49 protein-coding genes and 1 pseudogene (1 of these 50 cut by a window edge) are annotated in these 57,671 nt (G+C 70.8%); 32 read left to right on the top strand and 18 right to left on the bottom strand.

All coding sequences use genetic code 11. From position 1 onward, the window contains the following. Window positions 1-152: 152 nt before the first annotated feature. Window positions 153-1,367: an NADP-dependent isocitrate dehydrogenase gene (locus NUM_RS32660; protein WP_207128779.1), complete on the top strand. Its 1,215-nt coding sequence runs from the start codon at window positions 153-155 to the stop codon at window positions 1,365-1,367. 172 nt (window positions 1,368-1,539) lie between these two features. Next, window positions 1,540-2,355, top strand: coding sequence for a GNAT family N-acetyltransferase (locus NUM_RS32655; RefSeq protein ID WP_225919005.1), 816 nt, complete (start codon window positions 1,540-1,542; stop codon window positions 2,353-2,355). 82 nt (window positions 2,356-2,437) lie between these two features. On the opposite strand, the gene galK is transcribed toward NUM_RS32655, so the two are convergent. From galK to NUM_RS32635, 4 genes are all read right to left on the bottom strand, one after another. Continuing rightward, the gene (gene galK / locus NUM_RS32650) at window positions 2,438-3,571 is read right to left on the bottom strand and encodes a galactokinase (protein WP_207128778.1); all 1,134 of its coding nucleotides are present in this window, start codon (window positions 3,569-3,571) and stop codon (window positions 2,438-2,440) included. A gap of 93 nt (window positions 3,572-3,664) precedes the next feature. Continuing rightward, window positions 3,665-4,657, bottom strand: coding sequence for a UDP-glucose 4-epimerase GalE (galE, locus tag NUM_RS32645; RefSeq protein WP_207128777.1), 993 nt, complete (start codon window positions 4,655-4,657; stop codon window positions 3,665-3,667). A gap of 4 nt (window positions 4,658-4,661) precedes the next feature. Further along, the gene (galT, locus tag NUM_RS32640; RefSeq protein WP_207128776.1) at window positions 4,662-5,747 is read right to left on the bottom strand and encodes a galactose-1-phosphate uridylyltransferase; all 1,086 of its coding nucleotides are present in this window, start codon (window positions 5,745-5,747) and stop codon (window positions 4,662-4,664) included. After that, window positions 5,744-6,568, bottom strand: a complete 825-nt coding sequence (locus NUM_RS32635; protein WP_207128775.1) for a DeoR/GlpR family DNA-binding transcription regulator — start codon at window positions 6,566-6,568, stop codon at window positions 5,744-5,746. Before NUM_RS32635 ends, galT begins: the two co-directional genes overlap by 4 nt. Window positions 6,569-7,002: 434 nt before the next feature. Here NUM_RS32635 and NUM_RS32630 point away from each other — a divergent pair, with 434 nt between their 5' ends. The 5 genes from NUM_RS32630 to NUM_RS32610 all read left to right on the top strand — a co-directional run bounded on the left by NUM_RS32630 (window position 7,003) and on the right by NUM_RS32610 (window position 12,189). Further along, complete coding sequence (locus NUM_RS32630) at window positions 7,003-8,352, top strand: ABC transporter substrate-binding protein (RefSeq protein ID WP_207128774.1); 1,350 nt, start codon at window positions 7,003-7,005, stop codon at window positions 8,350-8,352. A gap of 94 nt (window positions 8,353-8,446) precedes the next feature. Beyond that, on the top strand, window positions 8,447-9,442 hold the full coding sequence (locus NUM_RS32625; RefSeq protein WP_207128773.1) for a carbohydrate ABC transporter permease: 996 nt from the start codon (window positions 8,447-8,449) through the stop codon (window positions 9,440-9,442). Further along, window positions 9,439-10,350 carry a carbohydrate ABC transporter permease gene (locus tag NUM_RS32620; protein WP_207128772.1) on the top strand — a complete coding sequence of 304 codons (912 nt, stop codon included), beginning with the start codon at window positions 9,439-9,441 and terminating at the stop codon, window positions 10,348-10,350. The genes NUM_RS32625 and NUM_RS32620 overlap by 4 nt, the downstream gene beginning before the upstream one ends. Window positions 10,351-10,481: 131 nt before the next feature. Beyond that, window positions 10,482-11,495, top strand: a complete 1,014-nt coding sequence (trpS, locus tag NUM_RS32615; protein ID WP_207128771.1) for a tryptophan--tRNA ligase — start codon at window positions 10,482-10,484, stop codon at window positions 11,493-11,495. A gap of 181 nt (window positions 11,496-11,676) precedes the next feature. Next, window positions 11,677-12,189, top strand: coding sequence for a 2'-5' RNA ligase family protein (locus NUM_RS32610; protein ID WP_207128770.1), 513 nt, complete (start codon window positions 11,677-11,679; stop codon window positions 12,187-12,189). Between the two features lie 77 nt (window positions 12,190-12,266). On the opposite strand, the gene NUM_RS32605 is transcribed toward NUM_RS32610, so the two are convergent. After that, a complete protein-coding gene (locus NUM_RS32605; RefSeq protein ID WP_207128769.1) occupies window positions 12,267-12,863 on the bottom strand; it encodes a TetR/AcrR family transcriptional regulator in 597 nt (198 codons plus the stop codon). Between the two features lie 98 nt (window positions 12,864-12,961). Here NUM_RS32605 and NUM_RS32600 point away from each other — a divergent pair, with 98 nt between their 5' ends. Next, window positions 12,962-13,984: a hypothetical protein gene (locus NUM_RS32600; RefSeq protein ID WP_207128768.1), complete on the top strand. Its 1,023-nt coding sequence runs from the start codon at window positions 12,962-12,964 to the stop codon at window positions 13,982-13,984. A 207-nt stretch (window positions 13,985-14,191) separates the two neighbouring features. Here NUM_RS32600 and NUM_RS32595 read toward each other — a convergent pair whose 3' ends face one another. Next, window positions 14,192-14,515, bottom strand: a complete 324-nt coding sequence (locus NUM_RS32595; protein WP_207128767.1) for a hypothetical protein — start codon at window positions 14,513-14,515, stop codon at window positions 14,192-14,194. A gap of 508 nt (window positions 14,516-15,023) precedes the next feature. Between NUM_RS32595 and NUM_RS32590 the strand changes: the two genes are divergently transcribed. The 10 genes and pseudogenes from NUM_RS32590 to NUM_RS32545 all read left to right on the top strand — a co-directional run bounded on the left by NUM_RS32590 (window position 15,024) and on the right by NUM_RS32545 (window position 24,774). Next, window positions 15,024-15,299 (top strand): SCO4848 family membrane protein, encoded by a 276-nt coding sequence (locus tag NUM_RS32590; protein ID WP_207128766.1) that lies wholly within the window; start codon window positions 15,024-15,026, stop codon window positions 15,297-15,299. 182 nt (window positions 15,300-15,481) lie between these two features. Next, window positions 15,482-16,549 carry a BMP family lipoprotein gene (locus tag NUM_RS32585; protein WP_207128805.1) on the top strand — a complete coding sequence of 356 codons (1,068 nt, stop codon included), beginning with the start codon at window positions 15,482-15,484 and terminating at the stop codon, window positions 16,547-16,549. A 117-nt stretch (window positions 16,550-16,666) separates the two neighbouring features. Then, window positions 16,667-18,268, top strand: coding sequence for an ABC transporter ATP-binding protein (locus NUM_RS32580; protein WP_207128765.1), 1,602 nt, complete (start codon window positions 16,667-16,669; stop codon window positions 18,266-18,268). Next, window positions 18,261-19,691: an ABC transporter permease gene (locus NUM_RS32575; protein ID WP_207128764.1), complete on the top strand. Its 1,431-nt coding sequence runs from the start codon at window positions 18,261-18,263 to the stop codon at window positions 19,689-19,691. Before NUM_RS32580 ends, NUM_RS32575 begins: the two co-directional genes overlap by 8 nt. Further along, window positions 19,691-20,974 (top strand): ABC transporter permease, encoded by a 1,284-nt coding sequence (locus NUM_RS32570; protein ID WP_207128763.1) that lies wholly within the window; start codon window positions 19,691-19,693, stop codon window positions 20,972-20,974. The genes NUM_RS32575 and NUM_RS32570 overlap by 1 nt, the downstream gene beginning before the upstream one ends. A gap of 1 nt (window position 20,975) precedes the next feature. Then, window positions 20,976-21,395, top strand: a pseudogene (locus tag NUM_RS32565) (cytidine deaminase); the annotation flags it as partial. A 59-nt stretch (window positions 21,396-21,454) separates the two neighbouring features. Beyond that, window positions 21,455-22,732 (top strand): thymidine phosphorylase, encoded by a 1,278-nt coding sequence (locus NUM_RS32560; protein ID WP_207128761.1) that lies wholly within the window; start codon window positions 21,455-21,457, stop codon window positions 22,730-22,732. Between the two features lie 56 nt (window positions 22,733-22,788). Then, complete coding sequence (locus tag NUM_RS32555) at window positions 22,789-23,496, top strand: ATP-dependent Clp protease ATP-binding subunit (RefSeq protein WP_207128760.1); 708 nt, start codon at window positions 22,789-22,791, stop codon at window positions 23,494-23,496. Window positions 23,497-23,556: 60 nt separating this feature from the next. Further along, window positions 23,557-23,904, top strand: a complete 348-nt coding sequence (locus NUM_RS32550; protein ID WP_207128759.1) for a cupin domain-containing protein — start codon at window positions 23,557-23,559, stop codon at window positions 23,902-23,904. Between the two features lie 189 nt (window positions 23,905-24,093). Continuing rightward, on the top strand, window positions 24,094-24,774 hold the full coding sequence (locus NUM_RS32545; protein ID WP_207128804.1) for a DUF4272 domain-containing protein: 681 nt from the start codon (window positions 24,094-24,096) through the stop codon (window positions 24,772-24,774). A gap of 52 nt (window positions 24,775-24,826) precedes the next feature. Here NUM_RS32545 and NUM_RS32540 read toward each other — a convergent pair whose 3' ends face one another. Continuing rightward, complete coding sequence (locus NUM_RS32540) at window positions 24,827-25,444, bottom strand: response regulator (RefSeq protein WP_207128758.1); 618 nt, start codon at window positions 25,442-25,444, stop codon at window positions 24,827-24,829. Next, window positions 25,441-26,679, bottom strand: coding sequence for a sensor histidine kinase (locus NUM_RS32535; RefSeq protein ID WP_207128757.1), 1,239 nt, complete (start codon window positions 26,677-26,679; stop codon window positions 25,441-25,443). The genes NUM_RS32540 and NUM_RS32535 overlap by 4 nt, the downstream gene beginning before the upstream one ends. 418 nt (window positions 26,680-27,097) lie before the next feature. Between NUM_RS32535 and NUM_RS32530 the strand changes: the two genes are divergently transcribed. The 4 genes from NUM_RS32530 to NUM_RS32515 all read left to right on the top strand — a co-directional run bounded on the left by NUM_RS32530 (window position 27,098) and on the right by NUM_RS32515 (window position 30,516). Beyond that, window positions 27,098-27,547, top strand: a complete 450-nt coding sequence (locus NUM_RS32530) for a GlcG/HbpS family heme-binding protein (protein WP_207128756.1) — start codon at window positions 27,098-27,100, stop codon at window positions 27,545-27,547. Further along, a complete protein-coding gene (locus NUM_RS32525; protein ID WP_225919004.1) occupies window positions 27,544-28,356 on the top strand; it encodes an ankyrin repeat domain-containing protein in 813 nt (270 codons plus the stop codon). Before NUM_RS32530 ends, NUM_RS32525 begins: the two co-directional genes overlap by 4 nt. 140 nt (window positions 28,357-28,496) lie before the next feature. Beyond that, window positions 28,497-29,588 (top strand): adenosine deaminase, encoded by a 1,092-nt coding sequence (locus tag NUM_RS32520; RefSeq protein ID WP_207128755.1) that lies wholly within the window; start codon window positions 28,497-28,499, stop codon window positions 29,586-29,588. A gap of 4 nt (window positions 29,589-29,592) precedes the next feature. Continuing rightward, window positions 29,593-30,516 (top strand): endonuclease/exonuclease/phosphatase family protein, encoded by a 924-nt coding sequence (locus NUM_RS32515; protein WP_207128754.1) that lies wholly within the window; start codon window positions 29,593-29,595, stop codon window positions 30,514-30,516. Between the two features lie 113 nt (window positions 30,517-30,629). On the opposite strand, the gene NUM_RS32510 is transcribed toward NUM_RS32515, so the two are convergent. Further along, window positions 30,630-31,379: a DUF1269 domain-containing protein gene (locus NUM_RS32510; RefSeq protein WP_207128753.1), complete on the bottom strand. Its 750-nt coding sequence runs from the start codon at window positions 31,377-31,379 to the stop codon at window positions 30,630-30,632. Window positions 31,380-31,852: 473 nt separating this feature from the next. Between NUM_RS32510 and NUM_RS32505 the strand changes: the two genes are divergently transcribed. Next, entirely contained in the window at window positions 31,853-33,409 is a 1,557-nt protein-coding gene (locus NUM_RS32505; protein WP_225919003.1) for an aldehyde dehydrogenase (NADP(+)), read from the top strand. Between the two features lie 316 nt (window positions 33,410-33,725). Then, entirely contained in the window at window positions 33,726-35,042 is a 1,317-nt protein-coding gene (locus NUM_RS32500) for a cytochrome P450 (protein WP_225919002.1), read from the top strand. Between the two features lie 69 nt (window positions 35,043-35,111). Here the strand turns inward: NUM_RS32500 and NUM_RS32495 are convergent, their stop codons facing one another. The 9 genes from NUM_RS32495 to NUM_RS32455 all read right to left on the bottom strand — a co-directional run bounded on the left by NUM_RS32495 (window position 35,112) and on the right by NUM_RS32455 (window position 44,339). Beyond that, window positions 35,112-36,179 carry a branched-chain amino acid ABC transporter permease gene (locus NUM_RS32495; protein ID WP_207128752.1) on the bottom strand — a complete coding sequence of 356 codons (1,068 nt, stop codon included), beginning with the start codon at window positions 36,177-36,179 and terminating at the stop codon, window positions 35,112-35,114. Next, window positions 36,179-37,060: a branched-chain amino acid ABC transporter permease gene (locus tag NUM_RS32490; RefSeq protein ID WP_207128751.1), complete on the bottom strand. Its 882-nt coding sequence runs from the start codon at window positions 37,058-37,060 to the stop codon at window positions 36,179-36,181. The genes NUM_RS32495 and NUM_RS32490 overlap by 1 nt, the downstream gene beginning before the upstream one ends. Continuing rightward, window positions 37,060-38,205 carry an ABC transporter substrate-binding protein gene (locus NUM_RS32485; RefSeq protein ID WP_207128750.1) on the bottom strand — a complete coding sequence of 382 codons (1,146 nt, stop codon included), beginning with the start codon at window positions 38,203-38,205 and terminating at the stop codon, window positions 37,060-37,062. Before NUM_RS32485 ends, NUM_RS32490 begins: the two co-directional genes overlap by 1 nt. 460 nt (window positions 38,206-38,665) lie before the next feature. Continuing rightward, entirely contained in the window at window positions 38,666-39,319 is a 654-nt protein-coding gene (locus NUM_RS32480; protein ID WP_207128749.1) for a uridine kinase family protein, read from the bottom strand. Window positions 39,320-39,543: 224 nt separating this feature from the next. Next, window positions 39,544-40,728: an ABC transporter substrate-binding protein gene (locus NUM_RS32475; protein WP_225919001.1), complete on the bottom strand. Its 1,185-nt coding sequence runs from the start codon at window positions 40,726-40,728 to the stop codon at window positions 39,544-39,546. Window positions 40,729-40,774: 46 nt separating this feature from the next. Then, window positions 40,775-41,833: a branched-chain amino acid ABC transporter permease gene (locus tag NUM_RS32470; RefSeq protein WP_207128748.1), complete on the bottom strand. Its 1,059-nt coding sequence runs from the start codon at window positions 41,831-41,833 to the stop codon at window positions 40,775-40,777. A 72-nt stretch (window positions 41,834-41,905) separates the two neighbouring features. Beyond that, entirely contained in the window at window positions 41,906-42,778 is an 873-nt protein-coding gene (locus NUM_RS32465; RefSeq protein ID WP_207128747.1) for a branched-chain amino acid ABC transporter permease, read from the bottom strand. A 29-nt stretch (window positions 42,779-42,807) separates the two neighbouring features. Next, entirely contained in the window at window positions 42,808-43,521 is a 714-nt protein-coding gene (locus NUM_RS32460) for an ABC transporter ATP-binding protein (protein ID WP_263975158.1), read from the bottom strand. Window positions 43,522-43,571: 50 nt separating this feature from the next. After that, window positions 43,572-44,339 carry an ABC transporter ATP-binding protein gene (locus NUM_RS32455; RefSeq protein WP_207128745.1) on the bottom strand — a complete coding sequence of 256 codons (768 nt, stop codon included), beginning with the start codon at window positions 44,337-44,339 and terminating at the stop codon, window positions 43,572-43,574. Window positions 44,340-44,813: 474 nt separating this feature from the next. On the opposite strand from NUM_RS32455, the gene NUM_RS32450 reads away from it, so the two are divergent. The 8 genes from NUM_RS32450 to NUM_RS32415 all read left to right on the top strand — a co-directional run. Next, window positions 44,814-48,485 carry a sensor histidine kinase gene (locus NUM_RS32450; RefSeq protein ID WP_207128744.1) on the top strand — a complete coding sequence of 1,224 codons (3,672 nt, stop codon included), beginning with the start codon at window positions 44,814-44,816 and terminating at the stop codon, window positions 48,483-48,485. Further along, window positions 48,482-48,898, top strand: a complete 417-nt coding sequence (locus NUM_RS32445) for a roadblock/LC7 domain-containing protein (RefSeq protein WP_030449102.1) — start codon at window positions 48,482-48,484, stop codon at window positions 48,896-48,898. Before NUM_RS32450 ends, NUM_RS32445 begins: the two co-directional genes overlap by 4 nt. Window positions 48,899-49,003: 105 nt before the next feature. Beyond that, window positions 49,004-49,366 (top strand): DUF742 domain-containing protein, encoded by a 363-nt coding sequence (locus NUM_RS32440; RefSeq protein ID WP_030449103.1) that lies wholly within the window; start codon window positions 49,004-49,006, stop codon window positions 49,364-49,366. Between the two features lie 28 nt (window positions 49,367-49,394). After that, entirely contained in the window at window positions 49,395-49,955 is a 561-nt protein-coding gene (locus NUM_RS32435; RefSeq protein ID WP_207128743.1) for a GTP-binding protein, read from the top strand. Between the two features lie 307 nt (window positions 49,956-50,262). Further along, window positions 50,263-51,963, top strand: a complete 1,701-nt coding sequence (locus NUM_RS32430) for an ABC transporter substrate-binding protein (RefSeq protein WP_207128742.1) — start codon at window positions 50,263-50,265, stop codon at window positions 51,961-51,963. A 231-nt stretch (window positions 51,964-52,194) separates the two neighbouring features. Continuing rightward, window positions 52,195-53,922, top strand: coding sequence for an ABC transporter substrate-binding protein (locus NUM_RS32425; RefSeq protein ID WP_207128741.1), 1,728 nt, complete (start codon window positions 52,195-52,197; stop codon window positions 53,920-53,922). Window positions 53,923-54,233: 311 nt separating this feature from the next. After that, on the top strand, window positions 54,234-55,967 hold the full coding sequence (locus tag NUM_RS32420) for an ABC transporter substrate-binding protein (protein ID WP_207128740.1): 1,734 nt from the start codon (window positions 54,234-54,236) through the stop codon (window positions 55,965-55,967). A 241-nt stretch (window positions 55,968-56,208) separates the two neighbouring features. Continuing rightward, window positions 56,209-57,671, top strand: partial view of an ABC transporter substrate-binding protein gene (locus NUM_RS32415; RefSeq protein ID WP_207128739.1) — the 5' portion only. The gene runs 283 nt beyond the window's last position; only the first 1,463 of its 1,746 coding nucleotides appear in the window; its start codon is at window positions 56,209-56,211; its stop codon lies off the right edge, out of view.

Raw genomic sequence — 57,671 nt, 5'->3', positions numbered from 1 at the left:
CGAACGGCCGGTCGGTGACGATCCGGCGACCCGGCGTCCGGATCCTGGAGCTGTCCCCACCGCTTTCGACGCCGACCGGGCCCCAGGGTGTACGGGCGGAGGCCTGTCCAGTACGCTCGTACTGTTAATGACGTGAGAGGAGAGCCGGGCGGATGGCCAAGATCAAGGTAGCCAACCCGGTCGTCGAGCTCGACGGCGACGAGATGACCCGGATCATCTGGAAGCAGATCAAGGACCAGCTGATCCTGCCGTATCTCGATGTCGATCTTGAGTACTACGACCTGGGCATCGAGCACCGCGACGCGACCGACGACCAGGTCACGATCGACGCGGCGAACGCGATCAAGAGGCACGGCGTCGGCGTCAAGTGCGCGACGATCACCCCGGACGAGGCGCGGGTCGAGGAGTTCGGCCTCAAGAAGATGTGGCGCTCGCCCAACGGCACCATCCGCAACATCCTCGGCGGCGTGATCTTCCGCGAGCCGATCGTGATGTCCAACATCCCGCGGTACGTGCCGGGTTGGACCAAGCCGATCGTCATCGGCCGTCACGCGCACGGTGACCAGTACAAGGCGACCGACTTCGTGGTGCCGGGGCCGGGCAAGGTGACGATCACCTACACGCCGTCCGGTGAGGGCGAGCCGATGGAGTTCAACGTCGCCGACTTCAACGGCGGCGGCGTCGCGGTCGGCATGTACAACTTCGACGACTCGATCCGGGACTTCGCCCGCGCGTCGCTCCGGTACGGGCTGGACCGCAAGTTCCCGGTCTACCTGTCGACGAAGAACACGATCCTGAAGGCGTACGACGGCCGGTTCAAGGACATCTTCGCGGAGATCTTCGAGGCGGAGTTCAAGGCCGACTTCGACGCCGCCGGCATCTGGTACGAGCACCGGCTGATCGACGACATGGTGGCGCAGGCCATCAAGGGCGACGGCGGGTACGTCTGGGCCTGCAAGAACTACGACGGTGACGTGCAGTCCGACGTGGTGGCGCAGGGCTTCGGCTCGCTCGGCCTGATGACCTCGGTGCTGATGACCCCGGACGGCCGCACGGTCGAGGCCGAGGCCGCGCACGGCACCGTGACCCGGCACTACCGGCGCTGGCAGCAGGGCGAGAAGACGTCGACCAACCCGGTCGCGTCGATCTTCGCCTGGAGCCGGGGCCTGGAGCACCGCGGCAAGCTGGACAACACCCCGGAGCTCGGCGAGTTCGCCCAGCAGGTCGAGGCGGCCTGCGTGGAGACCGTCGAGGCCGGTCAGATGACCAAGGACCTGGCGCTGCTGATCGGCAAGGACGCCCCGTGGCAGTCCACCGACGAGTTCATGTCCTCGATCGCCGACCGGCTCGCCGCGAAGCGGTCCTGACCCTCCCGCCTGCCGGCGCTTCCGGCGAGCGTGAGTCGTTCGACGGCCCGGACCGTGCTCGGTCCGGGCCGTCCGCGTGCCCGGACCGAGGGCGGGCAGCACCGGCCACCGCGGGTCCGCCGGAGGAGTGAAACCGGTTGCGGCGCAAGCGAAATCCGTGCTGCACTGCGGCGTGATCGAACTGGACACCTCAGCCCAGGCCCTGGCGTACCGCCGGGCGTACGACGACCAACTGCGGGCCCGGCTCGGCGACAGCCGCGGCAGCACGATCGAGCGGGTCGGCCCGCTGGTCCGCCGGACCCCGGAGCAGGGCGCCGGCTTCGTGCTGTACCGCGATCTCGGCGGGCTGCGCGGCGCCGAGCTCGACGCGCTGATCGACGACCAGGTGCGGCACTTCGCCGCGCTGGGCCGGTCGTTCGAGTGGAAGTGGCACCACTACGACGAGCCGGACGACCTGACCGACCGGTTGCGCGCCAAGGGTTTCACCCCGGAAGAGGACGAGACCGTCCACATCGGACCGGTCGGGCCGCTCGCCGTGCCGGCCGAGGTACCGGACGGGGTCGTGGTGCGGGCCGCCACCGGCCGTGCCGACCTGGACCGGATCCGGGCGATGGAGGAGAAGGTCTGGGGCTTCGACCACTCCTGGCTGCCGGACGCGCTGGCCCGGTTCATGGACCCCGACGACGGTGACCCGGCCGTGGTGGTACTCGCCGAGGCCGGCGACGAGGTCGTCTGCGCGTCGTGGGCGGTGTTCCACACCGGTACCGAGTTCGCCTCGCTGTGGGGCGGCTCGACGTTGGAACAGTGGCGCGGCAAGGGCATCTACCGGGCCCTGGTGGCGTACCGGGCGAGGCTCGCCGCCGAGCGCGGCTTCCGCTACCTGCAGGTGGACGCGTCACCGGACAGCCGGCCGATCCTGACGCGGCTCGGCCTGCGGCCGGTCGCCGTCACCGTGCCCTACGTCTGGCGCCCCGTCGAGCAGGCCTGAGGCGACTGGGCGGAAGCGCCGTCCTGAGCCCGACGGGCGGCCCGCCCCGGTGCCCGTTCGGCGCGGACGGGCACCGGGTCGGTCAGGACAGCCGGCCGGCACCCTGGGAGGGGACCGCGAGGAACGTCGCCGGTTCGGTGAAACCGTTGGTGGCGAAGGCGGTCCGGACCGCGGTGGCGACCGGGTCGACCGCGCCGGCGTCGGTGAGCGCGAGCACGCAGCCGCCGAAGCCGCCGCCGGTCATCCGCGCCCCGTACGCCCCGGCGGACAGCGCGGCCGCGACCGCGGTGTCGACCGGCGGCACGGTGATCTCGTAGTCGTCGCGCATCGAGGCGTGCGACGCGGACAGCAGCGGTCCGATCGCCCGCAGCTGCCCGGCCCGCAGCAGCGACACGGTGTCGAGCACCCGTTGGTTCTCGGTGACGACGTGCCGGACCCGGCGGCGCGACTCGTCGTCCGGCAGCGCGGCGAGCGCCGCGTCCAGGTGCTCGGTGGAGATGTCGCGCAGCGCCGGGACGCCCAGGACCCGGGCCGCGGCCTCGCACGCGGACCGGCGGTTGGCGTACTCGCCGTCGGTGTGCTGGTGCGGCGCCCGGGTGTCGATCACCAGCAGGGCCAGGCCGGCCGCGTCGAGGTCGAACGGCACCTGCTCGTTGCTGAGGTCGCGGCAGTCCAGGAACAGCGCGTTGCCGGCCTGGCACAGGATCGACGCGGACTGGTCCAGGATGCCGGTGGGCGCCCCGACGTACCCGTTCTCGGAGCGCTGCACCAGTCGCGGCCGGGCCGGCACCGGTATGTCCACATCGGACAGTGCGGTGAGCGCGCCGAGCACGGCGCACTCCAGCGCGTGCGAGGAGGACAGTCCGGCGCCGAGCGGCACGTCCGAGTCGACGAACAGCTGGGCGCCGGCGACCCGGTGCCCAGCCTCGTGCATCGCCCAGACCACCCCGGCGACGTACGCCGACCAGCCGGTCAGCGCGCCCGGGGTGGCCGCCGCGGTCGCGTCGATCTCGACGGTCTCCTTGGTCAGCGTCGAGTGGACGGTCCACTGTGGACTTTCCACTCGACGGGCGGCGACCGTGGTGCGCTGCGCCAGCGCGAACGGCAGCACGAAACCGTCGTTGTAGTCGGTGTGCTCGCCGATCAGGTTGACCCGACCCGGCGCGTACCAGACGCCGTCCGGCTCCCCGCCGAACACCTCGGCGAAGGAACTCACGAGCCTTCCCCCTTCGTCGGAACGCTCAGCAGGCACGACACCCGATGCCGACGCGGGCTCACGGGCGCACCCCCGTACGGTCCGGCGAGCGCGTCACGACCGGCCCTTGTCGTACTGGTAGAAGGTCCAGGCGTCGGCGATGATGGCGTGCAGGTCGGCCCGCGCCGGCACCCAGCCCAGCTCGCGGCGCGCCTTCTCGGACGAGGCGACCACGACCACCGCGTCGCCGTCCCGGCGCGGTGCCAGCGTCACCGGCAGCTTCGCCCCGGTCACCTCGCGGACCACGTCGATCACCTGCTTGTTGCTGTACCCGTTGCCGTTGCCCAGGTTGAAGATCTTGTGCTGGCCGGGCTCGGTGTGCTCCAGCGCCAGCAGGTGCGCGGTGGCCAGGTCCTCGACGTGGATGTAGTCGCGGATGCAGGTGCCGTCCGGCGTGTCGTAGTCGTCGCCGAACAGGAAGAACTCGTCCCGGTCGCCGGCCGCCGCCTGCAGCGCGATCGGGATCAGGTGCGTCTCCGGGTCGTGCCGCTCGCCCAGGTGCCCGGCGTCGGACAGGGACGCGCCGGCCGCGTTGAAGTACCGCAGGCTCACCGCGCCGAGCTGGGAGGCGCCGCACTCGCCGGTCAGCATCAGGTCGATCATCAGCTTGCTGGACGAGTACGGGTTGGTCGGCCCGACCGGCGCGTCCTCGGTGATCTTCGCGGCCGGGTCGTCGCCGGAGACGTTGCCGTGCACCGTGCCGGTGGAGGAGAAGATCAGCCGGGGAGTGCCGGCGGCGCGCACCGCGTCCAGCAGGTCGAGGGTGCCGCGCACGTTGGTGTCCCAGTACAGGCCGGGCTTGGAGACCGACTCCTCGACCGAGATCTTCGCCGCGAAGTGCAGCACCCCGTCGAACCCGGCGTCCGGCGTCAGCACCTGCGCCACGTCGTGGATCGACAGCTGGTGGAACACCACCCCGTCGGGCACGTTGTCCCGGAAGCCCTTCGACAGGTCGTCCAGGACCTCCACCTGGTGGCCGGCCGCGAGCAGCTGGCGGGTGACGATACTGCCGATGTAACCGGCGCCGCCGGTGACGAGAAGCTTCACGGTTCTACCTCGACTCCCTCAACATCTGTGCCGCCCGCTCCGGGCGGATGTCGTTGACGAATGCCCCCATCGCCGACTCCGATCCTGCCAGGTACTTGAGCTTGCCCGGCGCGCGGCGGATGGAGAACAGCTGAAGGTGCAGGTAGGCGAGGTGCCGGTCGGCGTGTACCGGGGCCTGGTGCCAGGCCGACACGTACGGCATCGGCACGTCGAACAGCGCGTCGAAACGCCCCAGTACGTCCAGGTAGATGGGCCCGAACGCATCCCGCTCGGCGTCCGAGAGGGCCGGAATGTCGGGCAGCTGGCGGTGCGGGTAGAGGTGCACCTCGAACGGCCAGCGGGCGGCGGCCGGGACGAACGCCGTCCAGTACTCGTTGGCGGCCACCACCCGGGAGCCGTCCGCGCGCTCGGCCGCGAGCAGGTCGGCGAACAGCCCGCGCCCGCCGGTCCGGTGCCGGTACCGCCGGGCCGAGTCCAGACTCGTCGCGGTCTGCGGCGTCACGTACGGGTAGCCGTAGATCTGGCCGTGCGGGTGGTGCAGGGTGACGCCGATCTCCTCGCCGCGGTTCTCGAAGCAGAACACCTGCGCGATGCCGGGCAGCGCGGACAGCTCGGTGGTCCGGTCGGCCCAGGCCTCGACGACGGTACGCACCCGTTCCGGCGTCAGCCGGGCGAACGACGAGTCGTGGTCGGCGGTGAAGCACACCAGCTCGCAGCGGCCGCGACCGGGCACCACCGGTACCAGTCCCTCGGCGAGCTGGTGCCCGGCGCCGTCGCCGATGCGGTGGCTGAACGACGGGAACCGGTTCTCGAACACCACCACGTCGTAGTCGTACGCGGGGATCTCGCTGGAGCGTTCCGGGGTCGACGGGCAGAGCGGGCACTGGTCCGACGGCGGCAGGAAGGTACGGTTCTGCCGGTGTGCGGCGACCGCGACCCACTCGTCGAGCACCGGGTCGTACCGCAGCTCGGAGGCGGGCGGCGGCTCCGGCAGCTCGCGGCGGTCCGGCATGCTGCGGTCGGCGTCGTCGCGCTCGTCGAAGTAGATGAGCTCGCGGCCGTCGGCCAGCAGGATCGGGGTGCGTTTCATCGACTCGCCTGTCCAGCGTCCACGTCGTTGTCGGTATCGGGGGTGCCGCCGGCCGGCGCCACCAGCAGGTCGCCGACCAGCCCGCCCAGGATCTGCTGCGCCTCGTCGGGCAGTCCGTCGTCGGTGACCAGGGCGTCCGCCTCGTCCAGCCGGGCGATGGTGGAGATGCCGACCGTCTCCCACTTGGTGTGGTCGGCCAGCACGACCAGCCGGCGGGCCGCGGCCACCAGCGCCCGGTCGGTCTCCGCCTCCATCAGGTTCGGGGTGGTGAAGCCGGACCGTTCGTTGATGCCGTGCACGCCGAGGAACAGCTGGTCGAGGTTGAGCGACCGGATCGCGGTCTCGGCGAACGGGCCGACCAGCGCGTCGGACGGGGTGCGGATGCCGCCGGTGAGCACGACGGTCTGGTCGGTGCGGCCGTTGTGGTAGAAGACCTCGGCGACCGGCACCGAGTTGGTCACCACGGTCAGCGACGGCACGTCCAGCAGTTGGTGGGCGAGCGTCCAGGTGGTGGTGCCGGCCGACATCGCGATCGCGGTACCGGGGGAGACCAGTTCGGCGGCCCGGCGGGCGATGGCCTCCTTCTCGGCCTGCTGGCGCATCGACTTGGCGGCGAAGCCGGGTTCGTCGGTGGAGCCGGGGGCGAGGGTGGTGGCGCCGCCGTGCACCTTGGCGAGCAGCCCGCGCTGGGCGAGCGATTCGAGGTCGCGGCGGATCGTCATGTCCGAGACGTTGAACTCGCGCACCAGATCGGAGACCCGGACGCCGCCGTGCCGGCGGACCAGGTCCAGGATCGCGGACTGCCGTTGCTGTGCGAGCATCTGGGGGCCTCCTGCGGGTGCGCCGACTGCGATGCACCGGGCCGAACGTGCGGACGTGTTCGGCCCGGCTGACGGGGTGGCCCGCCGGTCGGCGGCGTGGCCCCCAGTCGACGGAGTCCGTCGTCGCCGTTATCAACTCTTATGCCAGACCGACCAAGAGTCAACACGTTCGAACGAGAGTGTTGCACACCTCCGCCACCACCCGATCGGTCGGGTCGGCCTCGTCCCGTCGGCCTGTTTCCCGTGCGTTGCCACCGGATAGCCGATCCGTGACTACCGTGTGGGCAGCGCGTATCGACGTACCGGGCGGGTTTGGCATCGATCGGGCCACGAGCGCGGCGAGGGACTTGACAGGTCCGCACACTGGCGGTGGAATGTGGGGACTTTTGAAGGGTCGCGTTTGATTCCTCGTTCTTTCCTGTAGGGGGTTTCCCATGGCGCAGTCATCGACCGGAAGCGGTCCCGGTGCCGCTGGCCATGCCGTCTCTCGGCGCGGCCTGCTGCGTGCGGCCGGCATCGGCGCGGGCGCGCTGGCGGTGCCCGGCCTGGCCGCGGCGTGCAGCAGCGACAGCGGCTCCGGCGGGACCACGAAGGGTGGCGGCAGCAGTTCGAAGATCACCTTCGGCTCCAACTACTCCGACCCCGCGCCGAAGCAGGCGTTCGCCTCGCTGATCTCGGCGGCGAAGGCCAAGACCGGCGTCACCACCAAGATCAACACCACCGACCACAACACGTTCCAGAACAACATCACGTCCTACCTGCAGGGCACCCCGGACGACCTGGCCACCTGGTTCGCCGGCTACCGCATGCAGTACTTCGCGAACCAGGGTCTGCTCGACCCGCTGGACGACGTGTGGGACAAGATCGGCGACAACTTCCCCGACGTGGCGAAGAACCTGTCGAAGGGCGTGGACGGGCACTACTACCTGGTGCCGATCTACAACTACCCGTGGGTGGTGCACTACAACAAGAGCACCTTCGCCAGCAAGGGCTACGAGGTCCCGAAGGACTGGGACGCCTTCATCGCGCTGTGCAAGCAGATGAAGAAGGACAAGATCGTCCCGCTCGCGTTCGCCGACAAGGACCTGTGGCCGGCCCTGGGCATGTTCGACATCCTGAACATGCGGATCAACGGGTACGACTACCACATGAAGCTCATGCAGAACAAGGCGGCGTACACCGACAAGGAAGTCACCAAGGTCTTCGACCAGTGGCGTGAGCTGATGCCGTACCTGCAGTCCGGCGCGAACGGCCGGATCTGGCAGGACGCGGCGAAGACGCTGGAGGCCAAGAAGGCCGGCATGATGTTCCAGGGCACCAACCAGGTCGCGGCGCAGTACGTGACCGACAAGAAGGACATCAAGGACCTGGACTTCTTCGCCTACCCGGCGATCAACCCGTCGTTCGGCCAGGACTACATGGACGCCCCGGCGGACGGCTTCATGATGCCGAAGAAGGCGAAGAACACCGCCGGCGCGAAGAAGGTGCTGGAGTACATCGGCACCAAGGAAGCCGAGATCGCGTACCTCAAGTACGACCAGTGGGACGTCGGTCTGGCCAAGGACCTCGTCGCGCCGACCTACAACGACATCCAGAAGAAGTCGGCGCAGATGATCGCCCAGCAGAAGGCGGTCGCGCAGTTCGGCGACCGGGACACCGACCCGGCCATGGCCACCGCGTTGGAGCAGGCGATCCAGAAGTTCATCGGTGAGCCCACCGCGGGCATGATCTCGACGATCCAGCAGAGCCTGGCCAAGCAGGCCAAGTCGATCTTCAACGGCTGAGTTCGCCCACCGCCGGTACGTCACGTGCGTACCGGCGGTGTGCGTGTGCCGGTACCGCGTGCCGGCGGGAAGACGCAGATTGGAGTCCGAACGGATGGCTTCGACGGTGAACGACGCGTCGCCGGCGGTGGCGCAGGCGCCGAAGCGCCGTCGCCGCCGGCTCGGCCGGTTGACCAAGAAGGAGATCCTGGTCGTCCTCGGCATGCTCGCCGTACCGGTCGTGGTCGACCTGGCGTTCGTCTGGGGCCCGGCGCTCGCCTCGGTGGTGCTGTCGTTCTTCCGGTGGTCGGGCGTCGGCGGGCTGCACCCGCGGGCCTGCCGGCCCTCCGGCGGTCTGATCCAGGACAACGGCTGCTTCACCGGCGTGGACAACTACCACCGGGCGGCGACCAACTACCCGCCGTTCTGGCCGGCGGTCGAGCACAACGTGCTGTGGCTGCTGGTGTTCATCGTGATCGCCACCCCGCTGGGGATGCTGTTCGCGGTGGTCATCGACCGCGGTATCAAGGGCAGCCGGGTCTACCAGAGCGTGCTGTTCCTGCCGGTGATGCTGTCGCTCGCGCTGATCGGGATCATCTGGGAGTTCGTCTACTCGCCGAACTACGGCCTGATCAACACGGTGATCGGCCACAACCAGGACAACAACCTGATCGACTGGCTGGGCAACCCGCACCTGAACCTGTGGGCGGTGCTGGTGGCGGCGACCTGGCGACAGGCCGGGTACGTGATGGTGCTCTACCTGGCCGGACTGAAGGCCGCCGATCCGGCGCTGCGCGAGGCGGCACAGGTCGACGGCGCGAATGCGTGGCAGACGTTCTGGCGGGTCATCTTCCCGACGCTGCGGCCGATCAACATCGTGATCATCGTGGTCACGGTGATCGAGTCGCTGCGCGCGTTCGACCTGGTCTACATCATCAACAAGGGCTCGAACGGGCTGGAACTGCTGTCGGTGCTGGTCACCAACAACATCGTCGGCGAGACCTCGCAGGTCGGCTTCGGTTCCGCGCTGGGCGTGGTGCTGCTGGTCATCTCGCTGATCCCGATCTCGATCTTCCTGTACCAGAACTTCAAGCGGAAGGAAGGCCGATGACGGCCGACGGTGCACTCGCCCGGGGTGGCGTGGTGCGGCAGCAGGCCGGGCGGCGGTTCCCGATCGGCCGGATCCTGTCCTACGTGCTGATGATCGGCGCGACGGTGCTGTGGCTGGTGCCGATCCTGTTCGCGCTGTACGTCTCGCTGCGGCCGTACGCGGAGACGTCCAAGCTGGGGTACGTCTCGCTGCCGCACAAGCTGACGTTCTCGAACTACGTGAACGCCTGGCAAGAGTCGGACATGTTCCACTTCTTCCTGAACTCGGTGCTGATCACGCTCCCCGCCGTGATCATCACGCTGTTCCTGGCGTCGCTGGTGGCGTTCGTCCTGACCCGGGTGAACATCAAGATCAACGTTGCGTTGCTGATCCTGTTCACCGCCGGCAACCTGCTGCCGCAGCAGGTCATCATCACCCCGCTGTACCGGCTCTACCTGCTGATCCCGCTGCCGCACTTCCTCGCCGACAGCGGCCTGATGTACAACTCGATCGCCGGCCTGGTCGCCATCAACGTGGCGTTCCAGCTCGGGTTCTGCGTGTTCGTGCTGAGCAACTTCATGCGCACCATCCCGGACGAGATGTACGAGGCGTCCATCGTGGACGGTGCCTCGCTGTGGACCCGGTACTGGAAGCTGACCCTGCCGCTGGTGCGGCCGGCGCTGGCCGCGCTGGCGACGCTGCTGACGACTTGGATCTACAACGACTTCTTCTGGGCGATCACGCTGATCGAGACCGGCAGCCGCCGGCCGGTGACCTCGGCGCTGGCCAACCTGCAGGGCCAGTTCGTGTCCAACCAGAACCTGATCGCGGCGGCCGCGATGATCGTCGCGATCCCGACGCTGGTCGTCTACATGTTGCTGCAGCGCCAGTTCATCTCCGGCCTCACCCTCGGCTCGACCAAGGGCTGATCCGGGTACCCGCCGCGCACGGGGTCGCCGTCCGGCAAGCGCTTGCCGAGGACGGCGACCCCGTGCGCGACTTTCCGGAAAGGTGTGGGACGGGTGGCAGCGCGCTGTCGGGCTGCTGACACAATTGCGGCATGCCCGATGCTCGACCGCGCGTGTTCTCCGGTATCCAGCCCACCGCCGACTCGTTCCACCTCGGCAACTACCTCGGCGCGCTGCGCAGCTGGGTGCGGATGCAGGACACCCACGACTCGCTGTACTGCGTGGTCGACCTGCACGCGATCACCGCCGGGCACGAGCCGAAGGTGCTGCGGCAGCGCACCCGGGTGGCCGCCGCGCAGCTGCTCGCGATCGGCATCGACCCGGAGCGCTCCACCCTGTTCGTGCAGAGCCACGTGCCGGCGCACGCGGAGCTGGCCTGGGTGCTCGGTTGCATCACCGGGTTCGGCGAGGCGAGCCGGATGACCCAGTTCAAGGACAAGGCGGCCCGGCAGGGCGCTGAGCGGGCCAGCGTCGGGCTGTTCACCTACCCGGTGCTGATGGCCGCCGACATCCTGCTGTACCGGGCGGCCGAGGTGCCGGTGGGCGAGGACCAGCGGCAGCACCTGGAGCTGTCCCGCGACCTCGCGCAGCGGTTCAACCGGGACTTCGGGAAGACGTTCGTGGTGCCGGAGGCGTACATCCCGGCCGACACCGCGAAGATCACCGACCTGCAGGACCCGACCAGCAAGATGTCCAAGTCGTCGTCCTCACCGAACGGGATCGTCGAGCTGCTCGACGAGCCGTCCCGGTCGGCGAAGCGGATCCGCAGCGCGGTCACCGACACCGGCCGCGAGATCGTGTACGACCCGGAGCACAAGCCCGGCATCTCCAACCTGCTGTCGATCTACTCGGCGCTGTCCGGCGAGACGGTCGCCGAGCTGGAACGGCGGTACGAGGGGCACGGCTACGGCGACCTGAAGAAGGACCTGGGGCAGGTGGTGGCCGACTTCACCACCCCGATCCGGGAGCGTACCCAGGCGTACCTGGACGACCCGGCGGAGCTGGACAAGATCCTCGCGGTCGGCGCGGAGAAGGCGCGGATGCTGGCTGACGCCACGCTGCGCCAGGTGTACGACCGGGTCGGGTTCCTGCCCGCCGCGGGGTAGCGAGACCGCCGGCGGCCGGCCAGTTCTCGCGGTGCGCCGGTGGCCCACACCCGAGGCCGGGCTGTACGACAGGCGTACCGGCCGGTTAGGGTCTGCCTCGCGGGACCTCGGAGGCAGGAGGTGCGCTCGCCGGCGTGGCGCCGTCGGGCGTGGTGTGACACGGTCTTTTGCTGGAGGCGCGATGCGGGTCATCGGGGTGGCGATCGACGTTCCCGAACCCTGGGGCAGCTATCTGAACAGGTGCCGGGCCCAGGCCGGCGACCCCCAGGCCGAGTACGTCCCGACCCATCTGACCCTGCTGCCGCCGACCGAGATCGACGACGACGCCGAGCCGACGGTCGAGCGGCACCTGGCCGAGGTGGCCGACCGGCACGCCGGGTTCAGCCTGCTGCTGCGCGGCACCGGTACGTTCCGGCCGATCACCGACGTGGTGTTCGTCGCGGTCGCGGCCGGCATCAGCGAGTGCGAGCGGCTCGCCGCCGACGTGCGGTCCGGCCCGCTCGAGCGCGACATCAAGTACCCGTACCACCCGCACATCACGGTGGCGCAGGACGTGTCGCAGCCGGCGTTGGACCAGGTGTTCGCCGACCTGGCCGGCTTCGAGGTGCGGTTCGACGTGGTCGGGTTCCGGCTGTTCGTGCACAACGGCGACAGTCGCTGGCGCCCCCGCCGGGACTTCGCCCTGACCGCCTGACCGCCTGGCTGGCGGAGGTCTGTCGAGGGGGGCGCCGTTGCGGGCCGGACTGCGGCGGGCCACCCTGAGCGGGCCTGTCACTCCGCGCTGGACAGGAGCGCCCGGACCCCGGCGAGGTAGTCCGGCCGCTCCGGCCCGCCGATCAGCACCCGCTGCAGGATGTAGCCGGGGACCAGCCCGAACAGCGCCGCGCCGGCCTGCTCCGGATCGGTACCGGCGGGCAGCACCCCGGCCGCCGTGGCCCGTTGCGCGTAGCCGACGAACAGCGCCCGCAGCCGCTCGTACGTGCTGGCGACGAACTCGGACATCGTCGCGTCGTGCATCGACTCGCCCCACACCTGGACCGCGAGCCGCAGGATGCCGCCCTCACCGACGTGCCGGTCGACCTCGGTGAGGACGCTGTCGAGCAGCTGCGGGACCGGCGGGGGCGGATCGGCGGTCAGGCTCGCCCCGACCCCGGCGAGGACCTGGCCGATCGTCTCGCCGGCGATCGCGGTCATGATCTCGTCCTTGCTGCGGAAGTAGCCGTAGACGGCGCCGGCGGACAGCCCGGACTCGGCCAGGATGTGCTGCATCGAGGTGCGGTGGAACCCGTTGCGGTCGAAGCAGCGGCGGGCGGCGTCGAGGATCTGGCGTCGCCGCGCGGTGCGGTGTTCCGCGGAGACCCGGGGCATGCCGCCACAATAAAACGAATGTTCGTTCTTGACAACCGCGACCCGTGCGGCGCACCCTGGGACTAAAGGAGAACGACCATTCGTTTTTTGGAGCGGTCATGAACATCCGCACCGTCGAATCCGGTACCGAGGCGCCCGACACCGCCCGCCGGCGCACCGTCGGCCCACTGGTCGGCATCGTGCTGGCCGTCGTCGCCGTGCAGGCTGCGCTGCTCACCATGTTCGCCTGGCCGGCGCTGCACAGCGCCCCCCGCGACCTGCCGATCGTCGTGGCCGGCCCGGCACCCGCCGCGCACCAGCTGGCCGGCCAGCTCGCCACCGCCAAGCCCGGCGCGTTCGACGTCGACACCGTCGCGAGCAGCGCCGCGGCCGACCGCGCGCTGCGCCAGCGGGACGCGTACGGGGCGTTCCTGATCGGCCCCGGCGGGGTGCGGCTGCACGTGGCGTCGGCCGCGTCGCCGCAGATCGCGACGCTGCTGCGGCAGGTCGCCCAGGCCGCCGAGCAGCGCACCGGCGCGCACGTCACGGTCACCGACGTGGTACCGACCGACTCCGACGACCCGAACGGCGTCGTGCTGTCGATCGGCATCCTGCCGCTGGTGATGACCAGCATGCTGGCCGGCATCCTGCTCGGGCTGGCGATCTCCTCCCGGTGGCTGCGGCTCGTCGGGGTGCTGCTGTTCGCCGTGCTCGCCGGGCTGGCGTCGATGGCGATCGGGCAGTACGCGCTGGGTGCGGTGCCGGGCGACTACCTGCTCAACGCCGCCGTCGTCGGGCTCCTGGCGCTGTCCGTGGCCGGCAGTATGGCCGGGCTGGTCGCGCTGCTCGGCGCGCCCGGCGCCGGCCTCGGGGTGGCCGTGCTGTTCGTCGTCGGGATCCCGCTGGCCGGGCTGACCTCGGCGCCGGCGCTGCTGCCGACCGGGTGGGGCGCCGTCGGCCAGTACCTACCGCCCGGCGCCGGCGGCACGCTGCTGCGCTCGGTGGTCTACTTCGACTCGGCCGGTGCGGCCACACCCCTCGCGGTACTGGCCGGCTGGGCGGTGTTGGGGCTGGTCCTGCTGCTGGTCGGGAGGGCCCGGCCGCGCCGCCGCCTGCCGCTGGCGGCGCCGAACGCCGCCTGACCGGCGGTGCCGTCCCCGGCCGGTCCCGGGATCGCCGGGACCGGCCGGGGCGCGCCGGTGTCCGACCCGGTGACGGTCGTGCCGGGCGGGGCCGGCGCTCGCCGGCTCGGCAGGCTGCTGGTCGCCGGTACGGCGGGGTCGGCGGTCGCCAGGACCGGTGACCGTGCCGGCAGTTGCCGGTGACCGTGCCGGTAGGGCTGGCGGCTGTCAGTAGATGCAGTCGTGCTTCTGCAGGTCGGAGAGCTTCACGTAGCCGGCGAAGACGGACTCGAAGTTGGCGCCGTCGCCGACCAGGTACCCGTCCGGCGCGTAGCCGGTGGCGCCCTGGGGCTCCCACTCGACCACCCGGCTGTCGACGTCCGCGTCCGCGTACACCGCGGCCCGGTCGACGACGACCGTGTACTGGCACTGGGAGAAGATCGTGTCTGGACGATGGGTGGTCGCCTGGGCGGCGGCAGCGGGGGCGAGCGCGCTGAGCACGCCGGCGGTCAGCGCCCCGGCGGCCATGGTGATCGTGGCTTGACGGATCATGTCCGTGCCTTTCTGCGAGTCGGTGACCGCAGCGTAGGGATACCGACCGGCTTGCACGGGTTGTGTCTGATATGCCTGGTGAAATCACTCAGCTACCGCAGGGGAACCATGAGTGACGCTACCGGGCAGCGCGACGGCCCCGGGCGGGCTACCGCCTCGGGGCCGTCGGCCGAACATGAAGCGACCCATGGGTGCTTCCTTCCAGATGGAAGGCCCAGGTGGACAAAGCCTGGGACCCATGGGCCGGATGGTTGCCTGGGATTCGCCGGCCGCCACGGTCGCCGACGTCGTGTTTGACATCGGGGCTGCCGGGTCGGCAATTCCAGTCGTCCGAACGGCGGCCTAGCGGACAACCACCTCGCGAGTCCGTTTACCACACATGTATCGGACCACCTCCTTTCCCACGTGGCTCGAACAGTACGCCCGCGACGCGCTGGTCGCCAAGGTCTTTTTCGCGGCGTGTCGGGGCGGCTTCGACGGGCGGTAGAAGGGCGGCGATACTGGCCCGGTGAAGCTGTCCCGACTGACCTCCACGCTGCTGATCGCCTTCGGCGGGTGGACCTGGATCATCTGGCCCCGGTTCGCGCTCGCGGTCTGGCAGGACGACCGGGCCTGGCAGCACGGTTCGCCGACCGCGTTCCTGTGGGTGCACGTGCTGCTGATCGCCACATCCGTACTGTTCGGTACCGCCATCGCGGTGCTCGGCGTGCGCGGCTGGCTGGCGTTTCGCGCCGCCGCCCGGGCCGGTGCGAACGAAAAGGCTGGAAAGATACATACACATTGATCTGGCTGGCCCGAAGGTGACCTTCCGGGCCGCTGTCGTCCGGGCAGGTCACGGCTCGGTACCGGGGTGCCAGGCCGCGCCGATGCGGCGTGTCCGCTACGACTACGCTGCCCACCGGTAACGCCACCGCAGCGGAGCGGTGGCTGGTGCGGAAGGAGACCGTCTTGCGCCGGGTGCGTGGGGTGCGGCTCGTCACGGTGCTCGCGGTCGGAGGGCTCTCGCTCGCCCTGGCCGCAGGCTGTGGCAAGCCGCCGGAGAAGAAGGCCGACGGCGGCAGCGGCAGCGGCGGCCAGTACAAGGCATGCATGGTCACCGACACCGGTGGCATCGACGACCACTCGTTCAACGCGTCGGCCTGGCAGGGCATGCAGGACGCGAAGAAGGACGACAGCAAGGTCGCGATCCAGAACACGCAGTCCTCCAGCGAGCAGGACTACGAGCCGAACCTGACGAAGTTCGTCAACGCCAAGTGCGACCTGGTGATCGGCGTCGGCGGTCTGATGTCGGACGCGCTGACCAAGGTGGCGAAGGCCAACCCGAAGCAGAAGTTCGCCATCATCGACGCCTCGGTCGACCTGCCGAACGTCTACTCGATGCAGTTCAACACCGCGCAGCCGGCGTTCCAGGCGGGTTACCTCGCGGCCGGCATGAGCAAGACCGGCAAGGTCGCCACCTACGGCGGCGTGAACATCCCGCCGGTGACGATCTACATGGACGGCTTCTGGGAGGGCGTCCAGTACTACAACAAGGCCAAGCACAAGAACGTGCAGGTCCTGGGGTGGAACGAGAAGTCCAAGAAGGGCGTGTTCGCGAACAGCTTCACCGACCAGAACAAGGGTCAGTCGCTGACGAAGACGTTCATCTCGCAGGGCGCCGACATCATCCTGCCGGTGGCCGGCGGTACCGCGCTGGGCACGGCGGCGACGACGGTCAAGAGCGGCGGCAAGCAGTCCACCATCTTCGTCGACTTCGACGGCTGCGTCAGCGCGAAGAACTACTGCTCCACGTTCCTGACCTCGGTGACCAAGGGCATCGCGGCCGCGGTGCAGAAGGCGGTCGAGGGCGGTCAGCAGGGCAAGGCGCTGACCGGCAGCTACATCGGTGACCTGAGCAACGACGGTGTCGGCCTGGCCCCGTACCACGACTGGGAGTCCAAGGTGCCGGCGGCGCTGCAGAAGGACGTGACCCAGGTCGGCGCGGACATCAAGGCCGGCAAGATCACGATCACCTCCGGGGCGCAGCCCAAGTAACAGGAGCGGCGCGGACCGTTCGGCCACCCGCCGATCCCGGTCCGCGACCTCCGGCGCCGCCCGGCGGCGGTACGGCAGCACCTGCCGTACCGCCGCCGAGGCGTCACCTACGGCTCGGTGCGCTGTCGTCCGCCGAGCCGGCAGAGAAGGGGCGGGACGCTGAAACTCGAACTGCGGGGCATCACCAAGCGGTTCGGTGACCTGGTCGCGAACGACCGCATCGACCTCACGGTGGAGCCGGGCGAGATCCACGCGCTGCTCGGGGAGAACGGCGCGGGCAAGTCGACGCTGATGAACGTCCTCTACGGGTTGCTCGACCCGGACGAGGGCGAGATCGTCGTCGACGACGTACCGCGGAAGTTCGCCTCGCCGCGGGACGCGATCAACGCCGGCATCGGCATGGTGCACCAGCACTTCATGCTGGTTCCGGTGTTCACCGTGGCGGAGAACGTCATGCTCGGTGCCGAGCGCACCAGCGCGTTCGGCTGGCTGGACCGCCGCCGGGCCCGGCGCGACGTGGCCGCCGTGTCCGAGGAGTACCGGCTGCGGGTCGATCCGGACGAGCTGGTGGCGAACCTGCCGGTCGGCATCCAGCAGCGGGTCGAGATCATCAAGGCGCTGGTCCGCGAGGCCGACCTGCTGATCCTGGACGAGCCCACCGCGGTACTGACCCCGCAGGAGATCGACGACCTGCTCACCGTGATGCGGTCGCTGAAGGCGGCCGGCAAGTCGATCGTGTTCATCACGCACAAGCTGAAGGAAGTCAAGGCCATCGCGGACCGGATCACCGTGGTGCGCCGGGGCCGGGTGGTCGGTACCGCCGAGCCGTCCGCGTCCGAGGACGAGCTGGCCGCGCTGATGGTCGGCCGCAACGTGAAGCTCACCGTGGACAAGGAGCCGGCGACACCCGGCGATCCGGTGCTGCGGGTCGACGGGCTGTCGGTGGCCGACGACCGCGGGCACCGGGCGGTCGACGCGATCGACCTGACCGTGCACCGCGGCGAGATCCTCGGCGTCGCTGGGGTGGAGGGCAACGGGCAGACCGAGCTGGTCGAGGCGATCATGGGGCTGCGGCCGGCGATCGGCGGCGCGGTCGAGCTGGACGGTCGGCCGGTGCTGTCGTCGGCCCGGCACGTGGCCGCCAGTACCGCGGCGGTGCTGGCCAGCGGGGTCGGGTACGTGCCGGCCGACCGGGGCCACGACGGGCTGGTCGCCGACTTCTCCGTGGGCGAGAACCTGGTGCTGGACCGGTACCGGAGCGCCCCGTTCGGTCGGGGCCTGTCGCTGAAGCCGACCGCGATCCGCGACTCGGCCCGCGAGCTGATCGACGAGTTCGACATCCGTACCTCCTCGCAGGCGACGCCGGCCGGCACCCTGTCCGGCGGCAACCAGCAGAAGGTGGTGGTGGCGCGGGAGATGTCGCGCCCGCTGTCGCTGCTGGTGGCGGCGCAGCCGACCCGCGGGGTGGACGTCGGCTCGACCGAGTTCATCCACGCCCGGATCGTCGCCGAACGCGACAACGGCGCCGGCGTGCTGCTGGTCTCCAGCGAACTGGACGAGATTCTCGGCCTGGCCGACCGGATCGCGGTGATGTACCGGGGGAAGGTGCTTGCGGTGGTGGCTCCGGACACGCCACGGGAACGGATCGGCCTGCTGATGGCCGGCGTGACCGAGGAGACCGCCGGTGACGGGTCGGCCGCGGAGGACGGCGATGAGTAGCGACGACGAGAAGCCGGCGGACGACTCCGGCGCGGCGGGGCACACCCCGGGCCGCGACGACGAGCCGACCGGTCAGCCCACTCCGGCGAGCCGGGCCGGCGACCCCGACGCGAAGCCGACGGGCGGCACGCCGAAGGCACAGGACGGGAAGGGCGGCACGCCGAAAGCGCGGGACGGGAAGGCCGGTGACCCGCGGCGCACCCGTACCGCGATCGTCATCGACGCGCTGACCACGGCGAACACCGCCACCGTCACGGTGCTCGCGGTCGTCCTGGCGCTGGTGGTCGGTGCGCTGGTCATCGCGCTGTCCGACCAGCAGGTGCTGGACTCCATGCAGTACTTCTTCAGCCGGCCGGGCGACACCTTCTCGGCGGCGTGGCAGGCGGTCTCCACCGCGTACGCGGCGCTGTTCACCGGCTCGATCGTCGACCCGGAGACGCTGAACTACGCCTGGTGGGGGATGGCGAGCTGGACCCAGGTGCTGACGCCGATCTCGGAGACGCTGACCTACGCGGCGCCGCTGATCGGTACCGGCCTCGCGGTCGGCCTGGCGTTCCGGGCCGGCATGTTCAACATCGGCGCGCAGGGCCAGGCGATGATGGGCGCGATCGGCGCCGGCCTGGTCGGTTTCGTACTGCCCTGGCCGCCGGTGATCGGCGTGATCGCGGCGGTGCTCGGCGGCCTGCTCGGCGGCAGCATCTGGGGCCTGATCGCCGGCTGGTTGAAGGCCAAGTTCGGCGCGCACGAGGTGATCACCACGATCATGCTCAACTACATCGCCGCGCCGAGCTTCGTGACCTGGCTGGTGGTCCAGCACGGGATCCAGCAGCCGGGCCGCAACGACCCGATCAGCAAGCCGGTGGTGGACAACGCGCAGCTGCCGCACCTGTTCGGCAGCGGGCTGCGGGCGAACCTGGCGATCATCCTGGTGGTCGCGGCCGCGATCGGGGTGTCCTGGCTGTTGCGGCGCTCCACCCTCGGCTTCGAGTTCCGGGCGGTCGGCTCGAACCCGAACGCCTCCCGTACCGCCGGGATCAACATCGACCGCACCTACCTGCTGGTGATGATCTTCGCCGGCGCGCTGGCCGGGCTCGGCGGCGCGGCCATCGTTTTGGGCAACACGCCGAACTCGATCACCCCGTCGGTGGTCGGCAACATCGGCTTCGACGGCATCACCGTGGCGCTGCTGGGCCGCGGCAAGCCGGTCGGGACCGTACTGGCCGGGCTGCTGTTCGGCGCGCTGCAGGCCGGCGCGTCGCAGATGCAGGTGACCTCGCAGATCCCGCTGGAGGTCTCGACGATCATCCAGTCGTTGATCGTCATCTTCGTGGCGGCGCCGGCGCTGGTGAAGGCGGTGTTCCGGCTGCGGGCGCAGCGGGTCGGCACGATCGGACAGAATCTGGCGAAGGGGTGGAACGGCTGATGGTCGGCCCAGGACAGGCGGTCCTCTCCGACGCCGTGGCGGAGTCCGTCGCGGTGCACGGGTACTGGACCCGGTCGCGGAAGGCGGGGCTGGTCTACCTGCTCGCCGGCGTGTTCGCGGCGGTGGTGTTCGGCCTGGCCACCCCGGCACACGAGACGGCGCGCTTCACCCTGTCGGTGCGGTCCAACGGCGCCGGCATCGACCTGCCCGCGCGGGTGTTCGCGGTCGCGTTCGGCGTGGTGTGCGTGCTGGTCGGCGCCGGCATGCTGGGCGGGTACCTGAAGCGGCGGTTCGGCGCGTCGACCGCGGTCGCGGTGACCGCGTTCGTGCTGTCGTTCCTGTGCTGGCAGATCGCCGGCCACTTCCTGCCGCTGGTCGGCCTGGCCCAGCAGACGCTCTACCTCGCGGTGCCGCTGATCCTCGGCTCGCTGGCCGGCGTGCTCGGCGAGCGGTCCGGCGTGATCAACGTGGCGATCGAGGGACAGTTGCTGACCGGTGCGTTCTGCGGCGCGCTGTTCGGTTCGATCTTCGCCAGCGCCTGGGTGGGCCTGGTCGCGGCCGCGCTGGGTGGCGGGCTGATCGGCGCGATCCTCGCCGTACTGGCGATCCGCTACCTGGTCGACCAGGTGGTGCTGGGCGTGGTGCTCAACGTGTTCGCGATGGGCGTCACCGGCTACCTGTACGACCGGTTCATGCAGCCGAACTCCGCCGCGTACAACACGCCGCCGATCTTCGGCCAGCTCAAGATCCCGCTGCTCGCCGACATCCCGGTGATCGGCCCGGTGCTGTTCCAGAACACGATCATCACGTACCTGGCGATCGTGCTCGTCGTGATCGTCACGCTGGCGCTGAACAAGACCCGCTGGGGCCTGCGGACCAGGGCGGTCGGCGAGCACCCGACCGCGGCCGACACCCTGGGCATCCGGGTCCGGCTGGTCCGGTACCGCAACGTGATCATCGGCGGCCTGATCGCCGGTGTCGGTGGCGCCGCGCTGACCATCGGCTCGGTCGGCCAGTTCGGCAAGGACATGTCGGCCGGGCGCGGGTTCATCGCGCTGGCGGCGCTGATCTTCGGCCGGTGGAGCCCGACCGGCGCGCTCGCCGGCGCCCTGCTGTTCGGCTTCGCCGACGCGCTGCAGAGCTACCTGACGTCGATGAACAGCGTGATCCCGTCGCAGTTCCTGACGATGCTGCCGTACATCGCGACGATCCTCGCGGTGGCCGGGTTGGTCGGCAAGGTGCGCGCGCCGTCCGCGGACGGCAAACCGTACGTGAAGAGCTGACATGGAAGACGGGGCCGGGCGACGCGAGCCGGGCGTGGACTGGGCGGCGCTGCGGGCGTCGGCGCGCGAGGTGATGACGCGCGCGTACGTGCCGTACTCGAGGTACCCGGTCGGTGCGGCCGGGTTGACCGACGACGGCCGCGTGGTGACCGGCTGCAACGTCGAGAACGCCGCGTACGGCGTGGTGCTGTGCGCGGAGTGCGGGGTGGTGTCGGCGCTGCACGCCACCGGCGGCGGCCGGCTGGTGGCGCTGTCCTGTGTGGACAGTCGCGGTGCGGCGCTGATGCCCTGCGGCCGGTGCCGGCAGTTGCTGTGGGAGCAGGGCGGGCCGACCTGTCTGGTCGACGCCGACCCGGCGCCGATCCCGATGGCGGAGCTGCTGCCGCACGCGTTCGACGTCACCGACCTGTCGTCCGGCACACCGGGCTGACCCGGCCGGTACGCCGGGCCGACCCGACGACGGGACACGAGGGGGAGACGATGGGTTTTGCTGCGGTCGATGTGATTCGGGCGAAGCGGGACGGGCAGGTGCTGTCCGACGCGGCGATCGACTGGGTGATCGGCGCGTACACCGCGGGCGAGGTCGCCGAGGAGCAGATGTCGGCGCTCGCGATGGCGATCCTGCTGAACGGCATGACCGGCGCCGAGATCGCCCGGTGGACCGCGGCGATGATCGCCTCCGGTGAGCGGCTGGACCTGTCCGGCGCGCAGCGACCGACCGTCGACAAGCACTCCACCGGCGGCGTCGGCGACAAGATCACGCTGCCGCTGGCTCCGCTGGTCGCGAGCTTCGGCGTGGCGGTACCGCAGCTGTCCGGGCGCGGCCTCGGCCACACCGGCGGCACTCTGGACAAGCTGGAGGCGATCCCGGGTTTCCGGGTCCGGCTGTCCACCGAGGAGTTCGTCGGCCAGCTGCGCGAGGTCGGCGCCTCGGTGTGCGCCGCTTCCGACGCGCTCGCCCCGGCCGACCGCAAGCTGTACGCGCTGCGCGACGTCACCGGCACCGTCGAGTCGATCCCGCTGATCGCCAGCTCGATCATGAGCAAGAAGATCGCCGAGGGCACCGACGCGCTGGTACTGGACGTCAAGGTCGGCTCGGGCGCGTTCATGAAGGACGCCGACTCGGCCCGCGAGCTGGCCCGCACGATGGTGGAGCTCGGTGGCGCGCACAGGGTGCGTACCGTCGCGTTGCTCACCGACATGGCCACCCCGCTGGGCCTCGCGGTGGGCAACGGCATCGAGGTGGCGGAGTCGGTACAGGTGCTGGCCGGTGGCGGTCCGGCCGACGTGGTGGAGCTGACGCTGGCGCTGGCCCGGGAGATGCTCGCCGCGGCGGGTCGGCCGGATGTCGACCCGGAGGCGGCGCTGGCGAACGGTACGGCGATGGACTCGTGGCGCGCGATGGTGTGGGCGCAGGGCGGCGACCCGGACGCGCCGCTGCCGACCGCGGCGGAGACCGAGCTGCTGCGCGCCGACCGGGCCGGCGTGGTGGCCACGATGGACGCGTACGGGGTGGGCATCGCGGCGTGGCGGGCGGGTGCCGGCCGGGCCCGCAAGGAGGACCCGGTGTCGGCGGCGGCCGGGGTGCTGCTGCACCGCAAGCCGGGCGAGTGGGTGGAGCGCGGCGACGTGCTGGCGGAGTTGCGGGCCGACGATCCGGCCCGGATCGCGCCGGCGCTGGACGACTTGCGGGGCGCGATCACGGTCGCCGACGCGGCCCCGCCGCGCCGGCCGCTGGTCCTGGATCGGGTCAGCTGACGGTTGACGTCAACGACCGGTTGACGATCTGCCATGCGTCAACTTATGGTTGACGCATGGCAGACGTCATCGTGTCCCTGGGGGCACTCATCGACCAGGTCAACTCCACCACCGACGATCCCGTGGAGCGGCTCGCCAGCGCGGCCCGTCGCGCCGGCGAGCTCAGCGCGCTCGGCGACCAGCTCATCGGTCACTTCGTCGACACCGCGCGGGTGTCCGGTGTCTCCTGGGCGCAGATCGGGCAGGCGCTCGGCGGGGTGAGCAAGCAGGCCGCGCAGAAGCGCTTCTCACCCGACTTCTCGCGCTTCACCGCCCGCGCCCGGCACGTGATGACCGGTACCGAGGCGATCGCGATCGAGCACCGGCACAGCTACATGGGCACCGAGCACATCCTGCTGGCGCTGTGCGCGGACGCCCAGAGCGTCGCGGCGATCGCGCTCGACGCGGTCGGCGGACCGCTCGCGGAGATCCGGGACGCGGCGACCGCGGCGCTCGGCCCGGCGAGCCCGGTACAGGGCAAGCCGCGGTTCACGCCGAAGGCGATGGCCGCGCTCACCGGCGCGATGAACGAGGCGATCCGCCTGAACCACAACTACATCGGTACCGAGCACCTGCTGCTCGGCCTGCTCGCCGCCGGCCCGGACGACGACCCGTCGGTCGCGGCCCGGCTGCTTGCCGAGCGCGACATCACCCACCAGGCGGTGCAGGACAACGTGGTCGAGCAGATCGCCGGGATCGTGCGCGAGCGCAACCAGACCCCGTGACCGGCCGCGGTCGGTCCGGTCGCCGGCGGGCGTTCCGGGCGGACCTCCTAGGCTCGGCACATGCCTGAACTGATCAGCACACCGACCCAGATCCCGGTGCCCGGCGGCAAGGTGATCAAGGAGTACGTGGGACGCGTCAACAGCGGCACCGAGGCGGTGTCGGTGGCCCACATGATCGCCCCGGCCGGCTGGGACGAGCCGGCGCAGACCCCGGACTTCGACGAGTACACGGTCGTGCTGCGGGGTCTGCTCCGGGTGGAACACGACGGCGGGGTGATCGAGGTGGCGGCCGGCCAGGCGGTGATCGCGCGCGCCGGCGAGACCATCCGGTACACCACGACCGAGGGCGCCGAGTACGTCGCGGTCTGCCTGCCGGCGTTCGCTCCGGACCTGGCCCACCGCGCCTGATCGCGCCGGCCCCGGGCGGCGCCGGCGACGGGCCGCCCGGCGAGGTCCACCGATAAGGGCACTCCACTGCTCACCCGCGTCATCAAACGCTGCGTGCCGCGTTGATCACCGAGAGGTTGATTTCGGGTCTCGCCGACCCGGCACGACGCAGGAGGTGACGGGGGCGTGGACGGCTCGATCCTGGACCGGATGGCGCTCGCCCCGGACCCGACCGAGGTACGGCGGGGCACGCTCGACGAGCTGAGCCGGCTCGGCGTCCGGCTGCCGCCCCCGCAGTACCCGCTGATCTGGGATCCGGGCGACCGGGTGGCGATCCGACCGCGGCGCGAACTCGGCTGCCGGGCCGCGATCCTCACCGTGCTGCTGGCGGTGCACGACGGGTTGCCGCGGCGCGGCGCGATGCGCTGGCTGCGGGAGGCCCGGCTGCTGGACCGGGTCAGCCGGCGGGAGTGGCGCTACATCGCCGGCCGGGTCGGCGACCCGGCACTGGTCGACCTGCAACGCGACACGCTGCACGGGCTGGTCTGGGTACTTGGCCTCGCCGACGACCTGGATCCGCTGCTGCCCCGGTCGGGGCGGCTGGAGATCCTGCTGCCCGACCCGTGGGCCGACCCGGCCGCGTTCGACGGCTGGCTGACCCGGCTGCCCCCGACGCGGCGCGACCCGGCCGAGGCCGCCGCGCTGCTCGACCTGTACTGCTGCCTGGACTGGGCGTACCAGGAGGGCGAGCGGCACGGCGACCCGACGCCGGGACCGGTACCGCCGGTCGCGATCGGTGCCCGCCGCTGGGCGCTGGAGTGGGCGGTGGTGCTGCGCGGCCCGTACCACGACGACCCGCCGAACTGGGACGACGTCGACCTCTCGGTCTGACCCGCTACCCGCGTCGCCGCCCGGCGTGCGATCGGTCGCTTCGCGGGGCGCGTCAGTCCAGGCGGATCAGGCGGCGGCGGACCGCTTCGGCGACCGCCGCGGTACGGCTGTCGACGCCGAGCTTGCCGAACACGTGCACCAGGTGTGTCTTGACCGTCGCCTCGCTCAGGTAGAGCCGGGCCGCGATGTCCCGGTTGGCCAGCCCCTCGGCGACCAGCTGCAGGATGTCGGTCTCCCGGTCCGACAGCGCGGTACCGGGGTCGCGCAGCCGGCGCATCAACCGGTTCGCCACCGCGGGGGCGAGCGCGGTGCCGCCGGCGGCGACGGTCCGGATCGCCTGGTACAGGTCGTCCGGCGGGCCGGCCTTGAGCAGGTACCCGTTGGCGCCGGCGGACACCGCGCGATCCAGGTCGGCGTCCGAGTCGTACGTGGTGAGCACCAGGGTGTTGGTGCCGTCCGGGAGCCGGCGGATCACCTCGACCCCGTCGATCCCGCTGCCCAGCGCCAGGTCGACCAGCACCACGTCCGGGGCCAGCGCGGCGGCCAGCGACAGCGCCTCCGCCCCGGTGGACGCCTCGCCGACCACCTCCAGGTCGGCCACGCCGCCGAGCAGCGCGACGATGCCGGCACGCACCACCGGATGGTCGTCGACCAGCAGTACCCGGATCATCGTGCGTCCGGTACGGCGGCGGCGATCACGGTGCCCCGGCCGGGCTCGCTCTCCACCGCCAGGGTGCCGCCGAGCTCGGCGAGCCGGTCGGCCGCCAGCCGCAACCCGTTGCCGCGCACCCCGTCCGGCCGGACCCGCGACGGCTCGAAGCCGACCCCGTCGTCGTACACGTCGAGCGCGATGCCGTTGTCCACATAGGACAGCGTAAGCACCGCGGTGCGCGCGTGCGCGTGCTCCCGGACGTTGGCGAGGGCACCCTGCGCGATCCGCAGCAGCGCCGCGGCCACCGGCGGTGCGACCGGCCCGGGCGTGCCGTCCACCCGTACCGTCACGGTGAGGTCGGCGTCGGCGCGGTCGGCCAGCTCGCGCAGCGCCTCCGGCAGCGGGCGGGCGCCGGCCAACTCCGGCGGCGTCAGGTCGTTGATCACCCGGCGCGCCTGCGCCAGGTTGTCCGCGGTGGCCGCCTCGGCCCGCGCCACGTGCCCGCGGGCGGCGACCGGATCCGACTCCCACGCCCGCTGCGCGGCCTGCAGCAGCATCCGGGTACTGGAGAAGCCCTGCGCCAGGCTGTCGTGGATCTCCCGGGCCAGCCGGCCCCGCTCGGCGAGCACGCCGGCGGTGCGTTCGGCGGTGGCGAGCGCGTCCCGGGTGGCGACCAGCTCGGCGATCAGCCGGCGCTGCCGGCGGGTCTGCGCGGCGAGCGCGGCGTACCCGGCGACGGTCACGCCGGCGATCGCCACCGGGGTCAGGAACAGGCTCGGCTCCACCGCCGCGCCCAGCCGTACCTGCGCCACGATCACCACCGCGGTGAGCACCGCGGCGAGCGCGATCGTGGCCCGGACCGACAGCACCGGCAACGCGACGAAGAACAGCGGCACCGCGCAGCTGGCGAAGCTCGGCGCCGCCACCACCAGGGCCACCCACAGCAGCACCACCAGCCCGAGCCAGCCCACCCGTACCGGCCGGGGCGCGCGGGCGGGCAGCAGCATGCCCAGCGCGTACGCGACGGCGAGGCCGGCGCCGAGGCCGGTCACCGCCGGGGTGGCGCCGTGCCAGCCGTGATGGCCGACGAACCGGGTCGCCGAGGCGACCAGCAGCAGGTAGAAGCCGGCGTGCATGACCGGCCGCAGCCAGGCCGGCGCCTCGATCGACGCGGAGTCGGTCGATCCGGACGGACCGGACCCGACCCGGCCGGTACCGGTCGGATCGGCACCGCCGTGGCCCTCACCAGTCACGCACCCACGCTAGCGCCGGGGCCGGTACCGGCATCGATCAAAAGGTTGATCGGGGGCCGCCGGCCGGTGCCGTCGAGCCCCATCGTCGGCGCGATTCGCCCGCCCCGCCGCGGCGCCATGGTGGAGATGCACCCGCCCGGTGCCCCCCACGGGTTCCGGTCGCCGGCCCGGCAGCCGGCCCGACCGGGCGGGTGCACCGAATGGCGCCGAGCCGCCGTGGCAGCGCCTGGTGCCACGCCTCGGCGACGAGCCGCCCATCGCAACCCGGACGCCACGAGGGCGCCGGGACCGCATGCATCCGAAGGGACACGTCCGATGATCAAGAGCATCTCCCGCAGCAGGGTCGCCCTGGCCGGCGTCGGGGTGGCCGCGGCCGCCGGGGTCACCGCGCTCGGCCTGAGCCACCCGACCGGCGCCGATGCGGCGCCGAACCGTCCGGAGCGGCCGGGCGGCGATCACCCAGCAGACCGAGGTACTGACGGTCGACGCGGCGACCAGGGCGGCCCAGGCCGCGCTGGACGCCGCGGAGCAGGACGGCCAGCACGTCACGGTCACGGTCGTGGACCGCGCCGGCAACGTCCGGGTGCAGCTGCACGGCGACGGCTCCGGCCCGCAGACCGGCTCGTCGTCGCAGGAGAAGGCGTTCACCGCCGTGTCGTTCAACGCGAAGACCTCCGACCTGGCGAAGCGGGTCACCGAGCCGGGGGCGACCCTGCGGGACATGGACGGCACCCTGTTCCTGGCCGGCGGCGTACCGGTCACGGTCAAGGGGGCGCCGGTCGCCGGCATCGGCGTCGGCGGCGCGCCGCAGGGCTCGCTGGACGAGAAGTACGCGGCCGCCGGGCTCGCCGCCATCCAGGGACGATGACGCGCCCGGACCGGGGAGCGTCGGCCGGCGCTCCCCGAGCCGTACGGGCGTTGACCGCCCTGGCGGTCGCGGTGCCGCTGGTGCTCGCGGCCTGCCAGGGCGCCCACCCCGAGGCGAAAGGAACCGACATGCCCACCACCAGCCCGTCCGCGTCGTCGGGTGCCGCGCGGCCCGGTGCGCCGAGCCGGTCGCCGGCGGCGAGCCCCAACCCGTCCGCGGACGCGGCGCTGCTGGCCGCGGCGGGCCGGGGCGACGCCGACGGGGTGCGCGCCGCGCTCGCCGACGGCGCCCGGATCGAGGTGCGGGACGCGCACCGGCGTACCGCGCTGCTGCGGGCCGCCGCGGCCGACCACGTGGCCGCCGCCACGGCGCTGCTCGCCGCCGGCGCCGACCCGGACGCCCTGGACGACCGGCACGACACGCCGTTCCTGGTGACCGGGGTGACCGGCAGCGTGGCGATGCTCGACGCGCTGCGGCCGGCCCGGCCGGACACCACGATCGTCAACCGGTACGGCGGGACCGCGGTGATTCCGGCGTCCGAGCGCGGCCACGCCGACTACGTCGAGGCGGTGCTCGCCCGTACCGACATCGACGTGAACCACGTCAACAACCTGGGCTGGACCGCGCTGCTGGAGGCGGTACTGCTCGGCGACGGCGGCGAGGCGCACCAGCGCGTGGTGCGGTCGCTGATCCGGCACGGTGCGAACGTGAACCTGGCCGACCGGGACGGCGTCACGCCGCTGCGGCACGCGATCTCCCGCGGGCAGCAGCAGATCGCCGGCCAGCTCCGCGCCGCCGGTGCCCGGTGAGCGGTGCGTCGCTGGCGCCGCCGGCGTCCGGTGAACGGCCGGCGGACACCGGACCCCGCGTGGTGGTCGAAGGAGTGACCTCCGGCCGCCACGCGGTAGCCGAAATGTCGCCGCCCGCACCGAGCGACTAGGGTCGGTACATGGCACGACCAGTACCCACGATCGACGAGATCCGGCAGGCACCCAAGGTCCTGCTGCACGACCATCTGGACGGCGGGCTGCGGCCCGCGACCATCATCGAGCTGGCCGGCGAGATCGGCTACACGGACAACCTGCCCTCGACCGACCCGGACGAGCTGGGTCGCTGGTTCGTCGAGGCGGCGAACTCGGGCTCGCTGGAGCGATACCTGGAGACGTTCGACCACACCGTGGCGGTGATGCAGACCGCGGAGGGCCTGCAGCGCGTCGCCGCCGAGTGTGCCGAGGACCTGGCCGCCGACGGCGTCGTGTACGCCGAGGTCCGGTTCGCGCCGGAGCAGCACACCGCCCGCGGGCTGAGCCTGTCCGAGGTGGTGGCGGTGGTCCTGTCCGGCTTTGCGATCGGCAGCCACCGCGCCGCCGAGGCCGGCCACCAGATCCGGGTCGGCACCCTGCTCACCGCGATGCGCCACCAGGCCCGGTCGATGGAGATCGCCGAGCTGGCGGTCGAGTTCCGGGACGAGGGCGTCGTCGGCTTCGACATCGCCGGCGCCGAGGCCGGTTTCCCGCCCACCCGGCACCTGGACGCCTTCGAGTACCTGCAGCGGGAGAACTTCCACTTCACCATCCACGCCGGCGAGGCGTTCGGGCTGCCGAGCATCTGGCAGGCGATCCAGTGGTGCGGCGCCGACCGGCTCGGCCACGGCGTGCGGATCGTCGACGACATCGCCCGCACCCCGAACGGGCACCGCATCGGCCGGCTCGCCCAGTACCTGCGGGACAAGCGGATCCCGCTGGAGCTGTGCCCGTCGTCGAACGTGCAGACCGGGGCCGCCGCCTCGATCGCCGAGCACCCCATCGGGCTGCTGCACGACCTGCGGTTCCGGGTCACCGTCAACACCGACAACCGGTTGATGTCCGGTACCAGCATGTCGCGGGAGATGGCGCTGCTGGCCGACGCGTTCGGGTACGGCTGGAACGACCTGCAGTGGTTCACCGTCAACGCGATGAAGAGCGCGTTCATCGGCTTCGACGAGCGGCTGGCGTTGATCAACGACGTGATCAAGCCGGCGTACGCGAAGCTGATCGGCTGAGCCGGTGCGGCTGCTGCGTGCGCTCGGCTGGGTCCTGATCGTCCTGCTCACCGTGGTCATCGTGGTGCGCTGGGCCGGCTGGGACCGGATCACCCCGTTCGTGCAGGCGATGGTCTTCGTGCCGTACCTGACCGGGCTCAGCCTGCTCGGCATGCTGATCCTGTTCGCCGGCGGCCGCAAGAAGCTCGGCATCTTCATGGTCCTGGTGACCATCGCGTACGCGGGTGCGTTGCTGCCGCGGTGGGCGGTCGGCCCGGTGCCCAAACCCCAGGGCTACCAGCTGCGGGTGATGACGGTGAACCTGCACGAGGGCGGCGCGGACGCGGCCGGCCTGGTGCGGCGCATCGCGTCGGCCAAGCCCGACCTGCTCGCGGTGCAGGAGCTCACCCCGGGCGCGGTGAGTGCGCTGCGCCGGGCCGGGATCGACAAGTACCTGCCGAGCCAGGTGCTCAAGCCGGCGGACAAGACCACCGGCACCGGGCTGTACTCGGCCGGCAACCTCACCGCGAGCAGCCTGTCCGGTACCACCTCGACGCTGGCCCGGGCCAGCGTGCGGGTCGGCGACACCACGCTCGACGTCGTCTCGGTGCACACCCGTACGCCGATGTTGGGGTCCACCGTGGGCGACTGGACCCGTGACCTGTCGGCGCTGCCGCGTACCACCGAGTCGGGGAGCCAGCTGCTGCTCGGCGACTTCAACGCCACCCAGGACAACCAGGCGTTCCGGCAGCTGGAGGACAACGGCTACGACGACGCGGCGATCGGGGTCGGCGCCGGCCTGAAGCCGACGTACGCCGGGTGGCCGGTGCCGCCGACGCCGGTGGACCACGTGCTGCTCGACCGCGGCGTCAGGCCGCGGGACATCGACACCTACCAGTTGGGCGGCACCAGCCACCGGATCCTCGTCGCCGACCTCGCGGTCAGCTGACACCCTCGTCCGGCTGGCGGCCGCTCGGCCTGGAACGGTCGAGCCGCCACCGGACGTCGTCCGGCCCGGCGGGGTCGGTGCACCGGCGTCGCCCGACCGGTGCACCGGTGCGGTCAGGCCGGGGTGGTCGGGCCGTTCGGCTCGGTGCTGCTGCGCGGCGGGCCGGACGGCTGCTCGGTCGGCGGTGCGGTCGGGTCCTGCGGGGCGACCGGCCGGGACGGTGGTTCGTCGGCCGGCGGCCGGGCCGGCTCGTCCAGCCCGATGCGGATGTTCGGGTCGGTCGGGATGGCGGCCGGCGGCGGATCGTCCAGTCCGATCCGGATGTTCGGGTCGTGCGAGACCTCGGCCGGCGCCGCGTCGAGCGCGTCGCGCACCACGTGCAGGGCGCTCTCCGGCAGCTCCGACTGCATGATCGTAGCGCCGGGGAAGCGCTCCAGCTCGCTCTGCAGCGCCGCCGTGGACACGTTGCTGACCAGCAACGCCAACGCGGTGGTGCCGGGCCGGACGGTCTCCCGCAGCTGCTTGACCTCGTGGTCCTTGATGCCGGTGTCGATCAGCTTGCCGAGCAGCGCGCCGCCACCGCCGGCGGCGGCGCCGCCGACCAGCGCGCCGATCGGGCCGCCGAGCAAGGTGCCGATCAGCACGCCCCACATGGCGCCGCCGAGCGCGCCCCGGCCCGGGGTGAGATCGGTCGTCTCCCGCACCATGGACCGGCCGTCGGTGCCGCGGCTGACGAACACGGCGTCGTGCAGGGTCAGCTGCCCCTCCTTCACCAGCCGCGTCGCGGCCAGCAGGAACTCCTGGGCGCGCATCGCGTCGTCGAAGTCGATGACGACCAGCTTGCGGGCATTCTCTTCGGCCACTGACCCCTCCCGGCATCCAGCTCCTGGGGCAAGCCTAGCGGCTCGTCGGCGCGGTGGCCGCACGGTCGTTCTTCACGCCCGGCGGCCGATTCCGGTTGCGGACAGTGGCGCGGCACTCATTGTCCGCACCTGCGTGTCTTTGCAGGTCACGAGCGTGTTGAACTGGCTGGGTCCGGCCTTGGGGGAGGCGGACGACATTCCGAGGTGGGGGAAATGCGTACCACTGTGTTCACCGTACTGTTTGCCGTGCTGTCGATCCTGGTCCTGGTGAAGGCGATCCGCGCGATCCGCCGCGACGGCTCCTGACCCGGGTACCGGCCGCCTCCCGAACCCGGCGGTCCCCGGGTGCCGCGGCCCATCCGCGCGGCACGGGTCGTGGGGACGATTCGGCCGTTGCGGACTAGGGTCGGTGCCGACATCGACGTACCGGGGTGGTGCGCCGGTCACGGAACCGACGGTCGGGGAGGCAGCAGGTGACCGAGCAGGTCGTACGAGCGGCGGAGGAACTGCGCGGGTACGACCCGCGGACCGGCGCGGAGGTGGGGTCGCCGGTGCCGGCGACGGATCCGGCGACCCTCGACGCGGCCGCCCGGGCGGCGGCCGAGGCGGCCGGCCCGCTGGCCGCGCTGGGCCTGCCGGAGCGGGCCGCGCTGCTGCGCGCGGTCGCGACCGCCCTGCGCGAGCGCGACGCCGAGCTGATCGAGCTGGCCGACGCGGAGACCGCGCTGGGCTCGCCGCGGTTGCCGGGCGAGCTGGCCCGGACCGCGGCGCAGCTGGAGCTGTTCGCCGACGCGGTCGAGGAGGGCTCGTTCTGCGAGGCGACGGTCGATCTGCCGGACCCGAGCGCGACGCCGCCGCGGCCGGACCTGCGCCGGTTGCTGCTGCCGCTCGGGCCGGTCGCCGTGTTCGCGGCGAGCAACTTCCCGTTCGCGTTCTCGGTGGCCGGCGGCGACACCGCGTCGGCGCTCGCGGCCGGCTGCCCGGTCGTGGTCAAGGCGCACCCGAGCCATCCGGTCACGTCCGTGCGTACCGGTGAGGTCGTCGCCGCGGCGCTCGCCGCGGCCGGCGCGCCGGCCGGGACGTTCGCCGTGGTGCACGGGGAGCAGGCCGGCCGGGAGCTGGTCACGCATCCGGCGATCACCGCGGTCGGCTTCACCGGTTCGCTCGGCGGCGGCCGGGCGCTGTTCGACCTGGCGTCGTCGCGGCCGGATCCGATCCCGTTCTACGGGGAGCTGGGGTCGCTGAACCCGGCGGTGGCCACGCCGGCCGCGGTCGCGGTGCGCGGCGCCGAGATCGCCAAGGGCTTCGTCGGGTCGTACACGATGGGCAGCGGCCAGTTCTGCACCAAGCCGGGGCTGCTGTTCCTGCCCACCGGGCACGCGCTGACCGAGGCGCTGGTGCAGGCGAGCCGGGCGGCCACCGTCGCGCCGCTGCTCAACGCGCGGATCCGGGCCGGGTACGACGCGGGCGTGCGGGAGCTCGCCGCGGTCGACGGCGTCCGGCCGCTGCTGGCACCGTCCACCGTGGACGGTCCGGGCTTCGGGGCGAACCCGGCGCTGCTCGCGGTCGACGTACCGACCCTGGTGGCGCACGCCGACGAGCTGCTGCGGGAGTGCTTCGGCCCGGTCTCGCTGATCGTCGAGTACGCGGACGCCGACGAGTTGCTGCGCGCGATCGAGCTGCTGCCGGGCAGCCTCACCGGCACCATCCAGGGCGAGGCGACCGAGCCGGAGCTGCCGGCGGCGCTGCTGGAGGCGTTCGCCGAGCGGGCCGGCCGGGTGCTGTGGAACGGCTGGCCGACCGGCGTGGCGGTCTCCTGGGCGCAGCACCACGGCGGCCCCTGGCCGGCGACCACGGCGCCGCTGTTCACCTCGGTCGGCGTCACCGCGATCCGCCGGTTCCTGCGCCCGGTGGCGTACCAGGACGTGCCGGACGCGCTGCTGCCCGCCGCCCTGCGGGACGCGAACCCGCTCGGCCTGCCGCGCCGGCTGAACGGCGTGCTCGGCGACGGCCCGGTCGTCCGCGGCTGACCCGCTGCCGATCCGGCCGGCGGCGCGCGTGCCGGCCGAGCCGGCCCCGCTCCCGCCGGGGATCCGCGATCCGCGCCCGCCGGGACGATCCGGGGCCGGCCGGGATGATCCGGGGCCGGGACGATCCGAGGCCGGCCGGGAAGGCGCGCGTGCCGGCCGGGACGATCCGGGACAGCGCGGGTGTGAGCCAGCGGGGATTGCCGTCGTATTGCCTTCGGTCGGCAGGGCTGGCAAGCTCGCGAGCGCAAGATCAGTGGCACCCGGGTCGTGCCGGGGAAGTACCCGGCGGGCGGCCCGGGGCGGCAAGGGAGCAGCGGTGGCAACCGACGAGCAGGTCATCTACGACCCGCAGACCTACCAGACCGGCATGCCGTACGAGGAGTTGACCCGGCTGCGCGAGGCGGCGCCGGTGTCCTGGGTGCCGGAACGGTCGGTCGACGGTGTCGAGCACGGCCCCGGGTACTGGGCGGTCTGGCGGCACGCCGAGGTCAAGTACGCGCTGAAGCGACCGCAGCTGTTCTCGTCCGAACTGGGTGCCACCCAGATCCGCGACCCCGCGACGCCCGAGGACCTGGCGTACACGCGGAAGTCGATGTTGAACATGGACCCGCCGGAGCACTCCCGGCTGCGCCGGATCGTGAGCCGCTCGTTCACCCCGCGGGCGGTCGACCGGCTGCGGGAACGCATCGTGGAGCGGGCCCGGCTGATCGTCGACCAGATGATCGACGGCGCCACCGACCGCACCGCCGACTTCGCCAAGGTCGCCGCCGACCTGCCGGTGTGGACCCTCGCCGACGTGCTCGGCGTGCCGCAGACCGACCGGTACCTGATGTTCGACTGGGCCAGCCGGGTGATCGGCTTCCAGGACCCGGAGTACGCGGCGATCTCGCTCACCGACGCCACCGGCGCCACGCCGATGGCGAAGGCGGCGCTCGCGGTGCGTCCGAGCCCCGGCCCGGACGGCACCATGCCCGACCCGCGCACCCGCGGCGGCATCCCCGACCTGTACGCGTACGCGCACGAGCTGGCGGCCGAGAAGCGGCGCGCGCCGGGCGAGGACATCATGTCCCTGATGCTGTCCCAGGTGGACGGCGACGGGCTGTCCACCGACGAGTTCGAGAACATGTTCTGGCTGTTCGCGGTGGCCGGTAACGAGACGCTGCGCAACGGCATCCCGGGCGGCATGTACGCGCTGCTGCACCACCCGGAGCAGTGGCAGCGGCTGGCCGCGGACCGGTCGCTGCTGCCCGGCGCCGCCGACGAGATGCTGCGCTGGTGGACCCCGGTGATCCACTTCCGCCGGACCGCCACCGAGGACACCGAGCTGGCCGGCCAGCGCATCGCCGCCGGTGACAAGGTCGTCGTCTACTTCGCCTCGGCGAACCGGGACCCGCGGGTGTTCGACGATCCGGACACGTTCGACGTGGGCCGGTCGGCCGGCGACCACCTGTCGTTCGGCCACGGCCCGCACTACTGCCTGGGCTCGATGCTGGGCAAGGCACAACTGGTCGCGATGTTCGACGCGCTGCTGGACCGGCTGGTCGAGGTCCGCGCCGCGGGCGAGCCACAGCGGCTGCGCTCCAACTTCCAGCACGGCATCAAGCACCTGCCGATCAGCTGGACCCTGCGCTGAGACGAACGAGCCGGGAACCGTTGCGCGGCAACGATTCCCGGCTCTTGTTCGCTACTTGAGTCGCCCCCGCTACTCGGACGCCTTCGCCGTCGGCGTCACCAGACGCTTCAACGACGCCGCGATGGCGCCGACGATGCCGCGCGGGAGCAGCCGCAGTACCAGGATCAGCGCCAGGCCGTAGGCGATGATCTCGACCTGACCGCCGGCGTGACTGGACACCGCCGGCAGCCACTCCTTGGCGAACCGGGCGAGCGACACGATGACGAACGCGCCGACCGTCGCCCCGTACACGCTGCGCCGACCGCCGACGGTGGCGATGATCAGCAGCTGCAGCGACAGGTTCAGGTCCAGCGTGTTCACGTCGACGAAGCTGGACCACAGCGCGTAGAGCGAGCCGGCCAGCGCGCTGACCACCGCGGCCAGCACGAACGCGAACCGCTTCTGCGGCGCCGGGTCCACCCCGGCCGACTGCGCCGCGATCGGCGAGTCGGAGATCGCCAGCAGGGTGGTACCCAGCTGCGAGCGGCAGACCCGCTGCACCACCAGGCTCGCCACCACCAGGACCCCGGCCGCCAGGTAGAAGAAGCTCACGTCGTCGGAGAACTCCAGCCCGCCCAGCGACAGCGCCGGCAGCCCGGAGATTCCCTCGGCGCCGCCGGTCAGGTCGAACTGCTTGACCACGACGGCGAGCACCAGACCGACCGCGATCGTGGCGAGGGTCAGGTAGTGGCCCGCGGCCCGGAACAGCGCCAACCCCAGCAACCAGGCCAGCAGCCCGGCCACGACCAGGCCGACCAGGATGCCCAGCAGCGGGCTCTGGTGGTACCGGACGGTCAGGATCGCCGTGGTGTAGGCGCCGGTGCCGTAGAAGGCCGCCTGCCCCAGCGAGACCTGGCCGGCGTACCCGGTCAGCGGCACCAGCCCCAGCGACGCGGTGGCGAGCAGCACCAGCAGCACGCCGTCCGACATCGTGTACGGCGCCACCCGGGTGAACACGAACGGGATCAGCAGCAGCGCGATCAGCAGCAACACGGCCGGCAGGCCCACCCGGACCAGCGGTCGCAGCAACCGGTTGGCGTCCACCCGGTCGAGCAGCCCGCCCGGCGCCTCGGCCGGTGCGGTGTCGGTCGCGGCCATCAGACCCGTTCCCCCGTGACTCGGCGCAGCAGCCCGGTGGGCCGGGCGATCAGTGCCACCAGCAGTACCGCGTAGGCGATGCCGTCGGCGAACCCGGACTGGGACGACGGCAGGTACCCGCTCGCCAGCGCCTCGACGACGCCGACGGCGAGACCGCCGGCGACCGCGCCGGCCGGCCGGTCCAGCCCGCCGATCACCGCCGCCGCGAACCCCTTCAGCCCCAGCCCGATGCCGACGCTCGCGTCCGGCGACTGCAGCGGGGCCAGCACGATGCCGCCGATCGCGCCGAGCGCCGCCGCGGCGAGGAACACCAGCAGCGACATCCGGCTCGGCGAGATGCCGGACAGCCGGGCGGCGTCCGGGTCCATCGCGGTGGCCCGCATCGCCCAGCCGGTGCGGGTGTGCGTGAGCACCAGCCACACCGCGAGCATCACCAGCGCCGCGATGCCGATCACCCAGAGGTACTGGCGGTCCATCGAGGCGCCGCCGAACCGCAGCGCCTCACCGGCGGTGAACGGCCGGGCGAACTTCGGTTCGGTACCGATCGTCACGAACGCGATGCCCTCGATGACGATCGAGGCGCCGATGGTCAGCATGATCGCCTGGTCGGTACGCCCGGCGGCCTGCCGCGGCAGCACCAGCCGCTCCAGGGCCAGCCCGACCAGTACGGTCACCGCGAGCGCGGCGAGCGCCGCGAGCACCGTCGGTACCCGGTGCTCCTGAAGGACCGCGAACAGCAGCCCGGCGAGCATCACGAACTGACCCTGAGCAAAGTTGATCACCCCGGTGACCTGGGCGATCAGGGCGATGCCCAGGCCCACCAGGGCGTATGCGGACCCGGTCGTGAGACCGGTGACCACGTACTGCAGCAGTTCGCTCATCAGCCGAGATCGCTGAGAGACCACGTCCCGTTCTTCACCTGAAGGACGGTCAACGAGGACTCACTGACCCCGCCGTGGTTGGTCGGGCTGAACTGGTACGTGCCGAACGCGCCGTCGTAGCTCAGGTTCTCCAGCGACTTCTGGATGTCCTGCGGGTCGGCGGAGCCACCCTTCTTGATCGCGGCGACGATCAGGTTCAGCGCGTCGGCGGCCATCGGCGCGAAGCCGGAGAAGCCGCCGTACTTGGCGGAGTACTCGGTGAAGAAGTTCTTCTCGGTCTGCGCGGCCGGGGTGGTCGCGGTGATCTCGTTACCGGCCAGCACCCGGGAGTGCACCATGTACGAGCCCTCGGACGCCGCACCGGCGCCCTTGACGAACAGCTCCGAACCGGCGCCGGTGTCGTAGTACACCTTGTCGCCGGGGAACTTCTTCTGCCGCAGCGCCTTCGCGGCCAGGCCGGACTGCGGCGGGATCGCCCACACCACGACGGCGTCCGGCTTCGCGGCGGTCACCTTCGTCGCCTGCACGCTCAGGTCCTTGACCGAGTCGGAGAACTTCTGGTTCGTGACCAGGTCGATCTTGCCGGCCTTGTCGAGGGCCTGCCACTCCTTCAGCCCGGCCTCACCGTACGGGTTGTCCACCGACAGCACGGCGATCTTCTTGATCTTCTTCTTGGCGAACGCCTTCATCATGACGTTGCCGATGACGTCGGTGTTGCCCGGCGTCTTGAAGACGTACTTCTGGACCGGGTTGACGATGGCGCCGGACGAGCCCATGGAGATCATCGGGATCTTGGCCTTCTCGGCCACCGGGATCATCGGCATGGTGGTGGGGGACGCGCCGGCACCGACGATCGCCGCCACGTGGTCGTTGTTGATCAGCGATTTCGCCACCGTCAGCGACTCGGCCGGATCCGACTTGTTGTCCCGGATGACCAGCTTGACCTTCTTGGTCTTGTCGCCGACCTTGATACCGGTCTTGTTGATGTCGGCCTGGACCATCTTGAGCGCCCGCTGGTACGCCTCGCCCTGAACCGCGGCGGGGCCGGACAGTTCGAGGTCGGCCCCGATGACGATCTGCGAGCTGTCGTCACCGCCGGAACTCTGCTCCTTGGCACAGCCCGTGCCGACGGAGAGTGTCACCACTGCGGCAAGACCAGCCGCTACCCAGTGTCGCGTGGACACCTGCTCGCCCCCTGCTCAGTTCGTGGGATCGAACGGGTGGGCCGAGACGGCACAACCCGTCGCGCCACCGCTCAGCCGGACCACAACGTGCGTGGCCGCCGCGGGTCGGGCGGGTCGACGTGCGTACGACTACCGCAGTGCAGCGCAGCGATGATCTTCATGATCTTCGTGCCAGGCGTCAAGCGGTGGACCTGCGCGGATGTCGGATTGATACGCAACCGAAAGACAGCGCACGCAGGCCAGCGCGCAGCCGACCGTACGCCACGACATAGGTGCCGATCGATGCGTGGTGACGTACGTCGCGGTCCTGGCCACCGCGGGTGTCGGGCCGGCCACCCATCGTCGATCCGTGACGTCGAGCGGGTGACGGGAAGGTGTCCGGAGCCCGTACCGGCCGGCACGGAGGGTCGGCCCGTCGTGCTCAGGACAGCGCGGTCTGCCGGTCGGTCGCCGGCCGGGCCGCCGCGATGATCGTCCGGCGGACCGCCGTGGCCGACGCCGGCCGGCAGCCCAGCGCCGCCTGCCGGGTCAGCACCCGCGACTCGTCCCGGTAGAGCCGCACCCCACGGCGCAGCAGCACCCCCGGCGGCTTGCGGTGCTCGCGCAGGTCGCGGGCCAGCCGGCGACAGAACGTGACGGCCCGGGGCCGGCGCAGCGCGTACGCGGCGGCCAGCACACCGCGGTCCCGGCAGGCGGCGGCGATCTCCGCGGCGAAGATGCCCTCGGCCACGAACACCCGGGCGCCCCGCAGCTCCAGCCGCTCGTACCCGGTGCACCGGTCGACGCTGATGTCGTAGTGCGGCACCTCCACTGAGCCGGTGCGGGCCAGCAGCTCGATCGCGGCGACCGCGGCGGTGGCGTCCCAGCTGGCCGGCGACTCCCAGTCGACCGGGGCCGGGTGCGGGCCGGTCGCCGGCCCGTCACCGACCCGGGGCAGCCGCGGGTCGTCGCCGTTGAGGTAGAAGTCGTCCAGCGGCAGCACCGGCACGCCGCACCGGTGCGCCACGTACGACTTGCCGGAGCCGGACGGCCCGGCCAGCAGCACGACCCGGGCGATACCTCCGTCGGCGTGCATCGCCCCTCCGTTCGGCTCCGTCGACAAGTCTCGAGCAGGGTACCGGTGTGGCCGTGCCGCAGCGGCGGCGCCGAACCTCGCCCGCGACCGGAAAGCGTCGCTGACCTGCTGTTTCGTTCCGTGAGTGCGGTTGCGCAGGGTGGCCGGAAACACGGTCGGCGAACAGTGCGCGGCCCCGGGGAGCACGCCCCGGGGCCGCATCGCCCGGCCGTCCGCCGGTGGCGTCAGTTGCTCAGGTGCCACTCGCCGTTCTTGACCTCCAGTACGGCCAGCGCCGACTCCTGCAGCCCGGAGTGCTGCTTCGCCGAGTTCTGGATCCGGCCGGAGAGCCCGTCGATGCCCATCGTCTCCAGGGCGTCGCGCAGCTTGGTGTGGTCGGTGCCCTGGGTCTTCTCGATCGCCTGCTTGATCATCCGCAGCGCGTCGGCCGCGAACGAGGCGAAGCCGGAGTAGTTCCCGTACTTCGAGGAGTACTCCTTGAACCACTGCTTCTGGTCGGCGACCTGCGGCGTGGTGGAGGTGACGTCGTTGATCGCGAGCGTCTGCGGGAACACCATGTGGGTGCCCTCGGCGGCGCTCTGCGCGCCCTTGACGAACAGCTCGGCACCGGCACCGGCGTCCATGTAGACCTCGTTGCCCTTGATCCCGGCGTCCTCGAGGTTCTTCGCGGCGATACCGGCGGCCGGCATGACCGCCCACATCACGACCGCGTCCGGGTGCGCGTTCTTGATCTTCGTGGCCTGCGCGCTCATGTCCTTGTCGTCCTGGCCGAACGACTGGGTGCTGACCACCTTGATGCCGTTCTTCTTCGCCAGCGCGGTCACCGACTTGCGGCCGTCCTGCCCGTAGGTGTTGGAGACGTTGAGCAGCCCGATCGAGGTGATGTGCTTCTGCTTCAACGACGTCATCAGCACATCGGCGTCCTGCGCCGGGTTCGGCGAGATCTTGAACGTGTACTGCCGCTGCGCCACCGGCTCGGTCACGGCGCTGGCCGAGGAGAGCGCGATCATCGGCACCTTGGCCTTCTCGACCACGCTCGTCACCGGCACCGTGCAGGCCGAGCAGCCACCGTCGATCAGCGCTGCGACGTGCTCGTTCTTGATGAAGTCATTGATGTTGGTGGTGTTCTTGGCCGGGTCGGTGCCGTTGTCCTTGATGATCAGCTTGAGCTTGCGGCCGTTCAGGACACCCTTCTTGTTGAGGTCCGCGACCTCGAGCTGCAGCGCCTTCTTGTAGACGGTGCCGATGCTCTGGGTGGGACCGGACAGCTCGAGGCTGGCTCCGATCTTGATGTCACCCTTGCTGTCCGACGCGCTCGATTCGTCGGCCGCGCAGCCGCTGAGCCCGACCGCAGCCGCCGCCAGCGCGGCACAGCTGAGGGCCGCAGCAGTACGCCGTAGCTGAAACACGTGTGCTCCTCCTCGGAGTGTCCGGTTCGGCCGTGAGGTGGGACGTTCAGTCCACCGCGGTTGCCTCCCGGCCGCGTACCGCCCGGGCGAGTCGCCCGGCCAGTCCGATCAGCCCGCCGCCCACACCCCGGGGCAGGAACAGCAGGATGACGATCAGCGCGATCCCGTACACCACGATCTCGTAGTTGCCGGTCGCCTGCGGGATCACCTTGGGGATCAGGGTTTTGGACGCCTCCGAGAACGTGATCACCACGAAGGCGCCCACCGGGGCCCCCCAGACCAGCCGTTGCCCGCCGATGGTGGCGATGATCAGCAGCTGGACCGAGCTGAGAATGCCGGCCTGGCCGGGATCCATGTACGTCGACCAGTGCGCGTACAGGCTGCCGGCGAGCGCGGACAACGCCGCGGCCAGCGTGAACGCGTTGCGGCGCAGGCCGGCGATGGACACTCCCGCCGCGGCCGTCGCGACCGGACTGTCGCCCAGCGCGGTCAGCGCCTTGCCGACCGGCGAGCGCAGCAGCGCGTCCACCACGATCACCGCGATCAGCAGCACCAGCGCGACGAGGTAGTACATGTCGACGTCGCCGGAGATGGTGAAGCCGAACGGTGCCAGCGCCGGGATGCCGGGGATGCCGTCCGCCGCGCCGGTGAGCGGCAGCTGGTTGGCCAGGTAGCTGACGAGCAGCCCGAACGACAGCGTGGCGAGCACCAGGTACTGCCCCTGGGCCCGGAAGATGAACGTACCGACGAGGTAGGCGACCGCGGCCGACAACGCCATCCCGGCGATCATCGCCAGCAGCGCGTTGGTGTGCCAGCGGGTGGTCAGCAGCGCCGAGGTGTAGCCGCTGATCGCGAAGAACGCCGCCTGCCCCAGCGAGATCTGCCCGGCGTGGCCGGTCAGCGGGATCAGCCCGAGCGCGGCGATCGCCTGGATCGCCATCAGCACGCCGACCGACATGGTGTAGAAGGGCACCCGGGTGAACACCGCCGGCACCAGCGCCAGCACCCCGAGGAAGATCGCGTACCGCAGCCACCGGGACCGCAGCACCGCATGCAGCACGCTGGTCGCCGACCGCTCCGCGGCGGCGAGTGCGTCGTCGCTCATCCCAGCTCCTCCGCGGTGGAGAGCGCGTCGTCGGTCATCCCAGCTCCTCCGCGGCGGCGAGTGCGTCGTCGGTCATACCCGCACCACCGAAGCCCGGTGCAGCAGTCCGGTCGGCCGGATCAGCAGCACCAGCAGCAGCAACCCGAAGGTCAACGTGTTCTTGTAGTCGCTGCTGATGTAGCCGGTCGCGTACGCCTCGACCAGGCCCACCAGCAGCCCGCCGAACACCGCGCCGACCGGCGACGACAGCCCGCCGATCACCGCCGCGGTGAACGCCTTGAGCCCGAAGGGAATGCCGACCGACGCGTCCGGCGGCTGCAGCGGCGTCAACACGATGCCGCCGATCGCGCCGAGCGCCGCCGCCAGGGTGAACGCGAGCAGGCTCATCCGGGCCGGCGAGATGCCCATCAGCCGGGCCGCGTCGGTGTCCATCGCGGTGGCCCGCATCGCCGTACCGGGCCGCGTGCGGGTCAGGAACAGCCACATCAGCACGACCGCGACCACCGTGGCGAGGGCGCACCACAGGTACTGCCGGGGCAGTCGCGCACCGCCGATCGAGATCGGGTCACCGCCGGTGAACGCGCTGGCGAAGTGCGAGTCGGCGCCGAACACCAGCAGCGCGACGCCCTCCAGGGTGATCGAGGCGCCGATGGTGAGGATGACCAGCCGTTCCCGGTTGGCCCGCCGGGCCGGCCGGATCACCAGCAGGTTGAGCAGCGCGCCGACCACGGTGGTGATCAGCAGGGCGAGCAGCGCGGCGACCGGCTCCGGCAGGCCGGCCTCGGCGAAGCTGGCGAACGACAGCCCGCCGATCATCACGAAGTCGCCCTGCGCGAAGTTGATCACGCCGGTGACCTGGAAGACCATCGCGACGCCGAGACCGACCAGGGCATAGGTGGTACCGGTGCCCAGGCCGGTCAGGGTGAAGGTCAGAAACTCCGACATGCGCCGCTACCGCGCCGCTCTGCAGCTGTTCACTGGGCCGGCTGCCCCAGGTACGCCTGGTGCACCCGCGGGTCGTCGCGCAGCTCGTCGACCGAACCGGCGGTCACCACGCGGCCGCGGTCCAGCAGGTAGCCGCGCTGCGCCACGTGGAACGCGACCTGCGCGTTCTGCTCGACCAGCGCCAGCGTGGTGTCCCGGCCGGCCAGCTCGACCAGCGCGTCGGCCACCTCGCGCACCGCGAGCGGGGCGAGCCCCAGTGACGGCTCGTCCAGCAGCAGCAGCTTGGGCCGGCTCATCAGCGCCCGGCCGATCGCGAGCATCTGCTGCTCGCCGCCGGACATGGTGCCGGCCGGTTGCCGGCGGCGGTCCTTCAGCTTCGGGAACAGCTCGTACACGGTGGCGAGCCCCTCGGCGGTGGACGACCGGGCCCGCGAGTACGCCCCGAGGTGCAGGTTCTCCTCGACGGTGAGGCCGGCGAACACCCGCCGGCCCTCCGGTACCAGGGCGAGCCCGGCGCGGGTGCGCCGTTCCGCCGACCACCGGGTGACGTCCTCGCCGGCGAACTGGATCCGGCCGCGCCACGCCTTCAGCAGGCCCGCGATCGTGCCCAGCAGGGTGGTCTTGCCGGCACCGTTGGCGCCGATCAGCGTCACCGCCTCGCCGGCGCGTACCTCGATGTCGATGCCGTGCAGCGCCTCGATCCGGTCGTACCCGGCGACCAGCTCGGTCACCGACAGCACCAGCTCGCCGTCGCCGGCACCGCTCGGCGTCTTCTCCTCCGCGGCCTGCTCGCTCATGTCCACTCCTCACCGAGGTAGGCGGCCCGGACCTCGGGGTTGGCGGACACCTCGTCCGGCGTCCCGTCGGCGAGCAGCCGGCCGTGGTCGAGCACCAGGACCCGCTTGGAGACCGACAGCACGCTGGCCACGTCGTGCTCGACCAGCAGCACCGTGATGCCCTCGGTGGACACCTTGGTGAACAGTTCGGTGAGGTCGACGCTCTCCGAGGCGGACAGCCCGGCGAGCGGCTCGTCCAGCAGGATCAGCTCGGGGTCGCCGGCCAGTGCGCGGGCGATCTCCACCCGCCGCTGCAGCCCGTACGCCAGCGAGCCGGCCGGCTGCTGGGCGTACTCGGCGATGCCGACCCGGTCGAGCAGGTCGAGTGCCCGGGCCCGTTCGGCCTGGACCTTTCGGTGCGCCTGGGGCAGCAGCACCATGTCGCCGACGGCGGTCGCCCAGCCGCGCGCGACCCGCGGCAGCAGCACGTTGTCCAGCACCGACAGTGAACCGAAGACCTGCAGGTTCTGGAAGGTGCGGGTGATGCCGAGCCGGGCGATCTGGTGCGGCTTGCGGCTGGTGAGGTCACGCCCCTGCAACGAAATCCGGCCGGTGGTGAGCCGGACCGCGCCGGACAGCACGTTCAGCAGGGTGGTCTTGCCGGCGCCGTTCGGCCCGATCAGGCCGACGACACCGCCGTCTTCGTGCTGGAAGGACAGGTCGTCGATGGCCGCGACGCCGCCGTAACGCACGGTCGCCGAGGAGACCTCGAGGGCACAGTTCATCGGATCGACGGCCGATGCAAAGCTGACATTTTTCCCTTACCAACGCTCGATCCACACGGCACGTCCTGGCCGTTCTGTCGCGGGTCATTCTCGCGCCGTCGAGCGACGGGAGGAATGGTGGCCGGACAGCTGGCTTGTGCCGGACCGCGGCGATATCTTCGTAGCTCGACCGTTTCGCGTCAAGGGGACACGAACCCACCGCTGTCAGATTGATACGGATCGATGACATGATGTCGGCGGGGACCGGTTCCGGGTTCCGTGACCAGGGCAGATGGGCGGCACTGTCAGTAGTGGTTTCGACACTCTCCGGACGGTCGGGACGCAACCCGGCCGGCCGGTATGCGGTGTCCCACTTGCCGTACCCTGCTCGGGGTTTCTCTTTCTGATCGAGCGTGGTGGAATCCCCGGGGGCTCGGTGTGGTGGCCCGGCCCGACAAGCACAAGCAGTCACGCAGTCTTGGAAGGCGGCAGCAAGTGAGCAAGCGGACCGCGGCGACCCAGGCAGGACGCCAACGCCGGCGGCGCCCGATTCCGCGGCTGAGCGACGTCCGCATCCAGTCGAAGCTGGGCCTGATCCTGGTCGTCCCGGTGCTCGCGGTGGTCGCGCTGGCCGGAATCGAGCTCGCCAACGCCGGCCAGACGCTGTCCGAGGCGCGCCGGGTGGACGCGACGTTGAAGCTGAGCACCCAGGCCGGCAACCTGATCGAGCAGTTGCAGGACGAGCGGCTGGACGCGGCCGAGGCCATGATGTCCAAGGGCCGGTCGGGCCACTCCGACCTGGCCGACCAGTTCAAGAAGCAGTCCTCCGCCACCGACGATTCGATCGGCAGCTACCGCGCCGAGCGGGACAAGCTCAACGGCGCCTCCGACGACATCTCGGGCAACCTCACGGTCATCGACGACCAGCTCGACTCGCTGACCAAGACCGGCCGCAGCGAGGTGCTCTCCTCCTCCAGCGAGGCCACCGTCGCGTCCGTGACGTTCCGGTACCAGGTGCTGATCTCCGAGCTGCTGGACCTGCGCGACTCGATGACGCACCTGACCAACGACCGCAGCCTGTCCAGCGAGCTCACCGCGAACGCGGCGCTCTCCGACGCCAAGGAGTACGCGGCGCAGGAGCAGCTGGCGCTGCTGCGGGTCATCGACGACTCCAGCGGGTTCGACGCGACCAGCTTCGAGACGTTCCTCGGCACCCTGACCGACCAGCAGAGCGCGTACGACTCGTTCAACCGGTCCGCGTCCGACGACCAGAAGCAGGAACTGGAAGAGTCGGTCAGCGGCCCGCAGGTGCAGGACTCCACCCGGCTGGAGACCGACGCCCGTACCGTCGGGCTCAACAACCACCTCGGCATCCAGGCCAGCGACTGGAACTCGGCCATGTCGAAGCGGATCAACGCGATCCGCACGGTGGAGAAGGTGCTCGACGCGAACGCCGCGGCGCACGCCAAGGCGACGGTCGCCTCGGTGGTCCGCCAGGTGATCGCGGAGGCCGGCGCCGGCCTCGTCGTCCTGGTGATCGCCATCCTGCTGGCCCTGCTGGTGGCCCGGGCGATGGCCCGGTCGCTGCGGCGGCTGCGGGAGGGCGCCCTGCAGGTGGCGTACGAGGGCCTGCCGCAGGCGGTCGGCCAGCTGGAGTCGGCCGAGTCGATCGGCGGCATGACGCCGGAGGAGATCGCCGGCCAGGTCCGCGACCCGATCCAGGTGCGCGGCCGGGACGAGATCGGCCAGGTCTCCGAGGCGTTCAACGTCGTCCACCGGGAGGCGGTCCGGGTGGCCGCCGCCCAGGCCGTGCTGCGCGCCAGCGTTTCCACCATGTTCATCAACCTGGCCCGCCGGTCCCAGCTGCTGGTCGACCGGCTGATCGGTCACCTCGACCGGTTGGAGCAGGGCGAGGAGGACCCGGACCGGTTGGCGCAGCTGTTCCAGCTCGACCACCTGGCCACCCGGATGCGCCGGAACGACGAGAACCTGCTGGTCCTCGCCGGCGCCGACTCCACCCGCGCGCGGCGCGAGGCGGCGCCGCTCGGCGACGTGCTGCGGGCCGCCCAGTCCGAGGTCGAGCAGTACACCCGGATCGAGTTCGGCGTGGTCGACCGGGACGTCGAGGTCGAGGCGACCGCGGTCAACGACGTGGTGCACCTGGTCGCCGAGCTGCTGGACAACGCGACCGCGTTCTCCTCGCCGGACACCGCGGTGGTGGTCGACGCGCGCCGGGTCGGTGACCGGGCGATCGTGCAGATCGAGGACCGCGGCATCGGCATGTCGGGTGACGTGCTCGCCGAGGTGAACGAGCGGCTGGCCAATCCGCCGCTGGTCGACGTCGCGGTGTCCCGGATGATGGGTCTGGTCGTGGTCGGCCGGCTGGCGTCCCGGCTCGGCATCAAGATCGAGCTGCGGCCCGCGCCGGAGCGCGGCACCGTCGCCGACGTGGTGCTGCCGGCAGCCGTGCTGGTCCCGACCGAGCGGCCGGGGGTCCGGCCGACCGAGCTGCCGAGCCAGGGTGGCCCGCTGGCGCTGGAGACCGGCTCCGGCCGGTCCACCCGGGAGCCGTCCCGGCCGGTCGCGCCGGAGCCGGCCGACCCGATGCCGGGTATCCCGTTCCAGCCGCCGGCACGCGACAGCCTCGCCGACGCGGCCAACGGGCACCGGCTCAACAACGGGTCGAGCGCGCTGCCCCGGCGCCAGCCGGGCCAGCCGGACGAGCCCACGACCGCCGACCCGACACCGACCCGCGGTGCGGACGAGCCGATCCGGCGCAGCCTGTTCGACCCGCCGCCCCGCAAGCTCGCCCAGGAGCAGACGGGCAGCTTCGACGCGCCGCCGCCCCCCGAGCCGTACGAGCAGTCGCGGCCGGCCGCCTACCAGCAGCCCGAGCCGACCGCGTTCGAGCAGACCTCGTACCAGCAGCCCGAGCCGCAGTCGTTCGAGCAGCAGTCCGAGCCCGCGCCGTACCAGCGGCTGACCGGTGCGGAGCCGGACCGGACGGCGTCGCTGCGGCGGGACGACAGCAGGCCGCCGGTCTCGGCGGCGGACGACACCGTCACGTTCGACCGGATCCCGGCCGAGCCGCCGCGCCGGTCGCTGGACGACTCGGTCCGGCGCGCCCCGCAACGGCCGGTGTCCGACCCGGAGCCGGCCAACGAGTCGATCGCCGGCACCCTCGGCGGGCACGACCCGTGGGCGGAGCCGCCGGCACGCCCGATGGCCGACGACCTGACGGTGGAGACACCGCAGCTGCCCGGCCGGGACGTCTGGTCGCCGGCCGAGCCGGCCCCGGCCGAGCCGGCCACGGCGACACACCAGCGCCGGTACGACGGCCGCTCGGACGAGGAGATTTCGGCGCACCGCGGGCTAGACTCGGCCACGCCGGAGCCGGAGCACGGTTCCGGGGCAGGTCGGGCCGAGATCATCCCGAGGAATGTCGACGACACGATGGAGTTGCCCATCTTCCGCGAGGTCGAGTCGGCCTGGTTCCGGACCAGCCCGTCCCGGCCCCGGACCGCGCCGGCGGTCGGTGCGCCCCCCGCACCGGTGGCGTCCGCGGCCCGGCCGGCGGGGGTGACGGCGACCCGGGCACAGGAGGCGCCGGTGCGTGCGGCCGAGCCGAAGAAGCGGCCCACCGTGCTGCCCACCCGGGTGCCGTCCGGCGGCGATGCGCCGCGCAACCAGCCGGCGGCCCGGCCCGCCGAGCCGGCTCGTCGTCCGGCCGAGTCCGGCCCGGCGAGGTCGGCGACCCCGCCGATGCCCGGGACACCGCTGAACCGACCGATGGCCGAGATGCCGCCGAGCCGCACCGCCGAGGTGCCCTCGGAAGGCCGGCCGGACATCGATCCGTGGCGTTCGGCCGCGGACAAGGGCTGGCAGGCGGCCTCGGCGATCACCACCCCGCGGGAGTCCGACACGACCTCCGCCGGGCTGCCGATCCGTCGGCCGATGGCACAGCTCGTGCCGGGCGGCATCGAGGAAGCGTCCCGCCCGAAGTCCCAGGCACGGGAACGTTCACCCGAAGCGGTCCGCGGGCTGTTGTCCGCGTACCACCGAGGCGTCCAGCGCGGGCGCGCCGGCGGCGGTGACTCGCCGCGGGCGGGTGCCGCGCCCGGACACAGGAGCACCGGCAACGGTGCTGGCGAGGAGCAGGAGGCATGACGACCCAGCAGATAGGTACCCAGGACCTCGGTTGGCTGCTGTCCAACTTTGCGGACAGGGTTCCAGGAGTGGCGCACGCGGTCGCGGTCTCCGCCGACGGCCTCTTACTCGCCTCCTCCCGGGACCTGCCCCGCGACCGGGCCGACCAGCTTGCCGCCATCGCGTCCGGGCTGGTCAGCCTGACCCAGGGCGCATCGAGGTGTTTCGAGGGCGGCGCGGTCTTGCAGACCGTCGTCGAGATGGACAACGGCTTTCTCTTTCTGATGTCGATCAGCGACGGATCCTCGTTCGCGGTGCTGGCTGCCCGGAGTTGTGACGTCGGGCAGGTGGGGTACGAGATGGCATTGCTGGTCGACCGAGTCGGCGATGCGCTCACCCCGGCACCGCGCGAGGGGACCGCACGGTTGAGCTGAGGGGTCTCGTGGATTCCCTCGGGCTGACGGCTCGGTGCGCGGCGGCGTGGTACGCCGGTTCCGCGCATCGAGTCGGGACCATCCTGGATCGGGGTGTGGGGCATGATGAATGACCCTGATGAGCCGAGCAACGCGCTGGTTCGCCCCTACGCCGTGACCCGTGGCCGGACCCGGCCCCGGGTGGAGATCGCGATCGAGGCGCTGGTGGAGACGACCGCAAGAGGTCGTGACGCCAGCGTGGTCGGTGGGCGGGAGCAACAGCTGATCGCGGGGCTGTGCGCCCTGCGGGTGCAGTCGCTCGCCGAGATCGCCGCACGTATGCAGATGCCCTTGGGAGTGGCTCGGGTGCTGGTCGCGGACATGGCCGCGGACGGGCTCGTCGCCGTGTACGAACCGACCGCGGTCGGGGACGACGCCGTGGGCACGGAACTGCTGGAGAGGGTGCTGAGTGGGCTTCGGAGGCTCTGACGAGGGCTACCGCCGGCCGAGCGGGCGGGTGACCTCGTCCAAGATCGTTATCGCCGGTGGCTTCGGCGTCGGAAAGACCACACTGGTCGGATCCGTCTCGGAGATCACGCCGCTGACCACCGAGGCCATCATGACCTCGGCCAGCGCGTCCGTCGACGACCTTGCCGGAGTGCCGGGCAAGAGCACGACGACGGTCGCGATGGACTTCGGCCGTATCACGATCGACCAGGACCTGATCCTCTATCTGTTCGGTACCCCCGGGCAGACCCGGTTCTGGTTCATGTGGGACGAGCTGGTGCGCGGCGCGATCGGCGCGATCGTACTGGTGGACACGCGACGACTGGCCGACTGCTTCGCCGCGGTCGACTTCTTCGAGCACCGTGGCCTGCCGTACCTGGTTGCGGTGAACTGCTTCGACGGCGTGCAGCTGCACCAGCTGGAGGACGTCCGGGAGGCGCTTGCGGTGGGTGCGCAGGTGCCGGTGATCCCGTGCGACGCACGCAGTAGGGAATCCACCAAGCAGGTGCTGATCACGCTGGTGGAGTACGTGTTGAAGATGCGGCGCGGTGCGGTGGCGCCGTCCCGGTAGCGCGGCCGCGTTCTGCTCGAAACCCCGCTCGGCTCCGGCCGGGCGGGGTTTCGTGTCTGCGCGTACACCGTCACGATCGACCCCCGTTCGGGGGTGGTGGGGCCAGTGGGCCAGAACTCAGAATTCCCAATGCGTGACGGTGAGTTACGTCACCCGCCTAAACTCCGTCCAGGCAGGGGTCGAGTGTCCGTTCCGGCATGCTCGACCGCCCGGTCGTACCCGTCTCGAACGGTGTGCGGCCTGGAGATGAGGGGGGAGACGAATGCGACCACGGCTGGCAGTTGCCGCCGTAGGCGCCGTCGCACTGTTGGCGACGGTCGGTGCCTGCAGCAAGAACACCGGGTCGAACGAGGGTGGTGGCGGTCAGGGCTCGACGCAGAGCGGCTCGATCGCGAGCGACCCGGCCGACTCGCAGGGGCCGGCGAAGGCGATCAGCGGCGCGAAGACCGGCGGCACGCTCTATCAGTACGCGGAGGCGGACTTCGATCACCTGGACCCGACCCGGGCCTACGTGAACAACGCGACCGCCGTGATCAACCTGTTCGCCCGGACCCTGACGATGTTCAAGGACGAGGGCAACGGGAAGCTGAAGCTCGTCGGTGACCTGGCCACGACGCCGGGCAAGGACGTGTCCACCGGTACCAAGTGCACCGCGTGGGAGTTCACCCTCAAGAAGGGCCTGAAGTACGAGGACGGGTCGCCGATCACCGCCGCGGACGTGGCGTACGGGGTCGCGCGGTCGTTCTCGCCGGACCTGGCCGAGGGCCCGCACTACATCCAGCAGTGGCTGGCCAACGACGTCAGTTACAACAAGACCTACAAGGGCCCGTACAACGGCGGCGCCGCGATCCCGCCGGGGGTCAAGGTCGACGGCAACAAGATCACCTTCAACTTCAAGCAGCCGCACTGCGACATGCCGTTCGCCGCCTCGTGGGGGACCACGACGCCGCTGCCGAAGGCGAAGGACACCCGCACCAAGCTGGACCTGCACCCGTTCTCGTCCGGGCCGTACAAGGTGCAGAGCTACACCCGGGACAGCAAGCTGGTGCTGGTCCGCAACAAGTACTGGGACGCCAAGACGGACGCGGTCCGGCACGCGTACTTCGACACGTTCGAGACCGACATCGGGCAGAACGCGGACCAGCAGGCGAACTCGATCAAGGCGAGCCAGGGCAAGAGCGCGAACGCGGTGATGGGCGCGAACGTGCCGCCGGCGCTGATCCCGACGGTGCAGGGCGACCCGGCGGTGAAGAGCCGGGTGGCCGCGGGCTACACCCAGTTCGTCTGGTACATGGCGATCAACAACCAGCGGATCACCGATCTGAAGGAACGCCAGGCGCTGAACTACGGCTTCGACCGGCGCTCGTTCATCCAGACGCTCGGCGGCAGTACGGCCGGGGACCCGGCGACGACGCTGCTGTCGCCGACCACGATCGGCTTCCAGAAGTACGACGCCTACCCGTACAACGTGGACAAGGCGAAGAAGCTGCTCGGCAGCAAGCACCCGCAGTTGGTGTTCGCGTTCGCGAACACGGCGCAGTGGCAGAAGCGCGCCACCAACGTGCAGAGCACGCTGCAGAAGATCGGTTTCAAGGTCGTGCTGAAGCCGATCGACGCGGCCAGCTACTACACCGAGATCGGGCGTAAGGACAACAAGTACGACCTGTACTTCGCGGGCTGGGGTTCGGACTGGCCGAGCGGTTCGACGATCATTCCGCCGGTGTTCGACGGCCGGAACATCCAGGCCCAGGGCAACTCGACGTACCCGTACTTCAACAACGACTCGGTGAACGCGCAGATCGACAAGCTCAGCAAGCAGACCGCCACCGAGGCGGCACCGGGCTGGGCGAAGCTCGACAAAGAGATCATGACCAAGTACGCGCCGGTTGTGCCGGTTTGGTACGACAAGGCCTACCAACTGTACGGAACGAACGTCGGCAACATGAAGATCGGACAGAGCACCGGCTGGCCGGTATATTTCAATGCGTACCTGAAGAACGGCAAGTAATTCGGTTGCAGATCGCGGAAATAAGGGTTTCTTAAAGCGGGGGTCGGATCGTACTGGTCCGGCCCCCGTTTCTGCTGCCCCGAAGTGCCGTGATGGCCGCTCAATCGTTAGCCGGCCGTGACGGGTTCGGGCCGTGGGTCCACTAATTTCACAGGCGGGTGCCGGCGGTCCGGCCCTACCGTGCGCCGTCCGGCCGCGGTGTGATGAGGAGGGGAAGACATGCGACCACGGATGGCTGTGGCTGCCCTCGGCGCCGTCGCTGTCGTCGCTGCGCTCGGAGCCTGCAGCAAGAACACGGGCGAGAGCAACGGCCCGGGCGACCAGGCCAAGAAGCAGTCCGGCGGCATCGGCACGGCAGCCGACTCGAAGGGCCCTGCGCCGGCGGTTGCCGGTGCGAAGAAGGGCGGCACGATCTACCTGATCCAGGAGAAGGACTTCGAGCACCTGGACCCGGCTCGCGTCTACGTCAACAACGCCCAGGTCTTCGGCCGGCTCATCCAGCGGCAGCTGACCGCGTTCGTCGACGACCCGAAGACCAACAAGTCCACCCTGGTCGGCGACCTCGCCACCGACCCGGGCAAGGACATCTCCAACGGCAAGTGCACCTCGTGGCAGTTCACCCTCAAGGACGGGCTGAAGTACGAGGACGGCACGCCGATCACCGCGAAGGACGTCGCCTACGGCGTGGCGCGGTCGTTCTCGCCGGACCTGGCCGACGGCCCGCACTACATCCAGCAGTGGCTGGCCGACGACATCACCTACAACAAGACCTACAAGGGCCCCTACAACGGCGGCTCGGACCTGCCGCCGGGGGTCAAGGTCTCCGGCCAGAAGATCACCTTCGACTTCAAGAAGCCGCACTGCGACATGCCGTACGCGGCGTCCTGGGGCACCACGGCCCCGGTGCCGAAGGCGAAGGACACCAAGACCAAGTACGACCTGCACCCGGTCTCGTCCGGCCCGTACAAGATCGACACGTACAACCGGGACAGCAAGATCGTGCTGAGCCGGAACAAGTACTGGGACCCGAACACCGACCCGCTGCGGCACAACTACCCGGACCACTTCGAGGTCGACATGGGGCCGGACGCCGTTCAGCAGACCAACCGGATGATCGCGTCCAACGGCAACGACGCCTACGGCATCATGCAGGCGTCCGGCGGTGTCGACTCGACGCTGATCAAGAAGGTGCAGGGCGACGCCTCGCTGAAGCCGCAGGTCCGCGCCGGTTACACCCAGTTCACCTGGTACCTGGCGATCAACAACCAGCGGATCAAGGACCTCAACATCCGCAAGGCGCTGAACTACGGCCTGGACAAGAAGTCCTACATCCAGGCACTCGGCGGCAGCGCGAAGGCCGACCCGGCGACCACCTTGGAATCGCCGACCACGTCGGGCTTCAAGAAGTACGACGCCTACCCGTACGACCCGGCGAAGGCCAAGCAGCTGCTCAACGGCAAGCACCCGAAGCTGGTGTACGCGTACACCAACACCGCCAACGGGCAGAAGTACGCGCCGATCGTGAAGAACAGCCTGGAGAAGGTCGGTTTCAAGATCGTGCTCAAGCCGATCGACGGCGCGAGCTACTACACCGAGATCGGTCGCAAGAACAACCAGTACGACCTCTACCTGGCCGGTTGGGGTTCGGACTGGCCGAGCGGTTCGACGATCATCCCGCCGGTGTTCGACGGCCGGACGATCATTCCGCAGGGCAACAACGACTACTCGTACTTCAACGCCGATGACATCAACAAGCGCATCGACGAGATCAACCTGATGGCTCCGGACAAGGCGGCCCCGGAATGGGCCAACCTGGACAAGGAGATCATGACGAAGTACGCGCCGGTCGTGCCGTTCTACTACCAGAAGGAATACACGCTGGTCGGTAACAAGGTCGGCGGTGTGGACCTGGGTCTGTCCAGCGGCTGGCCGGAGTACACCAGCGCCTACGCCAAGTAGGCGACGGGGTCACACGGCATCGGGAGCCACTCCCGAGCACGACGAACCGGGCCGGACTCGCGCAATGCGGGTCCGGCCCGGACGTGTCTGGACGAACCTGCGACCGTCACCGGGCGTTTTGGCGCAGTGCAGTCGTCCGAATGCATTCCGTCATCTTCTCCCGGCGACGGGTTCGACTGGGAACGCAATCGTTAGCCGGCCGTGATGGCTGCCCGTGTCAAGTCCATTAACTTGCTCTCATTGCTGGCACGCGCCCCACCGCGTCCAGTCCCCCCGCGCGCCGACCGGCGGCGGTAGAAGGAGGAGGAAGAATGCGACCACGGGTGGCTATCGCCGCCGCCGGCGCTCTCGCCGTCGTCGCTGCCCTCGGAGCCTGCAGCAAGAACACAGGCTCCACGGGCGGTTCGAACGACGAGGTCAAGGCGCAGCAGGGCGGCATCGGCACGGCCGCGGACTCGAAGGGGCCGGCGAAGCCGGTTGCCGGCGCGAAGAAGGGTGGCACCATCACCCTGATTCAGGACGCCGACTTCGAGCACCTCGACCCCCAGCGCATCTACGTGAACAACGCGCAGGTGTTCGCGAAGCTGTTCAGCCGGCAGCTGACCGGGTACGTCGACGACCCGAAGACCGGCAAGTCCACGCTGGTCGGTGACCTCGCCACCGACACCGGCAAGGACACCTCCGGTGGCAAGTGCACCTCGTGGCAGTTCACCCTCAAGGACGGGCTGAAGTACCAGGACGGTTCGCCGATCACCGCCGCCGACGTGGCGTACGGCGTGGCCCGTTCGTTCTCGCCGAACCTGGCCGACGGTCCGCACTACATCCAGCAGTGGCTGGCGGACTCGATCGACTACAACAAGAAGTACAAGGGCCCCTACGACGGTGGCGCGGCCGTTCCGCCGGGTGTGAGCGTCGACGGCAACAAGATCACCTTCAAGTTCAACAAGGCGCACTGCGACATGCCGTACGCGGCCTCGTGGGGCACCACGGCACCGCTGCCGAAGTCGAAGGACACCAAGACCAAGCTCGACAGCCGGCCGTTCTCGTCCGGGCCGTACCAGTTCGACACCTACAACCGGGACAGCAAGATCGTGCTGACCCGGAACAAGTACTGGGACGCGAACACGGACCCGATCCGGCACGACTACCCGGACAAGTTCGTGGTCACCATGGGCGTCGGCTCGACCGACCAGACCAACCGGATGATCTCCGACAACGGTGACGACAAGTACGGCATCATGCAGGGCAACGTCGACCCGACGCTGGTGAAGAAGGTGTCGACCGACCAGTCGCTGCAGAGCCGGGTGCTCAAGGGCTACACGCAGTACGTGTGGTTCCTGGCGATCAACACCGAGCGGGTCAAGGACCTCAACGTTCGCAAGGCGCTCAACTACGCGCTGAACAAGAAGTCCTACATCCAGGCCATCGGTGGCCCGAACATCGCCGAGGAGGCCGGCACCCTGGAGTCGCCGACCACCACCGGCTACCAGAAGTACAACGCCTACCCGTACAACGTGGACAAGGCGAAGAAGCTGCTGAACGGCAAGCACCCGAAGCTGGTGTACGCCTACGCCAACACCGAGACCGGCCAGAAGTACGCGACGAACATCAAGAGCAGCCTCGAGCAGGCCGGCTTCCAGATCGTGCTGAAGCCGATCGACAAGGCGAGCTTCTACACCGAGATCGGTCGCGACCACAACAAGTACGACCTGTACAAGCCGGGCTGGGGCTCGGACTGGCCGTCCGGCTCGACGATCATCCCGCCGCTGTTCGACGGCCGGACGATCCAGCCGCAGGGCAACAACAACTGGGCGTACTTCAACAACGCCGACGTGAACAAGGAGATCGACCGGATCAACGATCTTCCTCCGGAGAAGGCCGCCGCCGAGTGGGCGAAGCTGGACAAGGAGATCATGACGAAGTACGCGCCGGTCGTGCCGTTCTACTACGACAAGGAGTACACCCTGGTCGGGAGCAAGGTGGGCGGCTGCGTGCTGGGTAACTCCAGCGGCTGGCCCGAGCTGACCGGCGTGTTCGCCAAGTGACGTCGTTCCGACCCCGATCCGCGTCGTGAGACGTGCGATCACTCCGGTGGCCGGGTCCGCTTCGCGCGGGCCCGGCCATCGGCCTGTACGGGTTCGGACCGCTGGCTGGACCACCGGCGTACCGTTCGCGATCACGTTCCGCTGTTCAGTTAACGTCGCGGAACGATTCTGAGCAGGTCGGTTGTCCGCGAGTCGAACGTCAGCAGGTCGAACGTCAGCAGGTCGGTTGTCAGGAGGCACCATGCGCCAACGTCGCATCGTCGCAGTCGCGTGTGCGGCGCTGCTCGTCGCCGGGTTCGCCGGCGCGTGCAGCAAGAACACCGGCGAACACACGAAGGGGCCGGCGATCCGGCAGGACGCCGGTTCGATCTCCACCGATCCGGCCGACTCGCAGGGGCCGGCGAAGCCGATGCCGGGCGCGGTGCGCGGCGGCACGCTCTACTCCATCCAGCAGACCGACTACGAGACGCTCGACCCGCAGCAGATCTACGTCAACGCGTCGATCGCGGTGGGGCAGCTGTTCACCCGGACGCTGACGATGTTCCGCAAGGACCCGGAGACCGGCAAGGACCTGCTGGTCGGCGACCTCGCCACCGACACCGGTACCGACGTCGACCACGACGGCAAGACCTGGCGGTACACCCTGAAGAAGGGCCTCAAGTACGAGGACGGGACGGCCATCACCGCGTCCGATGTCGCGTACGGGGTGGCCCGGTCCTTCTCGCCGCAGGTCGCCGAGGGTCCGCACTACATCCAGCAGTGGCTGACCGGCCGCACCGACTACAACAAGACCTACCAGGGCCCGTACGACGGGGGCGCGAAGATGCCGCCCGGGGTGACGGTGTCCGGCCGCACGATCACGTTCCACCTGCGGCAGGCCGAGCCGGACTTCCCGTTCGCCGCCTCGATGGGGACCACCACGCCGCTGCCGCCCGCGCGGGACAAGGGGCCGCACGCGCTGGCCGACCACCCGTTCTCGTCCGGCCCGTACAAGATCGAGTCGTACCAGCGGGAGCACCAGCTGGTGCTGGTGCGCAACAAGTACTGGGATCCGCGGACCGATCCGGTGCGGCACGACTACGTCGACCGGTTCGTCGTCGAGATGGGCCCGTCGCCGGTCGAGATCACCAACCGGTTGCTCGCCGACAACGGCAACGACCGGTACGCGGTGCAGGTCGGCGCCGTCGCGCCGGAGCTGATCAGCAAGGTGCTGGGGGACAAGAGCCTCGCCAAGCGGGAGCTCGCCGGCTACCTCGACTACGTCCGGTACCTGGACATCAACACCCGCCGGATCACCGACGTCGACGAGCGCCGCGCCATCAACTACGCGATGGACAAGGCGGGGTTCCTGCAGGCCGAGGGCGGCAGCCCGGTCGGTGACGTGGCCTCGACGATCCAGTCGCCGACCACGATCGGCTACCGGAAGTACGACGCGTACCCGACGCCGGGCAACCACGGCGACGTGGCGAAGGCCAAGAAGCTGCTCAAGGGCGCGAAACCGAAGCTGGTACTGGCGTTCCCGAACACCGCCATCGGCCAGAAGGAGGCGACCAAGGTGCAGCAGAGCCTGACCCGGGCCGGCTTCCGGATCGTGCTCAAGCCGGCCGACCAGGACAACTACCTGACGATCCTGGGCCGGCGCGACAACCCGTACGACATCTACGTGTCGGCGTGGGCGTCCGACTGGCCGAGCGGCTCGACGAT

The sequence above is a fragment of the Actinocatenispora comari genome (assembly GCF_017312725.1).
In the GTDB taxonomy this organism is placed as follows: Bacteria; Actinomycetota; Actinomycetes; order Mycobacteriales; family Micromonosporaceae; genus Actinocatenispora; species Actinocatenispora comari.
Note: the sequence above shows the minus strand (reverse complement) of the source record. Positions and strands in the feature narration are given on the sequence as shown.

Bases quoted from the DNA above. Each gene is read 5' to 3' on its own strand.
- NUM_RS32660 (WP_207128779.1), top strand. From the start codon at position 153: ATGGCCAAGATCAAGGTAGCCAACCCGGTCGTCGAGCTCGACGGCGAC.
- galT (WP_207128776.1), bottom strand. From the start codon at position 5,747: ATGAAACGCACCCCGATCCTGCTGGCCGACGGCCGCGAGCTCATCTAC.
- NUM_RS32635 (WP_207128775.1), bottom strand. From the start codon at position 6,568: ATGCTCGCACAGCAACGGCAGTCCGCGATCCTGGACCTGGTCCGCCGG.
- NUM_RS32630 (WP_207128774.1), top strand. From the start codon at position 7,003: ATGGCGCAGTCATCGACCGGAAGCGGTCCCGGTGCCGCTGGCCATGCC.
- NUM_RS32625 (WP_207128773.1), top strand. From the start codon at position 8,447: ATGGCTTCGACGGTGAACGACGCGTCGCCGGCGGTGGCGCAGGCGCCG.
- NUM_RS32620 (WP_207128772.1), top strand. From the start codon at position 9,439: ATGACGGCCGACGGTGCACTCGCCCGGGGTGGCGTGGTGCGGCAGCAG.
- trpS (WP_207128771.1), top strand. From the start codon at position 10,482: ATGCCCGATGCTCGACCGCGCGTGTTCTCCGGTATCCAGCCCACCGCC.
- NUM_RS32610 (WP_207128770.1), top strand. From the start codon at position 11,677: ATGCGGGTCATCGGGGTGGCGATCGACGTTCCCGAACCCTGGGGCAGC.
- NUM_RS32605 (WP_207128769.1), bottom strand. From the start codon at position 12,863: ATGCCCCGGGTCTCCGCGGAACACCGCACCGCGCGGCGACGCCAGATC.
- NUM_RS32600 (WP_207128768.1), top strand. From the start codon at position 12,962: ATGAACATCCGCACCGTCGAATCCGGTACCGAGGCGCCCGACACCGCC.
- NUM_RS32595 (WP_207128767.1), bottom strand. From the start codon at position 14,515: ATGATCCGTCAAGCCACGATCACCATGGCCGCCGGGGCGCTGACCGCC.
- NUM_RS32575 (WP_207128764.1), top strand. From the start codon at position 18,261: ATGAGTAGCGACGACGAGAAGCCGGCGGACGACTCCGGCGCGGCGGGG.
- NUM_RS32570 (WP_207128763.1), top strand. From the start codon at position 19,691: ATGGTCGGCCCAGGACAGGCGGTCCTCTCCGACGCCGTGGCGGAGTCC.
- NUM_RS32560 (WP_207128761.1), top strand. From the start codon at position 21,455: ATGGGTTTTGCTGCGGTCGATGTGATTCGGGCGAAGCGGGACGGGCAG.
- NUM_RS32555 (WP_207128760.1), top strand. From the start codon at position 22,789: ATGGCAGACGTCATCGTGTCCCTGGGGGCACTCATCGACCAGGTCAAC.
- NUM_RS32550 (WP_207128759.1), top strand. From the start codon at position 23,557: ATGCCTGAACTGATCAGCACACCGACCCAGATCCCGGTGCCCGGCGGC.
- NUM_RS32545 (WP_207128804.1), top strand. From the start codon at position 24,094: ATGGCGCTCGCCCCGGACCCGACCGAGGTACGGCGGGGCACGCTCGAC.
- NUM_RS32540 (WP_207128758.1), bottom strand. From the start codon at position 25,444: ATGATCCGGGTACTGCTGGTCGACGACCATCCGGTGGTGCGTGCCGGC.
- NUM_RS32530 (WP_207128756.1), top strand. From the start codon at position 27,098: ATGCGGCGCCGAACCGTCCGGAGCGGCCGGGCGGCGATCACCCAGCAG.
- NUM_RS32525 (WP_225919004.1), top strand. From the start codon at position 27,544: ATGACGCGCCCGGACCGGGGAGCGTCGGCCGGCGCTCCCCGAGCCGTA.
- NUM_RS32520 (WP_207128755.1), top strand. From the start codon at position 28,497: ATGGCACGACCAGTACCCACGATCGACGAGATCCGGCAGGCACCCAAG.
- NUM_RS32495 (WP_207128752.1), bottom strand. From the start codon at position 36,179: ATGGCCGCGACCGACACCGCACCGGCCGAGGCGCCGGGCGGGCTGCTC.
- NUM_RS32490 (WP_207128751.1), bottom strand. From the start codon at position 37,060: ATGAGCGAACTGCTGCAGTACGTGGTCACCGGTCTCACGACCGGGTCC.
- NUM_RS32480 (WP_207128749.1), bottom strand. From the start codon at position 39,319: ATGCACGCCGACGGAGGTATCGCCCGGGTCGTGCTGCTGGCCGGGCCG.
- NUM_RS32470 (WP_207128748.1), bottom strand. From the start codon at position 41,833: ATGAGCGACGACGCACTCGCCGCCGCGGAGCGGTCGGCGACCAGCGTG.
- NUM_RS32465 (WP_207128747.1), bottom strand. From the start codon at position 42,778: ATGTCGGAGTTTCTGACCTTCACCCTGACCGGCCTGGGCACCGGTACC.
- NUM_RS32455 (WP_207128745.1), bottom strand. From the start codon at position 44,339: ATGAACTGTGCCCTCGAGGTCTCCTCGGCGACCGTGCGTTACGGCGGC.
- NUM_RS32445 (WP_030449102.1), top strand. From the start codon at position 48,482: ATGACGACCCAGCAGATAGGTACCCAGGACCTCGGTTGGCTGCTGTCC.
- NUM_RS32440 (WP_030449103.1), top strand. From the start codon at position 49,004: ATGAATGACCCTGATGAGCCGAGCAACGCGCTGGTTCGCCCCTACGCC.
- NUM_RS32425 (WP_207128741.1), top strand. From the start codon at position 52,195: ATGGCTGTGGCTGCCCTCGGCGCCGTCGCTGTCGTCGCTGCGCTCGGA.
- NUM_RS32420 (WP_207128740.1), top strand. From the start codon at position 54,234: ATGCGACCACGGGTGGCTATCGCCGCCGCCGGCGCTCTCGCCGTCGTC.